51 protein-coding genes and 1 pseudogene (1 of these 52 only partly in view) are annotated in these 56808 nt (G+C 65.5%); 24 read left to right on the top strand and 28 right to left on the bottom strand.

Annotation, left to right across the window (positions count from 1 at the left end; translation table 11 throughout):
* Positions 1 to 945, top strand: partial view of a S1C family serine protease gene (locus AC1DHL_RS04900; protein WP_478161031.1) — the 3' portion only. Its footprint begins 54 nt before the window's first position; only the last 945 of its 999 coding nucleotides appear in the window; its start codon lies off the left edge, out of view; the stop codon is at positions 943 to 945.
* A 9-nt stretch (positions 946 to 954) separates the two neighbouring features.
* Here AC1DHL_RS04900 and AC1DHL_RS04895 read toward each other — a convergent pair whose 3' ends face one another.
* From AC1DHL_RS04895 to imuA, 8 genes are all read right to left on the bottom strand, one after another.
* Positions 955 to 1155: a hypothetical protein gene (locus AC1DHL_RS04895; protein ID WP_478101444.1), complete on the bottom strand. Its 201-nt coding sequence runs from the start codon at positions 1153 to 1155 to the stop codon at positions 955 to 957.
* 52 nt (positions 1156 to 1207) lie between these two features.
* Positions 1208 to 1702 carry a hypothetical protein gene (locus AC1DHL_RS04890; protein ID WP_478101443.1) on the bottom strand — a complete coding sequence of 165 codons (495 nt, stop codon included), beginning with the start codon at positions 1700 to 1702 and terminating at the stop codon, positions 1208 to 1210.
* Between the two features lie 11 nt (positions 1703 to 1713).
* Positions 1714 to 2205, bottom strand: a complete 492-nt coding sequence (locus AC1DHL_RS04885) for a hypothetical protein (protein WP_478161029.1) — start codon at positions 2203 to 2205, stop codon at positions 1714 to 1716.
* Positions 2206 to 2216: 11 nt separating this feature from the next.
* Positions 2217 to 2843: a hypothetical protein gene (locus AC1DHL_RS04880; protein WP_478161027.1), complete on the bottom strand. Its 627-nt coding sequence runs from the start codon at positions 2841 to 2843 to the stop codon at positions 2217 to 2219.
* Between the two features lie 26 nt (positions 2844 to 2869).
* Complete coding sequence (locus tag AC1DHL_RS04875) at positions 2870 to 4582, bottom strand: hypothetical protein (protein WP_478101437.1); 1713 nt, start codon at positions 4580 to 4582, stop codon at positions 2870 to 2872.
* Positions 4583 to 4678: 96 nt separating this feature from the next.
* Positions 4679 to 8053, bottom strand: coding sequence for an error-prone DNA polymerase (locus tag AC1DHL_RS04870; protein ID WP_478161025.1), 3375 nt, complete (start codon positions 8051 to 8053; stop codon positions 4679 to 4681).
* Positions 8046 to 9497 carry a Y-family DNA polymerase gene (locus AC1DHL_RS04865; protein ID WP_478161023.1) on the bottom strand — a complete coding sequence of 484 codons (1452 nt, stop codon included), beginning with the start codon at positions 9495 to 9497 and terminating at the stop codon, positions 8046 to 8048. Before AC1DHL_RS04865 ends, AC1DHL_RS04870 begins: the two co-directional genes overlap by 8 nt.
* Positions 9469 to 10260: a translesion DNA synthesis-associated protein ImuA gene (imuA, locus tag AC1DHL_RS04860; protein WP_478161021.1), complete on the bottom strand. Its 792-nt coding sequence runs from the start codon at positions 10258 to 10260 to the stop codon at positions 9469 to 9471. The genes AC1DHL_RS04865 and imuA overlap by 29 nt, the downstream gene beginning before the upstream one ends.
* A 106-nt stretch (positions 10261 to 10366) precedes the next feature.
* Between imuA and AC1DHL_RS04855 the strand changes: the two genes are divergently transcribed.
* The 4 genes from AC1DHL_RS04855 (at position 10367) to AC1DHL_RS04840 (ending at position 13257) form a co-directional block, all read left to right on the top strand.
* Positions 10367 to 11218, top strand: a complete 852-nt coding sequence (locus tag AC1DHL_RS04855) for an isocitrate lyase/PEP mutase family protein (protein ID WP_478161019.1) — start codon at positions 10367 to 10369, stop codon at positions 11216 to 11218.
* 70 nt (positions 11219 to 11288) lie between these two features.
* Positions 11289 to 12167, top strand: a complete 879-nt coding sequence (locus AC1DHL_RS04850) for an aldo/keto reductase (RefSeq protein WP_478161418.1) — start codon at positions 11289 to 11291, stop codon at positions 12165 to 12167.
* 81 nt (positions 12168 to 12248) lie between these two features.
* Positions 12249 to 12482, top strand: coding sequence for a hypothetical protein (locus tag AC1DHL_RS04845; RefSeq protein ID WP_478105237.1), 234 nt, complete (start codon positions 12249 to 12251; stop codon positions 12480 to 12482).
* A 10-nt stretch (positions 12483 to 12492) separates the two neighbouring features.
* Positions 12493 to 13257: a hypothetical protein gene (locus tag AC1DHL_RS04840; RefSeq protein WP_478161017.1), complete on the top strand. Its 765-nt coding sequence runs from the start codon at positions 12493 to 12495 to the stop codon at positions 13255 to 13257.
* A 70-nt stretch (positions 13258 to 13327) separates the two neighbouring features.
* On the opposite strand, the gene AC1DHL_RS04835 is transcribed toward AC1DHL_RS04840, so the two are convergent.
* A complete protein-coding gene (locus AC1DHL_RS04835; RefSeq protein ID WP_478105240.1) occupies positions 13328 to 14206 on the bottom strand; it encodes an alpha/beta fold hydrolase in 879 nt (292 codons plus the stop codon).
* Positions 14207 to 14237: 31 nt separating this feature from the next.
* Positions 14238 to 15080: a DODA-type extradiol aromatic ring-opening family dioxygenase gene (locus AC1DHL_RS04830; RefSeq protein ID WP_478161015.1), complete on the bottom strand. Its 843-nt coding sequence runs from the start codon at positions 15078 to 15080 to the stop codon at positions 14238 to 14240.
* Between the two features lie 90 nt (positions 15081 to 15170).
* On the opposite strand from AC1DHL_RS04830, the gene AC1DHL_RS04825 reads away from it, so the two are divergent.
* The 8 genes from AC1DHL_RS04825 (at position 15171) to AC1DHL_RS04790 (ending at position 22852) form a co-directional block, all read left to right on the top strand.
* Positions 15171 to 16073, top strand: coding sequence for a LysR family transcriptional regulator (locus AC1DHL_RS04825; RefSeq protein ID WP_478105243.1), 903 nt, complete (start codon positions 15171 to 15173; stop codon positions 16071 to 16073).
* Between the two features lie 62 nt (positions 16074 to 16135).
* Positions 16136 to 18007 (top strand): ABC transporter ATP-binding protein, encoded by a 1872-nt coding sequence (locus AC1DHL_RS04820; protein WP_478161013.1) that lies wholly within the window; start codon positions 16136 to 16138, stop codon positions 18005 to 18007.
* Between the two features lie 22 nt (positions 18008 to 18029).
* The gene (locus AC1DHL_RS04815) at positions 18030 to 18176 is read left to right on the top strand and encodes a hypothetical protein (protein ID WP_478105247.1); all 147 of its coding nucleotides are present in this window, start codon (positions 18030 to 18032) and stop codon (positions 18174 to 18176) included.
* 163 nt (positions 18177 to 18339) lie between these two features.
* Positions 18340 to 19713: a DUF2868 domain-containing protein gene (locus tag AC1DHL_RS04810; protein WP_478161416.1), complete on the top strand. Its 1374-nt coding sequence runs from the start codon at positions 18340 to 18342 to the stop codon at positions 19711 to 19713.
* The gene (locus AC1DHL_RS04805) at positions 19710 to 21119 is read left to right on the top strand and encodes a GTPase/DUF3482 domain-containing protein (protein WP_478161011.1); all 1410 of its coding nucleotides are present in this window, start codon (positions 19710 to 19712) and stop codon (positions 21117 to 21119) included. Before AC1DHL_RS04810 ends, AC1DHL_RS04805 begins: the two co-directional genes overlap by 4 nt.
* A gap of 45 nt (positions 21120 to 21164) precedes the next feature.
* Entirely contained in the window at positions 21165 to 21503 is a 339-nt protein-coding gene (locus AC1DHL_RS04800) for an ArsR/SmtB family transcription factor (protein ID WP_478161009.1), read from the top strand.
* Between the two features lie 27 nt (positions 21504 to 21530).
* A complete protein-coding gene (locus AC1DHL_RS04795; protein WP_478161007.1) occupies positions 21531 to 22064 on the top strand; it encodes an SRPBCC family protein in 534 nt (177 codons plus the stop codon).
* A gap of 35 nt (positions 22065 to 22099) precedes the next feature.
* Complete coding sequence (locus tag AC1DHL_RS04790; protein WP_478161005.1) at positions 22100 to 22852, top strand: glutamine amidotransferase; 753 nt, start codon at positions 22100 to 22102, stop codon at positions 22850 to 22852.
* A 304-nt stretch (positions 22853 to 23156) separates the two neighbouring features.
* Here the strand turns inward: AC1DHL_RS04790 and AC1DHL_RS04785 are convergent, their stop codons facing one another.
* The 3 genes from AC1DHL_RS04785 to AC1DHL_RS04775 are packed head-to-tail and all read right to left on the bottom strand — an operon-like array spanning position 23157 to position 27055.
* Positions 23157 to 25241 (bottom strand): acetate--CoA ligase family protein, encoded by a 2085-nt coding sequence (locus AC1DHL_RS04785; protein ID WP_478161003.1) that lies wholly within the window; start codon positions 25239 to 25241, stop codon positions 23157 to 23159.
* A gap of 5 nt (positions 25242 to 25246) precedes the next feature.
* A complete protein-coding gene (locus AC1DHL_RS04780) occupies positions 25247 to 26056 on the bottom strand; it encodes an enoyl-CoA hydratase/isomerase family protein (RefSeq protein ID WP_478161001.1) in 810 nt (269 codons plus the stop codon).
* 21 nt (positions 26057 to 26077) lie between these two features.
* The gene (locus AC1DHL_RS04775; protein WP_478160999.1) at positions 26078 to 27055 is read right to left on the bottom strand and encodes a tripartite tricarboxylate transporter substrate binding protein; all 978 of its coding nucleotides are present in this window, start codon (positions 27053 to 27055) and stop codon (positions 26078 to 26080) included.
* 151 nt (positions 27056 to 27206) lie between these two features.
* On the opposite strand from AC1DHL_RS04775, the gene AC1DHL_RS04770 reads away from it, so the two are divergent.
* From AC1DHL_RS04770 to AC1DHL_RS04745, 6 genes are read left to right on the top strand one after another with little or no spacing between them, the layout of a single operon-like run.
* Positions 27207 to 28040, top strand: coding sequence for an IclR family transcriptional regulator (locus tag AC1DHL_RS04770; protein ID WP_478160997.1), 834 nt, complete (start codon positions 27207 to 27209; stop codon positions 28038 to 28040).
* Between the two features lie 33 nt (positions 28041 to 28073).
* Positions 28074 to 28718 carry a CDP-alcohol phosphatidyltransferase family protein gene (locus AC1DHL_RS04765; RefSeq protein WP_478105259.1) on the top strand — a complete coding sequence of 215 codons (645 nt, stop codon included), beginning with the start codon at positions 28074 to 28076 and terminating at the stop codon, positions 28716 to 28718.
* Between the two features lie 56 nt (positions 28719 to 28774).
* Positions 28775 to 30358 carry a phospholipase D family protein gene (locus tag AC1DHL_RS04760; protein WP_478160995.1) on the top strand — a complete coding sequence of 528 codons (1584 nt, stop codon included), beginning with the start codon at positions 28775 to 28777 and terminating at the stop codon, positions 30356 to 30358.
* Position 30359: 1 nt separating this feature from the next.
* Positions 30360 to 30974 (top strand): histidine phosphatase family protein, encoded by a 615-nt coding sequence (locus AC1DHL_RS04755; RefSeq protein WP_478105263.1) that lies wholly within the window; start codon positions 30360 to 30362, stop codon positions 30972 to 30974.
* A 41-nt stretch (positions 30975 to 31015) separates the two neighbouring features.
* Positions 31016 to 31975 carry a DnaJ C-terminal domain-containing protein gene (locus AC1DHL_RS04750; protein ID WP_478160993.1) on the top strand — a complete coding sequence of 320 codons (960 nt, stop codon included), beginning with the start codon at positions 31016 to 31018 and terminating at the stop codon, positions 31973 to 31975.
* Between the two features lie 5 nt (positions 31976 to 31980).
* A complete protein-coding gene (locus AC1DHL_RS04745) occupies positions 31981 to 32304 on the top strand; it encodes a chaperone modulator CbpM (RefSeq protein ID WP_478105266.1) in 324 nt (107 codons plus the stop codon).
* A 597-nt stretch (positions 32305 to 32901) separates the two neighbouring features.
* Here the strand turns inward: AC1DHL_RS04745 and AC1DHL_RS04740 are convergent.
* Both AC1DHL_RS04740 and AC1DHL_RS04735 read right to left on the bottom strand, forming a co-directional pair.
* Entirely contained in the window at positions 32902 to 34155 is a 1254-nt protein-coding gene (locus tag AC1DHL_RS04740; protein WP_478160991.1) for a Bug family tripartite tricarboxylate transporter substrate binding protein, read from the bottom strand.
* Positions 34156 to 34304: 149 nt separating this feature from the next.
* The gene (locus tag AC1DHL_RS04735; protein WP_478105270.1) at positions 34305 to 35342 is read right to left on the bottom strand and encodes a LysR family transcriptional regulator; all 1038 of its coding nucleotides are present in this window, start codon (positions 35340 to 35342) and stop codon (positions 34305 to 34307) included.
* Positions 35343 to 35376: 34 nt separating this feature from the next.
* On the opposite strand from AC1DHL_RS04735, the gene AC1DHL_RS04730 reads away from it, so the two are divergent.
* From AC1DHL_RS04730 to AC1DHL_RS04720, 3 genes are read left to right on the top strand one after another with little or no spacing between them, the layout of a single operon-like run.
* On the top strand, positions 35377 to 36258 hold the full coding sequence (locus AC1DHL_RS04730) for a TauD/TfdA dioxygenase family protein (RefSeq protein ID WP_478105272.1): 882 nt from the start codon (positions 35377 to 35379) through the stop codon (positions 36256 to 36258).
* A 28-nt stretch (positions 36259 to 36286) separates the two neighbouring features.
* Positions 36287 to 37261, top strand: a complete 975-nt coding sequence (locus tag AC1DHL_RS04725) for a Bug family tripartite tricarboxylate transporter substrate binding protein (RefSeq protein WP_478160989.1) — start codon at positions 36287 to 36289, stop codon at positions 37259 to 37261.
* A gap of 3 nt (positions 37262 to 37264) precedes the next feature.
* Complete coding sequence (locus AC1DHL_RS04720; protein ID WP_478160987.1) at positions 37265 to 38179, top strand: alpha/beta hydrolase; 915 nt, start codon at positions 37265 to 37267, stop codon at positions 38177 to 38179.
* A gap of 60 nt (positions 38180 to 38239) precedes the next feature.
* On the opposite strand, the pseudogene AC1DHL_RS04715 reads toward AC1DHL_RS04720, so the two are convergent.
* Both AC1DHL_RS04715 and AC1DHL_RS04710 read right to left on the bottom strand, forming a co-directional pair.
* Positions 38240 to 38473, bottom strand: a pseudogene (locus AC1DHL_RS04715) (SDR family oxidoreductase); the annotation flags it as partial.
* Between the two features lies 1 nt (position 38474).
* A complete protein-coding gene (locus AC1DHL_RS04710) occupies positions 38475 to 39047 on the bottom strand; it encodes a hypothetical protein (protein ID WP_478160985.1) in 573 nt (190 codons plus the stop codon).
* On the opposite strand from AC1DHL_RS04710, the gene AC1DHL_RS04705 reads away from it, so the two are divergent.
* Entirely contained in the window at positions 39018 to 39746 is a 729-nt protein-coding gene (locus AC1DHL_RS04705; RefSeq protein WP_478105280.1) for an SDR family oxidoreductase, read from the top strand. The two genes, AC1DHL_RS04710 and AC1DHL_RS04705, sit on opposite strands and share 30 nt — an antisense overlap.
* A gap of 117 nt (positions 39747 to 39863) precedes the next feature.
* Here AC1DHL_RS04705 and AC1DHL_RS04700 read toward each other — a convergent pair whose 3' ends face one another.
* The 10 genes from AC1DHL_RS04700 to AC1DHL_RS04655 form a co-directional block, all read right to left on the bottom strand.
* Positions 39864 to 41417, bottom strand: coding sequence for a class I adenylate-forming enzyme family protein (locus AC1DHL_RS04700; RefSeq protein WP_478160983.1), 1554 nt, complete (start codon positions 41415 to 41417; stop codon positions 39864 to 39866).
* 57 nt (positions 41418 to 41474) lie between these two features.
* Complete coding sequence (locus AC1DHL_RS04695; protein WP_478160981.1) at positions 41475 to 42251, bottom strand: SDR family NAD(P)-dependent oxidoreductase; 777 nt, start codon at positions 42249 to 42251, stop codon at positions 41475 to 41477.
* A 20-nt stretch (positions 42252 to 42271) separates the two neighbouring features.
* Entirely contained in the window at positions 42272 to 43429 is a 1158-nt protein-coding gene (locus AC1DHL_RS04690; protein ID WP_478160979.1) for an acyl-CoA dehydrogenase family protein, read from the bottom strand.
* A gap of 26 nt (positions 43430 to 43455) precedes the next feature.
* Positions 43456 to 44697 carry a thiolase family protein gene (locus AC1DHL_RS04685; protein ID WP_478160977.1) on the bottom strand — a complete coding sequence of 414 codons (1242 nt, stop codon included), beginning with the start codon at positions 44695 to 44697 and terminating at the stop codon, positions 43456 to 43458.
* 28 nt (positions 44698 to 44725) lie between these two features.
* Positions 44726 to 45511 carry an enoyl-CoA hydratase/isomerase family protein gene (locus AC1DHL_RS04680; RefSeq protein WP_478160975.1) on the bottom strand — a complete coding sequence of 262 codons (786 nt, stop codon included), beginning with the start codon at positions 45509 to 45511 and terminating at the stop codon, positions 44726 to 44728.
* A 157-nt stretch (positions 45512 to 45668) separates the two neighbouring features.
* On the bottom strand, positions 45669 to 46802 hold the full coding sequence (locus AC1DHL_RS04675) for a CaiB/BaiF CoA transferase family protein (RefSeq protein ID WP_478160973.1): 1134 nt from the start codon (positions 46800 to 46802) through the stop codon (positions 45669 to 45671).
* 40 nt (positions 46803 to 46842) lie between these two features.
* Positions 46843 to 48183: an MFS transporter gene (locus AC1DHL_RS04670; RefSeq protein ID WP_478160971.1), complete on the bottom strand. Its 1341-nt coding sequence runs from the start codon at positions 48181 to 48183 to the stop codon at positions 46843 to 46845.
* Complete coding sequence (locus tag AC1DHL_RS04665) at positions 48180 to 49673, bottom strand: coniferyl aldehyde dehydrogenase (protein WP_478160969.1); 1494 nt, start codon at positions 49671 to 49673, stop codon at positions 48180 to 48182. The genes AC1DHL_RS04670 and AC1DHL_RS04665 overlap by 4 nt, the downstream gene beginning before the upstream one ends.
* A 14-nt stretch (positions 49674 to 49687) precedes the next feature.
* A complete protein-coding gene (locus AC1DHL_RS04660; protein ID WP_478160967.1) occupies positions 49688 to 51397 on the bottom strand; it encodes a GMC family oxidoreductase in 1710 nt (569 codons plus the stop codon).
* Between the two features lie 14 nt (positions 51398 to 51411).
* Positions 51412 to 53784, bottom strand: coding sequence for an arylsulfatase (locus AC1DHL_RS04655; RefSeq protein ID WP_478160965.1), 2373 nt, complete (start codon positions 53782 to 53784; stop codon positions 51412 to 51414).
* 179 nt (positions 53785 to 53963) lie between these two features.
* On the opposite strand from AC1DHL_RS04655, the gene AC1DHL_RS04650 reads away from it, so the two are divergent.
* Positions 53964 to 55010, top strand: coding sequence for an AraC family transcriptional regulator (locus tag AC1DHL_RS04650; RefSeq protein WP_478160963.1), 1047 nt, complete (start codon positions 53964 to 53966; stop codon positions 55008 to 55010).
* Here AC1DHL_RS04650 and AC1DHL_RS04645 read toward each other — a convergent pair.
* The coding region (locus AC1DHL_RS04645) for an efflux RND transporter permease subunit (protein ID WP_478160961.1) at positions 54966 to 56808 on the bottom strand (1843 nt) is incomplete at its 5' end. The two genes, AC1DHL_RS04650 and AC1DHL_RS04645, sit on opposite strands and share 45 nt — an antisense overlap.

Genomic DNA, 56808 nt, shown 5'->3' with positions numbered 1-56808 from the left:
AGCCAGGACGCGCTCATCGACGCGTACTCGAACGCGGTCGCGACGGTGGCCGACAACGTCGGCCCGGCTGTAGTGCGCGTGCAGAGCGGCTCCGGCCGGCGCAGCGGTCTCGGCTCGGGCGTGGTCATCGCCGGCGACGGACTGGTGCTGACCAACAGCCATGTCGTAGGCGGCGCGCGCCGGGTGCGCATCGGACTTGCCGACGCCGGCGACAAGGAAGCCGAGGTCCTCGGCGACGACCCCGCCACCGATCTCGCGCTGCTGCGTGTGGAGTTGCCGCGCGGCGTCGTCACCGCGACGCTCGGCGATTCGAAGATGCTCAAACGCGGGCATCTGGTCGTCGCCATTGGCAATCCGCTGGGCTTCGAATCGACCATCACGGCCGGCATCGTCTCGGCGCTGGGTCGCTCGCTGCGTTCGCAGAGCGGGCACCTGATCGACGACGTCATCCAGACCGACGTGGCGCTCAACCCGGGCAACTCCGGCGGTGCGCTCGTGGCTGCATCAGGGCTGGTCGTAGGCATCAACACGGCCATGATCGCTGGTGCACAGGGCCTCGCGTTCGCGGTGTCGAGCAACACGGCGCGATTCGTGATCGGCGAGTTCATCGCCCACGGCCGCGTCAGGCGCGCGCATCTCGGCATCGCGGCGCAGACGGTGCCCTTGTCGCGGCGTGTGGCGCTGGCGATTCATTCTGGCGCGCACGCCGTGCGCATCGGCGAAGTGCAGGCCGGCGGCGCGGCGGATCTGGCGGGCCTGCGTGTGGGCGATGTCCTTGTTGCGCTCGATGATGTCGTGGTGGCGGGCGCGGATGATCTGTTGCGTCTGCTGGGTGCGGATCGCATCGGACGGCCCGTCCAGATGTCGCTGCTTCGCGAAGGCAGGCTCATCAAGCGGACGGTGACGGCGCAGGAGCGGCCCGTGCCGGCGCCCGCGCGGAGCTAGAACGCGCGGCTACACAGCGATGGCGGCTTCGACGTCGCGGTGGAACTTCGCCGAGCGCCATTCGGTCGCGCCGAAGCGCAGCGCCTGGTTTGCACCACTGGCCAGCGTGGACTGAACCGACACACCGAGCGCGAAGTCTTCGTCGAGTGCGCTCCAGAACGATTCGACGTTCTTGCGCCAGTAGTTGATCGACTTCTCGGTCTCGGGCAATCAGCGACGCTGCGCTGGATGAGGACTTCGGCGCGCCGGAAGACGCCGCTGTTTACGGCTCGCAGGTGTCGCCGCTTGGGTAGGTAGTACTGCTGCCGAAACTCGCCTTGTTGTATTGCATGTACCGCTCCGCCCGCTGGCGGGTGTTTGCTGTCATAGCTTCGATTTTGTCGGTCACTGGATAAGAATCGCTGCGGACCGGTGCAAATCGATCGCCGGCACATTTTGTAGACGCCATCAGCCCTTCACCTGCGCGCTGTACGGCAGCCTTATCCGCCGGGTCAACAAGGAGGGTCTGCTGCAATGCTCTTGCCTTTTGCATGAGCGCCTTGCGCTGTGCCTCGGTCACGTTGAGCGTATTGATCCAAGCCTCGATGTCGTCGCGCACGCCGTTCTTGTTAGCGTCCTGCCCGGCGATATCGGACGAGCGGTCCAGCGTCGGATAACCTCCCTTACGCTCCAGTTGTTCGCCGGACCCGCCACCACTACCGCCATCGCATGCCGTGAGCATCGCCGCCAGGAAAAAGCCACCGATGAGCGGCTTCAAGGGCGCAGACATCAAGGCTCGCAGGTGTCGTGATTGGGCAGCGTTGTGACGCTTCCCGAACTCGCCTTGTTGTATTGCATGTACCGCTCCGCGCGCTGGCGAGTGTTCGCGGTCATGGCCTCAATTTTTCCGTTGAGCCGAGAAAATTCCACATAGGGAGTGAATCTATCGCCGCCACAGTTGGTTGATGCCATGAGTTCTTCGCCAACACTCTGTACAGCAGCCTTGTCCTTGACATCGACAAGAAGAGTCTTTTGCAATGACCTTGCCTTTTGCATGAGCGCTTTGCGTTGTGATTCGGTCACGTCGAGCGTATTGATCCAAGCCTCGATGTCGTCGCGCACGCCATTTTTGTTGACGTCCGGCCCGGCGATATCGGATGAGCGATCCAGTGTGGGATAGCCTCCCTTGCGCTCCAGTTTTTCGCCGGACCCGCCACCACTACCGCCACCGCATGCCGTGAGCATCGCCGCCATGAAAAAGCCACCGATGAGCGGCTTCAAGGGTGCAGCCATCAAGGCTCGCAGGTGTCGTGATTGGGCAGCGTTGTGCTGCTGCCAGAGCGCGCCTTGTTGTATTTCATGTACCTCTCTGCGCGCTGGCGGGTGTTCGCGGTCATGGCTTCGATCTTGGATGACAGTGCGTAAGAGTCTCCCGGGGTGGGCTCAAACCTATCGGCGCTGCAGTTAGTTGAAGCCATCAGTCCCTCGCCGGCTCGCTGCACCGCCGCCTTGTCGCCGACGTCAACTATCAGCGTCTGCTGCAATGCCTTCGCCTTCTGTATAAGCGCCTTACGCTGCGCCTCGGTGACGCTGAGCGTATTGATCCAAGCCTCGATGTCGTCTCGCACGCCGTTCCTGTTGGTGTCCGGCCCTGCAATGTCGGACGAGCGATCCAGTGTGGGATAGCCTCCCTTGCGCTCCAGTTGTTCGATCTGCTGCGTGAGTGTGAGACCGCCCGGAGCGGTGGGCGAGGTGACGGATGACGAGCCAGATGACGATTCGGACGAACTGCCCGTCAAGGACGCGGAAGAACCGGAGCCCGTCGCGGAGAAGCCAGAGTTGCTATTTCCACCCCCACAAGCCGCGAGCATCGCGGCCAACAGAAAACCGCCGACAAACGACTTCAAAGACACTTTCATTTTCATTTCTCCCTTACTTCAAAAACTCAGAGTGAGCCGAACACAGTCTGAACCATGCCGTTGATCTTTTCGCGCGCTGCGCGGGTCGCGTCGAGATAGGTGCCGACCAGGGTGTGACCGCTCAAATCGCTCTTGCTGATCGGCAGGTTGATGTTGTTCGACGCCACGGAGTTGATGCCTTGAACGCGCAATCCATTGATGACCAGATCAATGTCGGCCAGCAGGTGTTCGCCTCGCAAGGTGGGTGAAGCTGGAGCGACATGAACCACACCGGCCCCGGTGTCTGGATGGCTACTGCGAAGTCCATCGTAGGCACTGTTCACGAAGAGATTGCCTTGTGAGTGCGCGATAAGCGCGAAGGAATGATCTTCGTCGGCCAAGCTCCTGAGCTTTTGGAGTTGACCAGCCACGTCAGCCGCGGTGGGCGGATTACTGAGCATCTGCGAGTAGCCGCTGAACATTTGTCCGAGCATGGCATTGAAAGTTGCGTCCAACAGTTTGGCCAATGCCGTGCCGCCGGTGGCTAAACCATTCAGCAGGCGATCGGTGAGGGAATCGCCCGAGGCGTGTTTGCCCGCAAGCAATTCCCAATAGTGTTCCCATCGGTTGTCGAGCACGCCGTCCAGTTCCTTGCCACGCTGGATGAATACTTCGGCAATGTCTTGCAAGGTACTATTTCCGTTTCCTGTGCCCGTCTGGTTGTAGAAGTTCTCGTAGCGCAATTCAGACCCTTGATAGGTCGGACCGATAAGCCCTTTAAGAGCCCTCAATCCTTGAGACGCCTGCTCATCCGTATTCCACACCCCATTGAAAAACCCAACCACAATCGGCGCCATCCTCAGCTCCACCATCGCCGGCTCCGCGCAGCCCCGGCATGTGGCGCGGATGGTATCGACGCGTGCCTTCTGGAAGCTCCCCGGAAAGTAGTAAGTCGCGCCGAAACCGCCGCCATTGTTCGCAAGGCCGGTCGTCGGTGTCAGCGTGCCGGGCACACCTTCACTGGGAATCACCGAGAGTTCGACGGGCTCGCCGGACGCTCCTCGGCCGGACCCGTCGTTGAGGTAGACAGCGACCTTCAACTCGACCGGTTTACTTGCGCCGCCGGGCTTGAAGGTCGTTCTCGAAGCGGTCAACTCGATCCTGCGGGGCAAGATGCAGTGGCCGCCGCTCGCCATGTGCGGCGTACTTCCTTCGGGGCAGGTGCATGTGGTGTGGTCCAGTGACTTGACGTATTGCACTCGCACTGAGCCGAACGGCGGCGGCTCTGTATTTGGGACGTCGCCGCATATCGGGGCGATGTAGTAGCCAATATCGCCTGGGTACTCGACCTCCGACCCGTCGGGGTCCGCATAGGTGCAGGCTCCCGCGGGTAAGTCTGAGCAGTAGGAAGTAGCAAGGCTGGTGCAGTACTTGAAGGCACCGCGGAACCCGCGAATGAGTTTCTGGTTTTCCGCCTGACAGGCTTCTGCCTCCGTGGCGACGTTGAACAGGGGCGGTCTTTTTTCCCTATCGGCGTCGTAGAGGTCCCATTGTTCGGCATATCTGGCCGGCCATGTCACTGGAGCCGCATGGCCGGCAATTCCATGCAATGCCAGGAATGCCAGAACCACCCAGGATGCTGGCGCGATGACTGCTGCGAGCCATCTGCGCAATAGGCCGGCATTGCTTAAGGCAAAGCCCGGAGCGGGGAACGCACGGAAATGCGATCGGCCCTGCGCCGACCGCGAACGGTTCGTCATATTGAATCTCCCTGAATCTCTTTTTTACCGACGCAGATGCGCGTCGGCGCAGTCACTATAAGCCGAGGACGGTCACGCGAAGCGAGCCTGCCTGAGTCAATGGAAATCCCGGCTCCTGTTGCTTTGCGCGAGCCGCCCCAGCAGCGGCGTCAGATCCCTGAACCCCGTCGCCACCACGTGCCGCACCTCGCCGCCGCTGTCCTCGTCTCGCTGCCAGGTGCCCTGCACTGCCAGCAGCTTCGACTTGAGCAGCGGCTCGCGCCAGGCCTCGATCACATGGCTCCAGACGATCACGTTGACGTTGCCGGTCTCGTCCTCGAGCGTGACGAAGATGGTGCCGTTGGCGGTCTGCGGGCGCTGGCGGCCCTGGACGATGCCGCAGGCGCGCACGGTCTGGCCGCTGGGCAGCGAGCGCAGTTGCTCCGCGCTCATCAGGTTCATGCGGGCCAGCCGCGAGCGCAGCAGCGCCAGCGGATGGCGGCGCAGCGTGAGTCCTAGCGCGGCATAGTCGCCAACGATCTCCTCGCCCTCGGGCGCGACAGGCAGCTGCAACGCGGGCTCGTTGATCGGCACGCCCTTGAGCAAGGCCGGCGCGCGGCGCTGCGCGGTCGCATCCCACACCTGCTGGCGGCGATGGCCCGAGAGCGACATCAGCGCATCGGCCGCGGCCAGCGCCGCCATGTCCTTGCCGTCAAGTTCGGCGCGCAACGCAAGGTCTTCGGTGCTGGTGAAAGGCGCCTGCGCACGTGCGGCCAGAAGACGTTGGGCGCCGGCATCGCTGAGGCTTGAAACACGGCGCAGACCCAGGCGCACGGCGGGCTGCTCCGGATGGCCCAGGCGATCGGCATGGCGCGCCTCCGTGCCCGGGGGCATGCGCGGCGCACCGGGTGCATCAGGCGAACGGGCTTCGAGGCTGCTGTCGAATTCGCTCCTCGTCACATCGACCGGCCGCACCTCGACACCATGGCGCCGCGCATCCTGAACGAGCTGCGAAGGGCTGTAGAAGCCCATCGGCTGGGCATCGAGCAGCGCGGCCAGGAAGCAGGCGGGTTCGTGGTGCTTGAGCCAGGCGCTCACGCACACCAGCAACGCAAAGCTCGCGGCATGGCTTTCGGGAAAGCCGTAATCGCCGAAGCCCAGCACCTGCTTGAAGATCGCTTCGGCAAAGGGGCGCTCGTAACCCCGCTTGACCATGCCGTCCACGAGCTTGTCGTGGAACTTGCCGAGGCCGCCCTTGCGCTTCCAGGCGGCCATGGCGCGGCGCAGTTGATCAGCCTCGTCGGCCGTGAATTCGGCCGCGATCATGGCGATCTGCATCACCTGCTCCTGGAAGATCGGCACCCCCAGCGTGCGCTCCAGCGCGGGCCGCAACTCTTCCTTCTCGTACTGGATCGGAAGCCCCTTGCGCAATCGTTCGCGCTGCTTGAGGTAGGGATGCACCATGCCGCCCTGGATGGGCCCGGGCCGCACGATCGCGACTTCGATCACCAGGTCCTCGTAGGTGCGTGGCTTGAGTCGCGGCAGCATCGACATCTGCGCCCTGCTTTCGATCTGGAACACGCCGACGGTGTCGGCGTCGCAGATCATGTCGAACACCTGCTCATCATCGTTGGGGACCTGGTGCATCTGCCGAGCCGTGCCGCGCCAGTGGTTCATGAGTTCGAGCCCACGCCGGATGGCGCTGAGCATGCCCAGCGCGAGCACATCGACCTTGAGCATGCCCATGGCTTCGAGGTCGTCCTTCTCCCACTGGATGACGGAGCGGTCTTTCATCGACGCCTTTTCCACCGGCACCAGGCGCGTGAGCCGGGTGTGGGTGAGCACGAAGCCGCCGACATGCTGGCTCAGGTGGCGCGGAAAGCCCTTGAGCTCCCCCGTGAGCTCGATCCATTGCCGCAGCTTGAGTTCATCTTCCTGCACGCCCACGCGCTCGGAGGCGGTGCGCAGTTGCTCGCCGAGCACGGCCTCGTCGAACCAGTAGTGGTCCTTGGCGAATTCATCGACCAGCCGCGCGTCGATGCCGAGCGCCTTGCCCACGTCGCGCAGTGCGCTGCGTGTGCGGTAGCAGATCACGACGGCGGCGATGGCGGCGCGTTCGCGGCCGTATTTCTTGTAGATGTACTGGATGACCTCTTCACGTCGCTGGTGCTCGAAGTCGACGTCGATGTCGGGCGGCTCGTGGCGATGGCGGCTCAGGAAGCGCTCGAACAGCAGGTGGCCCTTGTCGGGCGGGATCGCGGTGATGCCGAGGCAGTAGCAGACCGCCGAATTGGCCGATGAACCACGGCCCTGGCAAAGGATGTTCTGCGAACGGGCGAAGCGCACGATGTCTTCGACGGTGAGGAAGAACATCTCGTATTCGAGTTCGAGGATCAGTTGCAGCTCGCGCTGTACCTGACGGCATACGTTCTCGGGGATGCCCGACGCATATCGCTCGAGCGGATAGCGCTTGAGCGCGCCCTCCCAGGTCTTGCGCACCAGCGTCTGCGCCGGCGTCTCCCCGTTGCCCACGCTTTCGAGCGGGTACTTGTAGTTCTCCCGGATCACCTCGGGATCGAAGCGGCAACGCCGCGCCACCTCGAGCGTGTTCACCAGCATCTCGTCGGTATAGAGACCGGCCAGCCGCACGCGCTGCCGCAGATGGCGCTCGGCATTGGACTGCAATGCGAAGCCGCATTCGGCCACGGTCTTGCCTTCGCGCACGGCGGTCAGTACGTCCTGCAGCGGCTTGCGCGCGCGTGCGTGCATGTGCACGTCGCCGGCCGCCACGAGCGGCACGCCGGCCCGCTCGCCCGCCTCGACCAGCGTGACGAACCAGAGGTCGTCGTCGAGTTCGTTGAGCATCTCCACGGCCAGCCAGAGATTGCCGTCGAACAGCGTCCTGGCGGCCGACAGGTCTTCGTGCAGCTGCTCGACATCGACCGCGCCGCCGGGCTTTCGATCGGGCACGAAAAGAATCTGGCAGCGCTGCAGCGAGGCCACGTCGCTGTCGTCCCAACTCACGCGGTATTCGCCCTTGGGCAGTTCGGTATTGCGCGCGGCGGTGATGAACTCGCAGAGGTTGCCCCAGCCTTCGGTGTCGTTGGCGATCACCACGAGCTTGAAGCGCTCGAAGCGGAACTCGCTGCCGAACAGCAGGCGGAAATCCGGGTTGCGCGGAATCGGCGGCTCTTCAGGGTGCTCGCGCTCGTAGACGTCGAGCTCGGCGGGCAGTTCGCGCAGGCCGACGTGCGCACGCACCACGCCGGCCACCGAGCATTCGTCGGTGATCGCAAGTGCTGAGTAACCGAGCTGGTAGGCGCGCTCCACCAGTTCCTCGGGTGTGGAGGCGCCGCGTTGAAAGCTGAAGTTCGTGAGGCAATGCAGTTCGGCGTACCCCGGCAGGCCGGGCACGGGCGGCTGCCGCTGCGGCAAGGCATGCACCTCGGCGAGCGTGAGCGCGCGGGTCTTCTTGTCGCTGAGTTCAGGCATAGAGGCCTTGCAGATACCAGCGCACCTCGCCTTCAGCGAAGCAGGCGGTCGAGCGCTCGCGGAAGATCCACACCAGGCCGGCCTCGGGGCTCTCGGCGACGTAGTAGTCGCGAACTGCCGGGCGGCCGCCCTCTTCCACGCCGCCCCACCAGCCGGCTTCGACCCGCTGCGGACCGATCAGCCTGCGCAGCGGTCCGCAGTAGTACGGGCGCTCGCCGTCCATGTCGAGGCGCAAGGGTTCGGGAAGAAGCCAGGTCGGATAAATTGGCACACCCCCAGGTTGGCTCACTTCGTGTAGCCGCCCACCCCCTTGCAGGGGGCAACACCTGTGGCCCGGCAAAGCCGGTTCCACGGTGTTTCCGGAACGGGCCTCGCTGCGCTGGCCGGGGGCGCGACCCCTGTGCAAGGCGGGCTGCCAGGCCTGCATGCGCTCCGGCCGGTGATCGGCCTGCGCCGTGGGAACGAGCACTTGCTGCGGACCGAGCCGTGCGCTGAGCCGCTCGACCATTTCATGGAGCTTGTCGCCCTTGCGGTTGTCCTCCGGCAGGAAGCTCGTGCTGGCGCCGGCCCACGGATCGGTTTCGAGCGAGCGCAGCCGCAGCCAGCTCGCGGGCGCTGCCAAGGTGGTGAGCGCGAGTTTCTCGGCCAGCAGCCGGCGCAGGTGCGCCATGTCCTGCGTGGGCTCGGCAGTGCGCACGGTGATGTGCTGGTGCGGCGGCAGGTTCACGCCGTTGAAGCGCTTGAGGTCGAGCGTCCATTGCAGTTCGAGCGCACGTGCGCCGCGCTGGCGTGCGCGCAGCCAGATCTGCAGCGCCGCGAGCAGGCGGTTGGCCGACCACATGAGTTCGTTGGCGCCCTCGGCCAGCGCGGGCAGTTCGAGCTTCTGCTCGAACACATCGGGCAGGCTGAGCCACGCATGGGTTTCGGGGCGCAAGCCCCAGGCCATGTCGAGCGCCTCGCGCAGCCCGGCGCCAAAGCGCCGCGACAGGCCGCCGCGCGGCAAGGCGGCCACATCGCCCCAGGTGCGGCAACCGAGCCGCGCGAGCAGTTCAAGGTGATCACGCGCGGCGCTCAGTGTGTCGAGCGGCAGGCCGGCGGGCATGTCGTCGGGGCGATGCTCACCGCGCACAAAGAGGCGCAGCCGCGCCAGCGCCTCCAGGCTGGTCGCGCCCTGCGCGCCTTTCAGGGCCGCATCGGGCGCGGGGTTGGCGTTGGATATCTGGCGCATCAAGCCCAGCCGACCGCCCCACAGTCTTTCGCAGGCGGAGACTTCGAGCATCAGCGCTTCGTCCTGCCAAGCCACGTGCGGCGTGAATTGCAGCGCCCACCAGCCCAGGGCTTCGGTGGGCGGCAGGGGGCCATTTGCGCGACCCGCACCCCCTGCAGCCGGCGCAGCCCAGCCCAGAGGTGGGCTTTCACACCACTGCAAGGCGATCCAGTGCATGGCGTCCTTCCTTCCACGCATCGATGCGCACCACGGTGGCCGCATCGCCCGCCGGCGCCGTGCCCTGCTGCTGCAGGCGAATCTTGCGGCGCAGCCGGGCGGCGGCGAGCAAGGCGCTCATGCGCTCGCTGCGCGCCGGCAGCACCACCGGCGTCGCGAGCGGCGGACCGCGGCGCTTGAGGATGTGGAGTTCGATCTGCGCCGCATCGGCCGCGCTGCGCACGATGTGCAGCCGCAGCCGTGCCGGAGAAGCCGCATGCGCCACCGCCTCGGGCCGGCAGACGAAAAGCAGCGCATCATGCTGCGCCGCCGCCAGTTGAAGCCGCCGCAATTCGCCGACCCGGGCCTGCGGCAGCCAGGCCAGCACGGCGCCGACATCGGCGCAGCGCAGCGCCTGCTCGCAGGCCCACAGTCGGGCGGCCGCGGCGTCGCTTCGGACCCACATCAGCGCTTCGGGCCGCAGGCCGTGCGCGGCGAGCGAGGCGCCGAAGGGCTCGCAGGGCGCGCCGATCAGCACCACCGGGCCGTCCCGCGCTTCCGCTGCCTGCACCAGGCCGGGCAGCACCAACTGCCAGACAGGGTCTTCGGGCGCGGCCTGCAGCAGTTCCGTCATGGCGCCGACCGGCCAGCCGCCCCCCGGCAGCTGCGCGTCAAGCGCAGCGTGGCCGGTGCCGATGACCTGTGCGTCGGCGCTGCCGAGCTCGTCGGCATGCCAGACGCCGCGACCGGCAGCAAAGGAAGAATCGAGGAAAGGGAGGCCCATGATGAAAATGTGAATGACTGTATTTTCATACAGTATTTTCTACCCTGCAACTGGACGGCCCAAAGAGAAAAGAAGGAAACTGGCAAGCCAACAAGGAGATTTCCTGATGACTTCATCCCCCACACAGATGACGCAGGTCTCGCAGGCCGACAAGGCCCGGACCTTCCGCGCCCTCCACGAATCCAGCGAGGGATTCATCATTCCGAACCCCTGGGACGTCGGCACGGCGCACCTGCTCGCCCGGATGGGATTCAAGGCACTGGCCACCACGAGCGCCGGCCTGGCCTTCTCGCTCGGCCGGCCTGACAACGCGATCTCGCGCGACGATGTGCTCGCGCATCTCCGAAGTCTCTCGACCATCGACCTGCCCGTGAGCGCCGACCTGGAAAACGGCTTCGGCGACGATCCCAAGGAAGTCGCGCAGACCATTCGGCTCGCGGCCGAGGCCGGCATCGTCGGTGGATCGATCGAGGACGCCACCAACCGCGCCGACGATCCCATCTACGGCCGCGAGCTTGCGGTGGAGCGCATCCGCGCCGCCGTGGAAGCGGCCCGCGCGCAGCCCTTTCCCTTCACGCTGACCGCGCGCGCCGAAAACCATCTCCACGGCCGCAACGACCTCGCCGACACCATCGCGCGCCTGCAGGCCTACCAGGAAGCCGGCGCCGATGTGCTCTATGCGCCCGGCCTCGTGACCCGCGAAGACATCTCGACGGTGCTGCGCGAAATCGACCGCCCCCTGAACGTGCTGATGGGCCTCGGTGCCGTCACCCTCGACGCGAAGACGCTGTTCGGGCTCGGCGTGCGCCGCATCAGCGTCGGCGGTTCGCTGGCCCGCGCCGCAATGGGCGCTTTCCTGCGCGCCGCCAACGAGATGCGCGAGCACGGCACCTTCACCTATGCCAGCACGGCCGTGAGCCATCGCGAGATCAACGCGATGTTCGCCCGCGAACCCTGAGCCAGGCATTGAACGTGCGATGACGGACGGCGGCTTCCTCCTCACGCGCACCCAGTTGCTGCGGCTGGGCATGGCGCTGTGCGCCGGCGTCGCGCTCCCTTCCCTCGCACAGCAAGGCAGACCGAAGATGAACACCCGTCCCATTCCCTCCACGCAGGAAGCCTTGCCGGTGGTCGGCTGCGGCACCTGGATCGGCTTCGACCAACGCCCCGGCACCGTCGAATACCAGCGGCTTCCGGGCGTGCTCGATGCCCTGTTCGCCGCCGGCGGCACGGTGATCGACAGTTCGCCGATGTATGGCCGCTCCGAAGAAACCACCGGTGAGTTGCTCGCCGCATCGAAGCAGCACGACAAGGCCTTTCTCGCCACCAAGGTCTGGACCTCGGGCCGCGAGGCCGGCATCACGCAGATGGAGCAATCGTTCACGCGACTGCGCACCGAGCGCATCGACCTGATGCAGGTCCACAACCTCGTCGACTGGAAAACGCACCTCGCAACCCTTCGCGGCTGGAAGGACAAGGGCCGCGTGCGCTACATCGGCATCACGCACTACACCGAATCGGCGTATGGCGAAGTCGAAGCCGTGCTTCGCGCGCAGAAGCTCGACTTTTTGCAGATCAACTATTCGCTCGATGCGCGCGCGGCCGAGCAGCGCTTGCTGCCGCTTGCGAGCGAACGCGGGGTAGCCGTGATCGTCAACCTGCCCTTCGGCGGCGGTGGGCTGCTGCGCAGGCTGCGTGACAAACCGCTGCCGGGCTGGGCGGCCGACATCGCCTGCACGAGTTGGGCGCAGGTGCTGATCAAGTTCGTGCTGAGCCATCCGGCCGTGACCTGCACCATTCCCGGCACGAGCCGGGCCGAGCACATGGCGGAAAACGCGGCGGCCGGCGCGGGGACGTTGCCGGATGCCGCGTTCTGGCGGAAGAACTCGGCGTCGCTGCCTGGCTAGGCCAGTCCGAGCCTTGATCCACGGCGGGCCACCACAAACTCGTGGAGAGATTAATAACGGTTCTGCCGAACCTATAATGAATTGAAGAAAGTCACCAACTACCCGGAGTGGATCATGTCGGTTGCTGCCCGCACCCTCGCAGCTGCCCCTTCTCCCCAGAAGCGTCAGGCTCCAACCCCTGTTGTTCAGTACAACATTTCTGACAAGGGCGTCGCGTCGATTGACGCGAACGTAGCGCTGCAGAACGCGATCGTTCAAAAGCAGTTGACCGCAGTTGCCCGTCTGCGGGAGGCCGCCGCCCGCGCCGCCAAATAATCGGCCCGGCTTGGACCCGACAATCGCCCTCCTGCTGCCGCTCATCGGCGGGCATCAGTTCATCGTCGGCTATACGGCGCTCAAGTACAAGGTTGCTCGTGAAGACGGGCACAGGCTGTACTTTCGTGTTGCATATCATGGTGTGTGCCTGTTCGTCATCTCGCTGTTGATCTTCGCAGGCATCTACTGGGCCCTGAATCAATATGCATGGTTTCCTGCGGTCGAAGCGACGCTTATCGGCATCGCCAAGCCATTGCTCAAGTCACCAGAAAACATACCCCCGCAACTTGGCTTCTTTATCGTATGCCTGATCTCTGTGGCCCTGGGTCGAATCGGCCCGATGGTGCTCAACAAGCTCAACAAGAGCCGCATCGATCAGGCCCTGTGGAAGGCAGCGGAGGAAAATGAGCTTGAAGAACTGCTGCTTGAGGCGTTGGGCCAACTGAGGACCGTATCCATCACGTTGTCTTCGAACAAGGTTTATGTCGGCCTGATTCTCACCACGCCCGAGCCGAAGACTGAGCGACGCGTCATTGCGCTGCTACCGTATATGAGCGGCTACCGCACCGAGACTGGCATGGTCATTTTCACGACCTACTATGACCAGTTCTATAAGGAAGATGACCCCGAAAGCGACGCAGAGAAGTTTCGGCTCGTACTACCTGTCGACAAGATGCTCTCGGTATCGTTCTTCGATGTCGATACGTACGCACATTTCAACACCGACCCGGCACCGCATATTGGGACTCGCAAAGTGACTCGCCGGCGCTCCTGACGCCTTGCAACTTTCATTTTTCGGCCTCGGGAAGCCTGATCGGTACGCCTCCGCGCTCAACCTGTCTCGTCTAGGCGAGGAACCGCAGCAGCAGCGCGTTGACCTCGTCCGCGCGCTCGAACTGCACCCAGTGCCCGGCGCCGTCGACCACCGCGCCTTCGCGCAGCGGATGCCCGGCGACGAGTTGCGCCACCAGCGGACGCGAGTCGGCCGTGACGTCATGCTCACCCCAGATCAGCAGTTGCGGGCCGCCGATGGTCTCCAGCGCCACCTGGAGGCCCCCGGCGAGCGAGATTTCCTTGCTGCGAAAGCGCGTGCCGTGGCACGAGATGTCGTGGATCGCAAAAGCCAGCGAGTCGATGGCCGACTTGTCGTGCAACATCAGTGCGGCGAGGTTGTGAAGCAGCGCGGCGCGCTCCTCGTCGCGATCCTCGGCGGCGCGCCAGTTGATCATCTCCACCGTCATCCGGCGCAGCGTGCCGTGTCCACCGCTGCCCATGAGGACCATTCGCCGGATGCCGCCACGCCGCGCGCCGAACTTCGAGGCGACCAGCCCGCCGAAGGAAAAACCGCCCAGATCGATCTCGGTGCCTGCGCCGATCAGGCTGTCGAGGGTCGCACCGAGTGCATCGAGCAGCCCGTCCAGCGCGGTCTTTCCGGGCGCCGGCTCGGGCGGCGTGCCGGAATCGTTGAACCCCGGCATGTCGGGCAGCCACAGCGTCCGCGTGGCCGATAGCGCCTCGACGTTGCGCAGCCAGTGCATCCAGCTGCCGTGCCCGCCGTGAAGCAGCACCAGCGGCGGATGCGAATCGTCAGTGCCGAAACGGCGCCATCGAATGCGAACGCCGCCGTGCTCGACGTCGTGATGGGTGGAGAGCGCATCGACGCGCTCGATCAGGCGGACGGCGTCGGCCTCAGCCTGCGGTTCAAAGGTCGAGTAATAGGGCACCGGGGGATTGTGCCGCGCCGGCCCTGCCGGATCACGCCGCTGCGTCGCCGAACCGGAAGCTCGACACCGCGATGCCGCCCATGAACGCGTCCTCGTGATAGACGCGCTCGCCCGCCTCGTTCTCCGCCGCGCCGACCGCGACCATCAGCGGTATCAGGTGCTCCTCGCGCGGATGCGCGATGCGGGCGGCCGGCGCCACCGACCACTGCAGCAGCTTTTCGTCGCGCTGGCCGGCGGTCGTGCGGACCACGGTGTCGTTGAGCCAGTCATCGAAGGCCTTCGACACATCGCGCGCCTGCGGGCCGAACGCGCGCAAATTGTGATAGCTCAGCCCGCTGCCGACGATCAGCACGTTCTCGTCGCGCAGCGGCGCGATCGCACGGCCGAGCGCCAGGTGTTCGGCCGGGTCGAGCCCGCGCCGCAGCGACAGTTGCACCACCGGCACGTCGGCCTTCGGATAGATGGCGACCATCGGCGAAAACGTACCGTGGTCGAAGCCCCGCTCGGTGTCCGTCTGCGCTGGCAGGCCCGCGGCCTCGATCAAGCCCTGCACCCGGCGAGCGAGCTCCGGGGAGCCGGGGGCGTCGTAATGCACGCGGTAGGTGTGTTCGGGAAAGCCGCCGTAGTCGTAGATCATGGGCGGACGCGGATTGCCCATCACGGTGAAGGCCGGCTCCTCCCAGTGTGCCGAAATCATCAGGATCGCGGCCGGCGTGCGGCCGATCTGGCGCGGCATGTCGGCCAATGCGGCTTCCAGCTTGTCGTAGGTGGGGCCCATTTCCTTCTTCATCCACGGCCAGGGGCCGCCGCCGTGCGAGATGAAATAGGTGGGAAGACGTTGCGTGGTGTGGGTGGCGTTCGTGGTGTTGCTCATGGATTGCTCCTTGGCAGCCAGTCTAGAGATTTCTGCGCGAGAAATCGATAGGCTACGATTCATCGATTCGTTTCCCACCAGGAAATCATGATGGATCGTCTGACCAGTCTGCGCGTGTTCCGGGAAGTGGTGGACGCCGGTAGCTTCGTCGCCGCGGCCGAGCGCCTGGGGATCTCCGCGCCGATGGCGAGCAAGCACGTGGCGCAACTCGAAAAATCGCTGGGTGCGCGCCTGCTGCACCGTTCGAGCCGGCACCTGAGCCTGACCGAAGCCGGCCAGGCCTGGTACGAGCAGAGCCGACGCGCGCTCGACCTGCTCGATGCCGCCGAAGCCGCCATCGGCCAGAAGAACGAAACCCCGCGCGGCCAGCTCAAGGTCAGCGCGCCCGTATGGTGCGCCACGCCGCGTTTCGCGCGCGTGCTGGCCGGCTACCGCGAGCGCTACCCTGAAGTGCTCGTCGACATGCACCTGGAGAACCGCAAGGTCGATCTCGCGGCCGACGGCTACGACCTCGCCCTGCGCGCCACGCAGGAGCCCTCGCCCGCCCTCTTCGCGCGGCCGCTGTGCCGCCTGCAGTTTCATCTGGTCGCCACGCCCGACTGCATTGCGCGGGCCGGCCTTCCGGCGACACCCGCGGATCTCGCGAAGATGGCGGCCATCGTGCCCAGCTACGTCAACCTCGAGAACTTCGCGCTGAAGGGCCCCGGCGGGCGGCAGGCGCCGTTGCGGCTGCAGCCGGTGATGAAGTCCGACGACACCACGCTCACGCTGCACGCGGTGCATGCCGGCGTCGGCATCTCGTTCCTGCCCGAATGGCTGGTGGACGACGATCTGGCCGAGGGCCGGCTGGTGCGGCTGGTCCCGGACTACGCGACCCCGCCGGTGACGCTGTTCGCGGTCTACGCGAGCCGGCAATACATGGCGCCGAAGCTGCGCAGCTTCATCGATTTCGTGGGCTCGCAATTGGGTGGCCCTGCGTTCTTCGTTCCATAACCCTTTCCGCGCGGAATGACCCTTGCGCCGCTACAGTGGCGCCTCATTGGAGACCGCTCGCCTTGTTCCGCTTCTTCGAAAAACTCCTTCACCCGTACCCGCCTCCCGAACCCCGGCTGCCGCCGCACGGCCTGTTCGCATTCCTGTGGGCCTGCAGCCACGGCCTGCGCGGAATGATCGCGACCATGGCACTGCTCGTGGCCACGGTGTCGGCCTTCGAGGCCTTGCTGTTCGCGGTGCTGGGCCGCATCGTCGACTGGCTTGCCGGGCAGGCGCCGGAGCGGCTGTGGGAAGACCGCGGCACGACGCTGACCTGGCTGGGCATCGCGATGCTCGCGAGCGTCGGCGTGGTCGCGCTGCAGACCATCGTCAAGCACCAGACGCTGGCGGTCAACCTGCCGATGCGGTTGCGCTGGAACTTCCACCGTCTCATGCTCGGCCAGAGCATGGCCTTCTACCAGGACGAGTTCGCGGGCCGCATCACGGCGAAGGTCATGCAGACCGCGCTGGCCGTGCGCGACGCGATCTTCGTTCTGGCCGACATGCTGGTGGCGATGGGCGTCTACGTCGCGACCATGATCGTGCTGTCGGCCGTGCTCGACCGCAGGCTGATGCTGCCCTTCCTGGTGTGGGTGCTGCTGTATGCCGTCCAGCTGTTCTTCTTCGTGCCGCGCCTTGGCAAGATCGGCAAGGCACAGGCCGACGCGCGCGCGCTCATGACCGGCCGCGTGACCGACGCCTACACCAACATCGCCACCGTCAAGCTCTTCTCGCACACGCAGCGCGAGGCCGGCTTCGCGCGCGCCGCCATGAAGGAATTCATGCACACCGGCTACGGCCAGATGCGGCTCGTGAGCGCCTTCGAGATCACCAACCACGCGCTCAGCATGAGCCTGACCGCCGGCATGGCGGGCATGTCGCTGTGGCTGTGGTCGCAAGGGTCGGTCGGCATCGGCGCCGTGGCCGCCGCGACCGCGATGGCGCTGCGCCTGCAGGGGATGTCGCACTGGATGATGTGGGAGATGACGAGCCTGTTCGAGAACATCGGCACGGTGCAGGACGGGATGAGGACGCTGTCGCGCCCGCGCACCGTGGTCGATGCGCCCGAGGCCGCCGAGCTTCGGGTGCCGCACGGCCAGGTCCGGTTCGAGCACGTGAGCTTCCGCTACGCCGACGCGGGTCGGCGCGTGATCGACGACCTCTCGCTCACGGTCGCGCCCGGCGAGAAGATCGGCCTCGTGGGCCGTTCGGGCGCCGGCAAGTCGACATTGGTCAACCTGCTGCTGCGCTTTCACGACCTGAGCGGCGGCCGCATTCTCATCGACGGCCAAGACATCGCGCACGTCACGCAGGACAGCCTGCGAGCCCACATCGGCATGGTGACGCAGGACACCTCGCTGATGCACCGCTCCGTATCCGACAACATCGCCTACGGCCGGCCCGATGCCAGCGAGGCCGCGATCCACGCCGCCGCCGCACGCGCCGAGGCGCACGAGTTCATCCAGTCGCTCGGTGACCCGAACGGACGCCGGGGCTACGAGGCCCATGTGGGCGAACGCGGCGTGAAGCTCTCCGGCGGCCAGCGCCAGCGCATCGCCATCGCGCGCGTGATGCTCAAGGACGCGCCGATCCTGCTGCTCGACGAAGCCACCAGCGCGCTCGACTCCGAGGTCGAGGCTGCCATCCAGGCCAGTCTCTATCGACTGATGGAAGGCAAGACCGTGATCGCGATCGCGCACCGCCTGTCGACCATCGCCGCGATGGACCGGCTGATCGTGCTCGACGAAGGCCGCGTGGTCGAGGAAGGCGACCACCGCACGCTGCTGGCGAAAGGCGGGCTCTACGCGCGCCTGTGGGCGCACCAGAGCGGCGGCTTCCTCGGCGACGGCAGCGAGGACGAGGACTACGCCGAAGCCGAGCCATCGACAGTCTGACCCGCAAGTCCTACAGTGGGCGGTGCCGCCCGCCGACATCGCAAATCCCGGCGAATGGCATGCTGGACTCGTCTTCAACAGAGGAGTTTCCACCGTGAATTCCATCATTTACATCGTCGGTCTGGTCGTGGTCGTGGTTGCCGTGCTCTCGTTCTTCGGCCTGCGCTGAAGCCGCGCCCTCCTCATTCACCTCCACCCCCCGCGCGGGGATGACGGGGCCGCGCTGCGGCCCTTTTTCGTGTGCCATCAGCTAACTTGCCACGGGCATAATTTCCCGCACCCCTCCGGTGCGCCGGCCTTGCTTGTGTAGATAAGGAAAGTTGTTGAATCCCGTGGCGCATCACTCTTCGTTCCAGGACGCGGCAATCACCGAGGCGGTCCAGTTGATCGAAGAGACCGGGCCGCTCGACGACGCGCAGGCCATGCGCGAAGCCACCCACCTTCGGCCGGATGGCGCCGGGCGGATCGAGGAACGCGCGCGCATCCTGGGACAGCGCGTCGGTCTCCAGCCCGAGATTTCTCGCGCACGCGCGTGGGCGCCCTGGGTGCTGCTGGGGTTGGTCGCGCTCATCGTCATGGCCGGCCTTTCGCTCGCCAGCAACGTGCTGGGTGGCGGCGAGCGCCGCATCAATGTCGTGGTCGCGCTGGCCAGCCTGCTGGGGCTGCATCTGCTGACCCTTGTGCTTTGGCTTTTCGGGCTGGTCCTGCCGCTGGGCTCCTTCAATGCTTCCTTCGGCTGGCTGTGGCTGGCGCTCACGGCGCGCGTCGCCGGTGGCCGTCGCGGGCAGTCGCCGGTGCTGCTGCGCGCTGTCACGCGGCTTCTGGCCCGCGCCCGGCTGCTGCCCTGGGCGCTCGGGTTCGTGAGCCATGCCATCTGGTCGCTCTCGTTCGCCGTGGTCCTTGTGGCGATGCTCTTCGCGCTCTCGTTTCGCAACTACACGCTGAACTGGGAAACCACGATCCTCGATCCGGACTTTTTCGTGCGCGGCGTTCAATGGCTGGGCCACCTGCCCGCGCAGCTCGGTTTTCCGGTTCCCGACGAGGAGGCGGTGCGTTCGCCGATGGCGGCCGCCTCGGGCCAGCGCGACCTGGCGCTGTGGCTCACAGGGTGCCTCATCGTCTATGGCCTGTTGCCGCGCATGGCGTTCGCCGCACTCAGCGCCGCGGTCTGCCGGATGCGCAGCAAGGCGGTGCAGCCCGATCTGTCGCAGCCCTACTACCGCAAACTGCTCGCACGCTTCGACGCGCTCGCGCCGCCACGCATCGTCGATGCCGATCCCGGCCCCCTGCCTCACTTGATGCCGCACAACCTGGCGATAGGCGACACCACCAACGCGTTGATGGCCATCGGCTTCGAATTGCCGGACGAACTTCCGTGGCCGCCGGCCGCGCTCGAGATGCGCGGCGCGACGTCGATGCGCATCGACGGCAGCGCCGGGGCGCGGCACCAGTTGCTCGTTGCGCTCGCCCGCCTGCGTCCGCGGCGCGTGCTCGTCGGCTGCCACGCAGGATCCAGCCCGGACCGCGGCACCGAACGTTTCTTGCGCGAGGTCATGGCCTTGTGCGGCGATTGCCGGCTGTGGCTCTTCGGCGCGGTGGTGGACGACGACGCGCGCCAACGCTGGCACGCCTGGCTGACCGACGCCAACCTCGACGGCATCCCCGCCGGCGATGCGCTGGAGCCCTTGCTCCACGACTGGAAATGACGAAGGACAACCCCATCCGCATCGCGGTGGTCGGCCACACCAATGCCGGCAAGACGTCGCTGCTGCGCACCCTCACGCGGCGTGTGAACTTCGGCGATGTTTCGGAACGCCCCGGCACGACGCGGCACGTCGAGACGATCGATCTCGTCGTCGACGGTGCGCCCGCGGTGCGCTTCTTCGACACGCCGGGCCTCGAAGACGCCGTCGCGCTGCGCGAGCATCTCGAGGTCTTCGACAAGAGCCTGACGCCGCCGGACCGCATCCGCCGCTTTCTGCAAGGCCCCGAAGCGCACGGCGTGTTCGAGCAGGAGGCCAAGGTGCTACGCGCCCTGCTCGACGTCGACGCCGCCTTCCTGGTGATCGATGCGCGCGAACCCGTGCTACCCAAGTTCCGGGCGGAAATCGAACTGTTGAATGCATGCGCACGGCCCGTGTTGCCGGTTCTGAACTTCGTGCGCCACCCTGCCAATCGCGAGACGGCCTGGCGCGACCTGCTCTCGGCCTACGGCTTGCACGTGGTCGTGCGCTTCGACGCGGCGGCGCCATTCGTCGGCGCGGAGCGCGAGTTGTATCGCGATCTGTCGACACTGCTGCGCGACCGGCGCGCCCTGCTGGACAGCGTCGCCGCATCGCTCGAAGCGGAATTCGCCCAACGCCGCCAGGCCGCAAGCAGGCGCATTGCCGAACTGCTGGTCGACGCAACGGCAATGCGCCGTACCGCCACCGGCGCCGAGTTCGCGGACGAGCGGGGCCGCAAGCGCCTCATCGCCGATTTGCAGAAATCCCTTTTCGACAAGGCGCAGCGCTGCACCGACGACCTGCTCGCGCTCTACGGTTTCCGCGAAGGCGACGCGGACGAGGCGTCCATGCCGCTGCTGGAAGGGCGATGGACCATGGACTTCTTCCATCCGGAGGCGCTGAAGGACGCCGGCATCCTGCTTGGCAAGGGTGTCGCCGTGGGTGCGGCGGTCGGCGTGGTGGCCGATATCGCGCTGGCCGGCCTGTCGCTGGGCACAGGCGCGGCGCTCGGCGGCGCGATCGGCGGCGCGATGTCGCAAGGCCTGGGGCCGCTGGGCCGCAAGCTCGCCAACAAGCTGCGCGACGTTCATGAACTTACGGTGGAAGACCGCGTGCTCTTCGTGCTCATGGGTTGGCAACTCAGGTTGATGCGAGCACTCGAACACCGCGGCCACGCGGCGGTCGACAGGATCGCGACCAGTACCGCGAATGCGACGGACCAGCGCGCGCTCGTCGATCTGGTCCATGCCGCCCAGCCGGCACGCAGCCACCCCGACTGGGAAACCGGCCTGCGCCTTCGCTGGCGCGAATCGCCCCAGCGACAGGACCTCGTGCTGGAGGTCGCGCACCGCGTCGAGAGCACGATCGAGGCCGGCGAACAAAATTAAACCAAGTGGTTGAACAATGTCGGGCATCGGTCTATATTCAACTACATGGTTGAACTAGACGACGAAAGGCTCGACGCCGTTTTCCACGCCCTTTCGGACAGCACCCGCCGCACGATGCTGCAGTTGCTGGCGCAAGGCGAATGGAGCGTGGGCGAACTCGGCGCGCCCTTCCACATGTCCTTCGCAGGCGCATCCAAGCACGTCAAGACGCTGGAACGCGCGGGCCTGGTCTCACGCACGGTGCAGGGCCGCGCGCACGTCTGCCGGCTCGAACCGGCAGCGCTCGCAGAGGCTGACGAATGGCTGCGCTACTACGAGCGGTTCTGGAACAGCCACCTCGACCTGCTGGAGCGCGAGCTTCGGCGCGATCCAAACCCCGACTGATCTTCTCAACCTCAAGGAGCATCCACGATGAACAACTACGGCATCGTCGACGAATCCGGCGTTCTCCGCATGGAGCGCGTCCTGCCAGCGCCTATCGAGCGCGTCTGGTCCTATTTCGTCGAACCCGACAAGCGGGCCAAATGGCTCGCAGGCGGCACCATGGCACACGAACCCGGCGGAAAGATCGAATTGCAGTTCGATCACATCTACCTGTCCGGCGAAAGAGCACCGGAGCGTTTCAGCGCATGCAACGAAAGGCAGTCCGCGACTTCGCACGTTGTGCGCATGGACGCGCCACGGCTGCTGGTGATGACTTGGGACGACGGCGGACCGGCCGAATCCGAAGTGAGCTTCGAACTCGCGCCGGAGGGCGCGCACGCAACGCGGCTGGTGCTGATTCATCGCCGCCTGCCCGACCGCAAGCAACTGCTCAGTCACGCCAGCGGATGGCATGCGCATCTCGACGTGCTCGATGACGTGCTGCACGAACGCAAGGCGCGGCCGTTCTGGACCCATTTCCTCGAAGTCGAAGCGGCTTACGAAAAGCGGCTGCCGGCCTGAGCCGCCGCTGCCTCCGGGTGCGGCATGATTGCGGGATGGAAGATATCTCCCCCCGCCCCCTTGCAATCATCAAGGCCGGCGAAACCTTCGATGCGCTGCGCGAACAACATGGCGACTTCGAGCACTGGATCGCCGCCGGCCTCGGCGACACGCGGCTGCCGGTCATGGTGCTCGATCCGCGCCGCGGCGACACGCTGCCGGCGCCCGCTGAAATCTCCGGCGCCATCGTGACCGGCTCGCACGCGATGGTCTCGCACCGCGAGCCGTGGAGCGAAAGCACCGGTGCATGGCTCGCGCAACTGGTGGCGCACGGCACGCCGGTGCTGGGCATCTGCTTCGGCCATCAGTTGCTGGCCGACGCGCTCGGCGGCGAGGCCGGCGATCATCCGGTCGGCATGGAAATCGGCACGGTCCAGGTCGAACTGCGGCCCGAGGCCGCGGACGATCCGCTGGCGCGCGATCTGCCGAAGCGCTTCGATGCGCATGTGGTCCACCGCCAGAGCGCACTGCGGCTTCCCGACGGCGCGGTGCGCCTCGCCGGCAACGATTTCGAGCCGATCCAAGCCTTTCGCATCGGCGAGAACGCATGGGGCGTGCAGTTCCATCCGGAGTTCGACGACGAGATCATGCGCGGCTACGTCGAGCATCTTGCGGAGTCGCTGCGCTCCGAAGGCGCGGACCCGGCGGCCTTGCGCGACGGCGTGAAGCCCACCGCGTCGGCGTCCGGCCTGCTCGGCCGCTTCGCGCGCATCGCCGAGGCGTACGACGCGGACGCGGGCCGCAGCTAGACATCGCATCGCTGGCACCTTGGCGACTGTGTCCGTTTGGGGTCCGCCCGGTATGCGGTGCGGCTGGGGCGACCCCGCTGCGCCGGCCCTTCGGGCTTCCCTGCAGTGCTCGCTTCAGGCGGGGTCCGCGCGAAACTCGCCTCCGGCTCAAACACGCGCGGCCCTGATCCGCCTGAAGCTGCGCGCTTCGGCGGCGCAGAAGGGTCGCCCCAGCCGCACCGCATACCGGGCTCCTTGGTTGATTGACGAGGGCGCTCGCCTTTGGCGTCGTCCATCGACCTCCGCTCGCCCTTTGCTCTTCGCCTCAGCGGAGCACTACGACGCCATCGGCGGCACGCACGCCCGCGCCGTCGGGGAGCACGAAGATCGGATTGATTTCGGCCTCTGCCAGTCGATCGCCCAGTTGCGCGGCCATGCGCGAGAAGGCGATGATGGCATCGACCAGCGCTTGCACGTCAGCCTTGGGACGTCCACGAAAGCCATCGAGCAGCGGCCAGGTCTTGAGCTCGCGCGCCATGGCCAAGGCCTCTTGCCTGGTGAGTCCGCCTTCCGCCGGCAGCAGGCGGATCGCCGTGTCATTGAACAGTTCCGCGGTGACCCCTCCCATGCCGAGCAGGATGGCCGTGCCGAGCGGATCGCGGTGCATGCCGAGGATCAGTTCGATGCCGCCGCTCACCATCTCCTGCACCAGAAAGCGCTTGGGATGAACGCCTGTATTTCGCTCCACCTCGGCCGCCATCGCGTCGAGCCGCGCTGCAATCTCTTCGGGCAAGACGTTCACCGCCACGCCGCCTACATCGCTCTTGTGTGTGATGTCGCTGGAGAGAATCTTCAGGACCACCCGCCCCCCAAGTTCGCGCGCGGCGCGCTCGGCCGCCTCTCCGTCCTCGACGACCAGCTCACTTGCGCAGGGCACGCCGAAAGATGCGAACAGCTCCTTGGCCTGCGCCTCATCCAGCGAGCCTGGGGGCAGGTCATGCGTTTGCGCGCGAGCTTCGGAGGCGGATTGCACGGCCGGCGCTTTCCATTCGCTCGCCTGAAACATCCCCGCCAGCGCTGCCGCACAGCTTTCCGCAGAAACGAACGCGGGTACGCCGCGTTGCGTGAGCAGCGTCGCGGCTTCGGGCGCATGCGGGCTGACGTAGGCGAGCACAGGCTTGTCTGAATGCGTCAGGCAGTCCTCGATCGCGCCGGCCATCAACTCGGGCCTGCCGACGCCCGAGGAACCAACGATGATGACCAGGGCGTCATAGGTCGGACTCGCCAGCAGTGTCTTGATGGCACCGCGCAACAGATCCGGTTGCAGGCCCGCCAGGGTGACGTCGATCGGATTGCGATCCAGCGCGGCGTGGTCGCCGGTCTGCAAGGCTCGCAAGGCCGCCGCCGTTTGTTCATCCGGCGCGGGAGTCTCGAATCCGGAAACACCCAGGCTGTCGGACACGAGTGTGCCGGCACCGCCGGTGGAGGTCAGGATGGCGACCCGCTTGCCGCGCAGGACGCGCCCTGTCGCGAGGGCGGCCGGGATGTCGAGCAGATCGCCGAAGCTCTGCGCGCGAATCACGCCGGTCTGGCGAAACAAGGCGTCGTACATGCGATCGGCGCCGGCCAGCGCGCCCGTGTGCGACACCGCAGCCTTGGCGCCCGCCTCGGAGCGCCCGATCTTGAAAGCGACGATGGGCTTGCCGGCACGCGCGGCCCTGAGCGCGGCAGCGCGAAATTTCTCTGGATACCGGATCGCTTCGATGTACAGCGCGATGACTCGCGTTGCCGGATCGTCGACCAGCGCGTCGACGAAATCGGCCAACTCAAGATCCACCTCGTTGCTGGTCGAGACCAGCTTCGACAGCCCGATGCCCCGGGCCGTAGCACGCGACAACAGCGCACCGAGGATGCCGCCGCTCTGCGACACCACGCCAATGGCACCTGCATGGAAATGATCCATCTCGAGCGCACCACTGGCCGAGAGCACGATGTCGTCGGTCAAATTCACCAGGCCGATGGTGTTGGGGCCCAGGATGCGCATGTTCCCTGCAGCTTCCAATAGTTGCTGCTGGCGCCGAGCGCCCTCCTCGCCGGTCTCGGTGTAGCCACTCGCCAGCACGATGGCCGCGGCGGCGCCGCGATCGGCAAGCTCGCGAACGGCGACGTGGGCCCGCTCCGCACCCAGCAGGACGATCCCCACGTCAGGAATCTCCGGCAGCGAGGCCACGTCGCGGTAGCAGGGCAACTCGCCAATGCGATCGAGCTTCGGGTTCACGGGGTAGACCGTGCCGGCGAAGCCATGCTTCAGGAGATACGAAACCGGCCGGCCCGCGGTCTTGGCCGGATCGCCAGAGGCGCCGATCACGGCGACGCTTCGGGGCCGGAGCAATCGGGAGAGGGCTTCCATGTCCATCATCCCTTGGCAGTGCCGTTGGAGTTGACATTGGCCTTTGCCAGGAAGGCATGGACCGATTCGCGATGTTCGGTGCTCGTGTAGCAGATGCCCTGCGCCTGGCTGCCCTGGGCGAAGACCTGCTGGGCCGGCAGCTCGAAGGTCTGGTTCAGGATCGTCTTGGAAAGCGCAAGCGCCGTTGCGGAGCCCTTGCTCAATTCGGCAGCCCACGCCTGTGCATCGGCCACGAGCCGGTCCGCGGTGGTCTTGCGGTCCACGATACCCAAGGCGAGTGCCTCGTCGACGTCCACCTTGCGCCCGGTGAAGATCAGGTCCTTGGCTTTTGGCAAGCCGACCCGGCGCGGCAGGAAGTACATGCCGCCGCCGTCAGGAATGATGCCGCGGTGGATATAGGACCAGGTGAAGCTGGCCCACTCGCTGGCGATGATGAAGTCGCATGCAAGCGCGGTGTCCGCGCCAAGGCCGGATGCGGCGCCGTTCACGGCCGCAATCACTGGCTTGGGCATCGTGTGCAGCAACGCCTGCGTGTGGTGTACACGTTGCTGCCGGTGCCAGCCATTGAAGGCGATCTCGCCGGCCGGCGCATTCATGCGGCGCTCCATGCCCGCGATGTCACCGCCGGCGCAGAAGCCCTTGCCGGCACCTGTCAGCACCAAGGCTCGAATGCCCTTGTCGGCGGCGACGCACTCCAGGGCGTGGATGAACTCGGTGCGCAGCTCGTCGCTCATCGCGTTGCGCTTCTCGGGGCGGTTGAAGGTGAGCGTGGCGATGCTGCGCTCGACCTGCAGTTGGATCAGGGCGTAGTCCATGGGATGCATCCTCCTTCGATCTCAGTCGACCTTGACGTTGTTTTCCTTGACGATCCGCGACCAGCGAGTGGTCTCGGAGCCGACGAAGTCACCGAGTTCGGCCGGGGTACCGGCGCTCACGGTAAGACCTTCCGGTTCGAGCATCTTGCGAAACTCGGCACTCTCGGTTGCCTTCTTCGCCGCCGCGTTCAGCTTGCCGATCACATCGGTCGGCGTAGCCGCCGGAACGAACAGGCCGTACCAGCTCTCGACCGCATAGCCGGGAACGGTTTCCGCGATGGCGGGCACATCCTTCAGGGCCGGCGCGCGGCGTGGCGAGGTGACCCCGATTGCGCGCAGCTTGCCGCCAGCGACTTGGGATGAGGCCGCTGCGGCCGTGGCGAACATCATGTCGACCTGGCCCCCGAGCAGATCGGTCAGGGCCGGGCCGGCGCCCTTGTAGGGAACGTGCGTCATCTGTACCTTGGCCAGGTTCGTGAACATCTCGCCCGCAAGATGTGCCGAAGTGCCGTTGCCCTGCGAGGCATAGGTGAGCTTCCCGGGGTTGGCACGCGCGGCTGCAACCACGTCTGCCACCGACTTGTAAGGACTGTCCTCACGCACCACGAGGACGTTCGGACCTCGCGCCAGCAAGACGACCGGTGCGAACGCTTTCTGCGTGTCGTAGGGGAGCTTGGCCATCAGGCTTGGGTTGACGGCATGCGCAAAGGTCGACACCAGCACCGTATAGCCGTCAGGAGCACTCTTGGCCACGGCATCGCTGCCGATGATGGTGCCCGCGCCGGGCTTGTTGTCGACGATGACCGACTGGCCCAGCGCCTTGGACATGCCGACGCCCAGTGCACGTGCAATGGCATCGGTTCCGCCGCCAGGGGCGAAAGGTACGACCAGCTTGATGGGCTTGTCGGGGAAGGCAGCGAAGGCTGCCGAGGCTCCCAGCGCGGTCACGGCCAGGCAACTGGCCAAACGGCGCAGAAAGGAACGGAAGAGCAAGGTCATGGGTTGTCTCCTGCCACGCGGGCATAGGTCTTTGTCAGAGCAATAGCTTAGGAAGCCTTCTTCCGTTTGACATCCCCTCGATTCCAAGCAGTGGAATTCACTAAACTTGGCTGGTCCGTCGTCCGGCCTTGCAGGGGTGCACCTGAATCTCATGAATTCGCCAACACATGCGCGCTCGCTCGGAGCTCGGAAGCCCGGTCTATCCCCCGCGAACAGGTCTCTGGAGCGGGGCATCGAGATCCTGCGAGCGTTCCGTCCCGGCTCGGAGCTGCTGGGCAACGCTGACATTGCGGAGCGAACCGGGCTTTCCCGCGCCACGGTGAGCCGCCTGACACAAACGCTCGTGGGATCGGGATACCTGCAGGTGGAACCAAGGACCAGGGCGTATCGGCTGGCTCCTCCGGTACTCAGCCTGGCGCACGCCATGCGCAGCGGTTCCACCGCGCTCGCCATTGCAGCGCCGCACATGCGCGTCGCCGCCCAGGCACATCGAGTCAACGTCGGGCTGGCCGCTCCCGACCGAGACGAAATGGTCTACCTCGAATCGATCCGCTACAACCGGCGGCCGTCTCTGCGAACCGTCGTTTCAGGCCAGCGTGTTCCGATGGAGCTGACCTCCCTTGGCCGCGCCTATCTCGCGAGCGCGACGGAGGACCAGCGCAAGGTCTTGCTCGCATACTTCCGTCGGGTCCGCCGTGCGCAATGGGCAGCACTCGGGCCGGCGCTCGCAGCGGCAATCCGTAGCGTGGACGAACACGGCTACTGCGCCGCTGCGTGGCAACCCGAAGTCGTCGCGGTTGCGACGCCGCTGATGTTCAGGGGCTCGCACTATGCCTTGAATGTGAGCGTGTCGACGGCGGAGCCATTTGTCGCGGTCGTGCGCGAACTCGCGCCGACGCTGCTGGCGCTGGGAGCGCGCATTCAGCACGAGTTGGACGCAGCGACGGAGCCGCAACCTACACCCACCCACGGCCGCATGCGCTAAGGTGTGCCGAAAGCTCGCCCAAGGATTCAAAGAATGGCCACCTCCACCCCCACCCAGCGCCCGCCCCGCAAGCATTTCTCGATGATCCGGGGATTCCATCTGGCCGACTTCTTCACGCTCGGCAATGCGGCCTGCGGCGTCGGCGCCATCTTCCTCGCGATGGCCTACATCGGGAGCCAGTCCGTCACCCATTTCTTCTGGGCCGCCGCGCTTGCACCGGCTGCCTTCATCTTCGACGTGTTCGACGGCCGCATCGCGCGCTGGCGGCAGACGCATTCGGCGCTCGGGCGTGAACTCGACTCGCTGGCGGACATCATCTCCTTCGGTGTGCTGCCCGCCGCGCTTGCCTTCGCGGCGGGACTCAATGGCGGCTGGGACTGCGTGATCCTCATCTACTTCGTCTGCTGCGGCGTCAGCCGTCTTGCGCGCTACAACGTCACCGCCGAAGCACTTTCGGAAGGCGCCGACAAGGTCAAGTATTTCGAGGGCACGCCCATCCCCACCAGCGTCGTCCTCGTCGGCGTGCTCGCGCTCGCAGCCTGGCAGGGCCGTATCGGCGACGCCATCTGGGGCGGCGCCTGGCCCCTCGGCCTTTGGGTGCTGCACCCGCTGTGCCTGCTGTTCGCCCTCTCCGGCACGCTGATGATCAGCAAGACCTTGCGCATCCCCAAGCTCTGAACACTGCGCGACGTGCCTAGAATGCCCCATCGTCTTCGATGGACCGCTCCGAGCCCATGATCGCCTCACGCGTACTCGTCGCCTTCGTCCTCGGCCTTGTCATTTCCGGCTGCGCCAGCTTGCCGGGACACGTCGAGCGGACTCCATCCACCACCATCACGAACACCGCCGGCACCCGCCTCGGCAAGGATGTGCGTCCACTGGTCGCCGCCAATCCGGGCAAGTCCGGCATCCATCCGCTCTCCAACGCCGAGGATGCCTTCGCGGCGCGCATCGTCCTCGCCAGGCTCGCTGAACGCAGCCTCGACCTGCAGTACTACATCTGGCACGCCGACACCACCGGGAAACTGCTCTGGGAAGCCGTCTGGCAAGCCGCCGAGCGCGGCGTGCGCGTGCGGTTGCTGCTCGACGATGCCAACACCGGCGGTCTCGATCCGACGCTGGCCGCCCTCGACGCCCATCCCAATATCGAGATCAGGCTGTTCAATCCCTTCGCGAACCGCGGCTTCAGGGCCGGCGACTTCATGTTCGATTTCTCGCGCGTCAACCGGCGCATGCACAACAAGTCCTTCACCGCCGACAACCTGGTCTCCATCGTGGGCGGGCGCAATATCGGCGACGAATATTTCGGCGCCAACATGGAAGTCGGATTCCAGGATCTCGACGTGTTGGCCATCGGGCCCGTGGTGAGCGAAGTCTCCAACGAATTCGACCTGTTCTGGAACAGCGCATCCGCCTATCCGGCCGCCAGCGTGATCGCTCCCGCGCAGCCGGGCAGCGCCACGACCTTGCGCGAAGGCTGGGACAAGGTCCACCAGAGCCCCGAGGCACTTCGCTACATGGAAGCCGTACGCAAGACGCCTTTCCTGCGTCAGCTGGACGATCATCATTTGAGCTTCGGATGGACGACGGCACATGTGCTCCACGACGATCCCGCGAAGGTGCTCGAGTCCAGCAGTCGCAAGGATCTCCAGATGGCGCCACTGCTCATCCAGGCACTCGGCAATCCGAAGCGTGAGATCGACTTGGTGTCGCCCTACTTCGTGCCCGGCAAGGAAGGCACGAAAGCCTTGACCACCATGGCTCGGAACGGCGTGAAAGTACGCATCCTGACCAACTCCTTGTCCGCCACCGATGTCAGTCCCGTGCATGCCGGCTATTCCAAGTACCGCAAGGATCTGCTGCAAAGCGGCGCAGTGATCTACGAGCTCAAGCCCGGTTCGGCCGTGCCTCCGCCTGAAAAGAGCGACGATCAGCGCCGAGGCTTTCCGGGAAGCGGCGGCAGCGGCAGCGGCGGCAGTTCAGCGTCGAGCCTGCACGCCAAGACCTTCGCCGTGGATCGCGAACGCATCTTCGTCGGCTCCTTCAACCTCGACCCGCGCTCCGCCCGGCTCAACACCGAGATGGGCGTGATCATCGAGAGCCCCGAGTTCGCCGAGATGCTGACGAAGCAGTTCGAGTCGGTCATTCCGGCCAAGTCCTACCTGGTGCGCCTTCAGCCGGACGGCCACGGCATCGAATGGACCGACAAGGACGCTGAAGGCAAGACCACCACCTACACCACCGAACCAGGCGCGGATGCCCTCAAGCGCGGTTGGATCAACTTCCTCGAAATCCTCCCCATCGAATGGCTCCTTTGAGATGACAGCAGGCCTCCGACAACTCGCCGCACTCGCGGCCGCCCGACCGCTCGCACCGGCGTGCGACCACTTCTACTTCCTGCGCCATGGCCAGACCGAATGCAATGCGCGGCGCATCTTCCAGTCGGTCGACGAGCCCTTGAGCACGCTGGGACTGCAGCAGGCAGCGCGCGCCGCCGAATTGCTCGCTGGCGAATCGATCCGGAGCATCCTGAGCAGCAACGTGAATCGCGCGCTGACCACTGCGCACACGGTATCGGCCCCGCACGGCATCGCGCCCGTGGTGCTCGAAGGCCTGCGCGAGCGCAATTTCGGCGCGCTGATCGGCACCTCGTCCCTCCACATTGATTGGGCCTGCGAACCCGAGGGCGGAGAAACGCTGTCCGAATTCGTCGATCGATCGCGCGCCGCCATCGAACACGCGCTGACGCATCCCGGCCCGGTGCTGCTGGTCGCGCACGGCGGCACGCTCTATGCGCTCGCTGCACTGCTCGGCGTGCCCGTCGACCTGAGCGTGCTCGGCAACGCGCAGCCCTTGCGTTTCGAGCGCAGCGGCACCACCTGGCGCATGACACCGCTCATGCAGCAGGTGGAAGGCGGAGCGGCCGTGGCCTGATCGTCCCCCGCTCGCCCGGATCTTCAGGAAATCTACCGACCATGGACTTCAAGGACTACTACAAGATCCTCGGCCTCGAACGCGGCGCCTCCGAAGACGAGGTCCGCAAGGCCTACCGCAAGCTCGCGCGCAAGTACCACCCCGACGTGAGCAAGGAGCCTGACGCCGAGACACGGATGCGCGACGTCAACGAGGCCAATGACGTGCTGCGCGACAAGGAAAAACGCGCCGCCTACGACCAGCTCGCCGACCATGTCGCGCGCGGCGGCAGTCCCGACGGCAGCTTCCAGCCGCCACCGAACTGGGACGAAGGCTTCGAATTTCATCGCGGTCCGCACGCGGGCCCGGCCGATCATGCGGACTTCAGCGAGTTCTTCTCGTCGCTGTTCGGCGCGGCCGAGCGGCGCGGCGCCGAGCGCCGGAACTACCGTGCGCGCGGCGAAGACCACCACGCCGCGATCGAGATCGCGCTCGAAGATGCCCTCAAGGGCGCCGAACGTGAGATCACCCTGCGCTCGCAGGAAATCAATGCGCAGGGCGTGCCCGAATGGAAGACGCGCACGCTGAGCGTGAAGATTCCGGCCGGCGTCCATCCGGGACAGTACATCCGCCTCGCCGGCCAGGGCATGCCCGGCCATGGCGGCGAGCCTGCGGGCGACCTCTACCTCGAAGTGCGCATCGCGCCGCACCCGCTCTACCGCATCGAGGGCCGCGACCTCTACATGACGCTGCCCATCACGCCGACCGAAGGCGCGCTCGGCGCCCAGGTGCAGGTGCCGACACCGGGCGGCGGTGTGGTCGAGGTCACCGTGCCGCGCAACGCGCGCAACGGCCTCAAGCTGCGGCTCAAGGAACGCGGGCTGCCGGGCAAGCCGCCCGGAAATCTCTACCTGCTGCTGGAGATTGCGCTGCCGCCCGCAGACACCGACGCGGCCCGCAAGGCTTACGAACAACTTGCACAGGCGGCCCCCTTCGATCCGCGCCGCCATCTCGGAGTGTGACGACCATGGCCACAGTTTCTGTCACGACCACGGCGCTCAGCGCCTCGCATCCCCTCGCCGCCACCGAACTCGCCCACGCCTGCGGCGCGGAGATCGAGTGGGTGGTGCAACTGGTCGAGATCGGCATCATCGAATCGCAAGCGCCCGCCGAAAAGCCGGAGCAATGGCGCTTTCAAAGCACCGATCTGCAATGCGCGCTTGACGCGAGAAGACTGGAGCGCGATTTCGGCGTGAGTCTCGATGCCGCTGCGCTGATCCTGGACCTCGAGCATGAAGTGCGGCGGCTGAAGGCGGTGCTGCGTGCGCAGGGGTTGGACAGGGATATCTGAGGAGGCCAGAGCCGCCTTTCAAGGCGATTGCATCGAAGCGATGGTTGCTTTGACGAGTTGGAGGCGGCGCTCGAATTCTGCGTTGACCAGGGCGAACGTTGGCGGCAGCTCGAACGGGTTGACAGACCGGACACCCCTTGCGAGAACCGGCAGGGCGGAAGCCCTCCCGTCCGAGCCGCCTAAAAAGGAGGCGCGAACGAAAAAGCCGCAGGTCCTGCGGAGTCACTGCGGCTTTCGTCGCAGAGGTGTTATCTGGGCTGTCAAACCCGATCACGCCGAGTTTGGCGTGACGGGCGGAGTATAGCCAGGGGGGGGGTGAGTGACCATGATGCGCACCGGGCCGAGGGCGTTGCGCTCGGGGGCCATCGACAGCCGGTCCTAAGGTACTGCAGACATAGCTCATCGCTTGCCCTCGGGCGAAAGTGCCATCGCAGCATCGAATGGCTGCTCTCCGCGCTACCGAAGTGGGAGTCTGAGCCCGATGCAGAAGCTCAGATCGCAAGATTCAGCGCCCGAAAGCGGTCGCCCGATGTTTGTTGATCGACCGGGAGACGACTACTGAGCGCTCAGGCACACGCTCGGGCACATTCGTCATCATCACTCGGCGACGACCTTCGCATCCGCGGCGACCTTTTTCCACATCGCGAGTTCCTTGCGAAGCGTGGACTGGAATTCTTCCGGGCTGCCTCCGTCAAGCGTCAGTCCGCCCGCTTCCGACAGCCGCTTCGCCACGTCCTTTGATTTCAGCGTTGCGGCAATCTCCTTGTTGATCCGCTCGACCACGGTCCTTGGCATGTTGGCCGGGCTCATCACACCGAAAAAGACTCTGGCATCGAACTGGGGCAATCCCATCTCTCGGAAGGTGGGCACGTCCGGTGCGAGTGGCGACCGTGCATCACCTGTGATCGCCACCGGCCGAATCTTCGGTGATTTGAGTTGAGGCATTGCGTTGATGAGGGTGTCCATCATCAGGTCGACATCGCCTCCTAGAAGCGCAGTGATGGCCTGACTGTTGCCGCGATACGGAATATGCGTCAGCTTCACTCCTGCGGTCATGCCGAAAAGCTCGGCGGCCATGTGAGCGGCACCACCCTGGCCGGACGAACCAAAGTTCAGTGCGCCAGGTTTGGCCTTTGCGTCGGCAATAAGCTCGCTCACGCTCTTCGCGCGGACCGATTGGTTTACAAGCAGGACGACGGGCGCGCGCCCCACGAGCGAAATGGGCGTTAGATCCGTGTTGACGTCAAATGAGAGCTTCGGATACACGGCCGGATTGACGGCGATCGCACTCGACACGAACAGCAGCGTATAGCCATCGGGTTTGGATTTCGCAACGACATCCGCTGCAAGACTCCCTCCGGCCCCGGACTTGTTGTCGACGACGACCGGTTGACCCAATCGCTCCGACAGGCCCTGCGCCACGACGCGAGCCAGCACATCGGTCGCACTCCCAGGGGCAAAGCCGACCACCATTTTGATGGGCTGCGCGGGGTAGGTGCTCTGCGCCCCGGCGTTCGAGCCGGCCAACGCGAGGGGGAATGCTGCGAGGAGCCCTACGTAGAGCTTCACCTTGTTAAGACTACGCATGATGATCCTTGATTCACTGCGCAGCAGCAGTTCATCGTCGCCAATGTTCTTGTAGCGCTGGCGCAACCCGGGCAATACCGGTTCGATGACGGGAGGCGTCAGGGCCACATCTTTGGAGCCGTTGGCGATGATTCGGTCCTTGACGTTCTCATCGACCGGCAGCGGCAGCTCGCCGAAATAGCCGCAGACATACTTGGCGAAAGCTGCGGCCAGAGCAGCTCCGAGGGCGCGGCGGTTAGAGGGGGACGTCATGTGTCGCTTCATTGGTGTCTCCAATGGGTGTCGTTGGTTGCGTTGCCCGAAGTCTGAACAACGCCGCTCGAAAACACCAATGAAAACCACGGCCAAGCGCATTACTGTTTAGTCATGGCGGTGCTCCGGCGGGCCTCCCCGGTCCAGCACCGTGACCCGATTTATTGCGCCGAAGCTTCCACCAGACACTGGATGAATTCGACCGCGTAGGCACCGGGTTCCGGCTCCACCAGGGTCATCGCCGAAATCGGCAAGGCCAGGCCGGCCATGTCGACGTCGAGCACGTGCACGAGCCCGCGAGATTCGGCACTGCGGGCAAGCCGTCTCGATGACAGCGCGACCGCTCCGTGATCGCAGACCATGCCTAGCAGCGAGTCGAACGACACCGTCTCCACCAGCCTGGACGGCACGAGCACCTTGTGCTTGCGGAACACCGCGTCGATCACCGCACGCACCCGCGCCACGCGCGGCGGCAGCACCCACATCGTGTCGGCAAGATCGTGCAGTGTGAGTCGGGCCTTGCGAGCCAGTGGATGGCTGGGCGCCACCATCCACACCATGGGGTCGACGTACAGCGGCACGACCTGCAGATCGGCTGCGGCACTTCGCTCCGGTGCCACGCCCATCACGACGTCCAGCTTTCCCGCGCGCAGCAGGGGCAGCAACAGGTCGGGAGAGCCCTCCTGCACCGTGAGGTCGAAAGCTGCCGCTGGCGTTCGCCGTCGTTGCAGGCGCTCGAACGCCACGAGGATCATCGGCGTGGTGCCATGCATAGCGCCCAATGCCACCCGCCAGACCTCGGGCTGACCCATCGAGTCCAGCGCCAGGGCCGCTCGGTTGAGGTCTTCATGGACGGATTGCGCATGGCGGATCAGGCAGACGCCTTCAGGCGTCGGCAGCAGCCCTTGGGGCGTCCGCGTGAAAAGTGCCATCCCGAGCCCGCGCTCGAGTTCCGCCAAGGCCTTCGACACGGCAGGCTGCGTGAGGTGCATGGCCTCGGCGACCCTGCCGACGTGCCGGTGCTGGTCGAGTGAGACCAGTAGGCGAAGTTGGCGCAGCTTGAGATGCCGCTGCAAAAAAGCCTGCGCGCTGACCGGTGCGGGCGCTCGTGGGCGGCGGGTCGTCATAACTAAAGAGTAATGCGTGCGGCCGAGGCTTTCATTGGTGTTTTCGAGCGGCGTTGACCAGACTTCGGTCATCGCATCACCCAACGACACCCATCGGAGACAAGCAATGAATGCCATCCACGAAAGCAACCTGACCGTCCGCAAACTCACCCCGACCATCGGAGCCGAAGTGTTCGGCGTCGACCTGAGCAAGCCTGTGGCGCCCCGCGATTTGGCCCGTATCAAGCAAGCCCTGTGGGACAACCAGGTGATTTTCTTCCGCGACCAGCAGCTGTCGCCGCAGCAGCACATGAGCCTGGGCAAGCAGTTCGGCTCCCTCCACGTGCACCCGGTCAAGCGCAGTCGCCATCCGGAGCACCCGGAGTTGCTGGTGGTTCATGCGGACGCCAACTCCACCCGCGCGACCGGCGAGAGATGGCATACCGACGTGAGTTGCGACCAGGCACCGCCCATGGCCAGCATGCTCCACCTGACGGAAGTCCCGCCGGTCGGCGGCGACACGCTGTGGGCAAGCATGTACGCCGCCTATGACGCCTTGTCGGCCGGCATGAAAGCGCTCCTTGAAGGCCTAACTGCGATTCACGATGGCGCCAAGCCGTGGCTGAACGGGCTTGGCGTCAAGCCGGTGGATATTGCCTATTCACGCACTGAGCATCCGGTGGTGACCGTGCATCCCGAAACCGGGAGGAAGATCTTGTTCGTCAACGAGGGCTTCACCACCCACATTCCCCAACTCAACCGGGGAGAGAGCGACGCACTGCTTCGATTTCTCTACGACCATCTCGCGCATCCTCTGTTCCAGTGCCGTTTTCGGTGGGAGAAGAACTCGATCGCGTTCTGGGACAACCGCTGCACGCAGCACCACGCGTTGTGGGACTACTTCCCGGAGCGCCGCCATGGAAATCGGGTGACCATCAATGGCCATGCACCTGCTGCGGCCGATCCGGCGCGCATCGCCGCCCTGAGCCCGCTGGCCCAAGCGGCCTGAGCGCGAATCACACAAGTACGGAGACATCATGCAACTCGCAAGACTTCTTGTGCTGGCGGCCCTTGCAAGCGCGGCGATGACCTCACCGTTACGCGCGGAGGAAGCATGGCCCGCCCGCCCCATCCGCATGGTGATCGGCACAGCCGCCGGGACCGGTGGCGACATAGTGCTGCGCCTGATCGCCAACAGCATGTCGCAGTCGCTGATGCAGCCGATCATCGTGGAGAACAAGGTCGGCGCCAACGGCCTCGTGGCCACCGCCGAAGTGGCGAAGTCCAAGGCGGACGGCTATTCGGTGCTGTTCGGCGGCGCCAGCGCGACGGTGATCAACCAGGCGCTGCAACCTTCGCTGGCCGTCCATGTGCTCGACAAGCTCAGCCCGGTCGCGCAGGTCGGCGCAGGCGGGGTCAATCTTGTGGTGGCGGCTGACTTTCCTGCCACCAACCTGCCTGAATTCATCGCCTACGCGAAGGCCCATCCCGGCCAGATCAACTACGCGACGTGGGGCGTCGGATCGAGTGGCCACCTGATCATGGAGTGGCTGAAGAATCGATATGGGCTCGATCTTGCGCATGTGCCGTACAAGTCGATGCCCCAGATCTACCAGGACATGGCGGGCGGGCTCGTCAAGGTGGCGTTCGTCGATGCCGCGAGTTCGGTCCCACTGGTCAAGGCCGGGAAGATCAAGGCATTGGGCAACTCCGGCACCGCGCGCGCGCCGGGCCTTGCAGACGTACCCACGTTCAAGGAGCAAGGCGTCGATTTCGCGGTAGACGGCTGGTATGGCGTTTTCGTGCCCAAGGGCACGCCGGACGCTGTGGTCAGCCGACTCCACCGCGAGATCATCAAGGTCTTGGCCGATCCGGAGATTCGGTCACGAATGCAGCAACTCAACTTGTCGAGCCCGCCACCCAAGAGTTCGGCCGAGTTCGAGCAAATCGTGACGGCCGATCTCAGGCTCTGGCAATCGATTGTCCGAACGAACGACATCAAAGTGGACTGACCCATGTCGCCGAATGAACTCGCCTACCCCAAGCTGGTGATGCCGGATACGGTCGAGCGCACCACCGTGAAGATCTGGAGCAACGGCGTCGGGCTGGATGCCGACATCTATCGGCCAAAAGGGCTCGGCGGCGATCAGCGTGTCCCGGCTGTGGTCCTGTCACACGGCTGGGGCGGTAACAAATCGACCTGCGAACGCTATGCCGCGAAGTTCGCAGCCGCTGGCATAGTGAGCTTGTGCTTTACCTACAACGGGTGGGCGTCGTCCGGAAGCAGTGTCCTCCTCGCCGGCGACTCTCCGGAGTTGGACGAGAAGAACGAGGGCGTTGCCAAGGTCCGTGTCATCCGCGAGGTCGTTGATCCTGTCGAATGGCTGCAGAACTATCGATCGGCAGTCGACTACGTCGAGGGAGAACCCAATGTGGATCCGGATCGCATCGGCGCCTGGGGCACGAGCTTCGGCGGCGGCGTCGCAGTGCATCACGCCGCAAACGACGACCGCATCAAGGTGATCGCGGTTCAGGTCGCTTCGCTCGCATCGGTTCTCAAGGGGCCGCTGCTCGTGCATGCCAGGCAGCGCGCGGTTGATATTGCAAGGGGGACGATCGCGCCGGTTCCGCAAGGGATCGATGCCTATCCGCCACTCGCAGGCACACCACACCTGGCACGGTTTCTTCAGTACAACGCGATCGAAGAGGCGAGAAAACTCGAGATTCCCACGCTGATGCTGGACGCGGGCGACGAGGAATTGTTCGACATCAAGGAGAACAGCGGCAAGGCGCATGACGTCCTGAAGGCGCGAGGGTCTGCCCCGGTCCACTACAAGGTCATCGACGGCATCGATCACTACGGCATCTACTTCGGTGGCTTCGACGAAGGCAGCGAAGCGGCGCTCGATTGGTTTACCAAGCACTTGTGACGGAAAGATCGGAACCTACGCGCCGAAAAGGCGCTTTCTCGAACCGCAGGTCGGGGACCAGCCTGCTCCGGAGCGGTCACTGGTGATCCCGCGCGATACAGCGAGTTGAGCAGTCTTCGTCGTGCCGTAGTGGATCATTTCGGTCGGTATCTGCACCGCGCTTTCGCTGGAGATGAAGATGATCCGCCCCCAGTTGGCGCGCCTCATCTCGGGCAGCACCAAGCGCGCGAGTCGGACGCCGCTCAGGACGTTGACGTCGAAGAAGCGCTGCCAGTCTTCGTCGGGAATGTCTTCGCTATTTGACGTAGTCGGTGTCCGAGGGCCCGTAGCCTGTGATGACGACAACCGCACCCTCCGCGCCGGTTCGGGCGAAATGCGCGACCCCCTCGGGCTCGGTATAGAAGCTCCCTGCCGGCAACGGCTTGACGACGGCCGGGTCGTTCGCGGGGCCATACCCGAAGTACCAGAGCCCGGCAACGACCGTGGCGGTCCGGTCATCCCGGTGACGGTGGGCCTCGATCACCGTGTTCGGCGGGACCGACAATTCGATGCTGTAGAGCCCATGGGCCGCGGGATCGCCATAGAGAACCCGCGTCGAGACGCCGGGCAGGCCCGAGGTCCCCGCTCCCGCGACGCGCGTAGGCAACGCATCGATCTCGCTCGATGTGAGTCGCTTCTGCGCAGCCGGCGTCGGCGCGGAGACGATGAACGGGACGAGCAGTGCCAGCGCCTGATCGGGCTGCTCTTCCATGATCCAGTGTCCCGAGTTCGTGATGACGGCGCTGCGCACGTTGCTGGCCACCGTTTGAAGCTCTGCGGCCAGCGATGCACCGTACGAGTGATCGCCACCGATCGCGAGAATGGGCATCGGCAACTTGCCGCGCGAGAAGGCGCCAAGCTTGTTCTCGGCGCTCGGCGCGAGTGCGAACTCAGCGCGCTCGCGGCGGAGATCGCACAGGCCGGCGGGTCCGCTGTCGCGTTGCCGGGTGACGTGCGGGAGGAAGGCTACGCGAAAGGTCTCGTGGACCTGGCCGTATCGCGGCACGGCCGACTCGACGTTGCCTTCAACAATGCGGGGACCTTGGGCGAATCCGGTCCCAGCACCGAGGTGTCGGAAGCGGGCTGGGCCGACACGCTCGCGGTCAACCTCACAGGCTCATTCCTGGGCGCGAAGCATCAGATCGGTCAGATGCTGCTCAACGGTGGCGGCTCTGTGATATTCACCTCGACGTTCGTTGGCTACACCTTCGCGTTTCCGGGTGTCGCCGCCTACGCCGCGAGCAAGTCAGGCCTGATCGGGCTGACGCAGACGCTGGCGGCGGAGTTCGGACCGAAGTCGGTGCGCGTCAACGCGATCCTGCCCGGCGCGGTCGACACCGACATGTACCGGACGATGAACGACACGCCCGAGAAAACTGCGTTTGTGACGAACCTGCATGCGCTCAAACGCGTCGCGACACCGCAGGAGATCGCGCGCACCTTGCTTTATCTCGCGTCGGACGACTCGGCTTTCGTCACGGGCGCGGCCCTGCTGGCAGACGGCGGCGCGTCGATCACGCGCACCTGATTCGTTGATCAGCTCGCTCGTCACCAGCAGTGCGCGCACCGAAGTTCGAATCGCCACAGGCTCGTGCCGCACCCAGGGTAGGTGTCGCATCGACCTCGCGTTCAGGGCACTCCGGCATCAGACCGCTCGCCACTGGTCGCCCCAGAACTTCTGCCGGACGTCCTTCTTGAGCAACTTGCCGACAGCACTTCGAGGCAGCGTCTCCCAGAACTCCACCGACTTCGGCGCTTTGGCGCTGCCCAACTGGTCCTTGCACAGTGCGATCAACTCGGCCCCATCGAGCGTTTGATCGGGCTTGAGTTGGACGACCGCCTTGACCGCCTCGCCCCACTTCTCATCCGGCACGCCGACGACGATGCAATCGAGCACCGCGGGGTGGCCCTGAATCAGCTTCTCGATCTCGACCGGATAGATGTTGAAGCCGCCTGAGACGATCATGTCCTTGATGCGATCGACGATGGTGACGAAGCCGCGCTCATCGATGATCCCCACGTCGCTCGTGTGGTGCCAGCCGAATGTGGACGCCTCGGCGGTGTCCTCGGGCCTCTTGTAGTAGCCCTGCATCGTCATCGACGAACGCACCACGATCTCGCCGCGTTCGCCGGCGGGCAGAAGATTGCCTTCCCGATCCATGATGCCGACGCGCACGACACGGACGGGCTTGCCGGCCGCGCGCACCGCTTCTTCGTCGAAGCTGCCATCGCTGCGGAGGTAGTCCGAAGGGCGCTTCACGAGGATCGGGATCAAGGTTTCGGTCTGACCGAATCCTTCGAACATGACCGGCCCGAACACGCGCACAGCCTCCTTGAACTTCTCGGGCGCGATCGGCGCCGCGCCCACGATGAAGCACTTCAAGGACGAGAAATCCGTCGTCTTCGTGCGGGGGTGGGCCAGGAGCGCATAGACCGCCGTGGGAGGCAGGAACAGATGCGTCACCCGCTCCTTCTCGATCAAGCCGAGAACGGCATCGGGATCGAATGCGGGCAAGATGATGGTCGCGCAACCCCTGATGGCAAATCCGAGCACGAACAACCCGGCCGCATGCGTCAAGGGTGCAATGACCAGGTGGCGCGATTCGGAAGTAACTTCGAATTCCGTCGAGACCGCGAGGCCCATCATCTCGAGCGTCCGATGCGAGTGCACCGCGCCCTTGGACGGGCCGGTGGTGCCGCCAGTCGGCTGAAGGAACGCAACTGTCGCGGGATCTTCCTGCTCATTGCGAAACGGAGACCAGCAGCCCTCGAGCCACTCCTCCAGGGACTGGCCATGCTCGGACGCACGGTCGATGCAGATGTACAGCTTGGCCTTCGAAAGCTTGGCCTTCAGGAGCGGCACGCTGCTTTCAAAGTAGCTGTGGAAAAAGACGATGTTTGCGTCGAAGTAGTCCAGGACTTCGGCGTTGGTCTCCACGGTATTGCGGATGTGCACCGACAGCCACGCCATGTCCGCCAGGTTGATGCCCAGGTGCAGCAACGTCACCCGGTAGTCGTTCGGGCTGTAGATCGCCACATGGCAGCCGGAACCGGCCTTGCGCTCGCGTGTCAAGGCATGGGCGATCGCATGCGCAGTCTTCTGGGCCTGCGCGAAATCGATACGCGCCTCGCCATCGACGAAGGCAAGGTTATCGGGGTACTGCGCAGCTACGCCGTCGAAATAGTCAGCGATTCTCATGATGTGTGTCTCTCTTTGTTGAATTGAAGGGCCAGGCGTCGCCGGTGCGAGCGCGCCCTATTTCGACCGCAGGCGGGCAGCGCCGTCGAGGCGGATCGTTTCTGCGTTGATGTAGGCGTTCTCGACGATGAACGCGCAGCAATGAGCGAACTCGCGCATGTCGCCGAGGCGCCGAGGGGCTTCCATCTGCTCCTTGAGCGAGGTGAGCACTTTCTCGTCGAGGCCGGCCACCATCGTGGTCAGGAAAAGTCCGGGCGCGATCGCGTTGACGCGCACGCCGATGGCACCGAGCTCGCGCGCCGCCGGCATGTTCATGCCGATGATCGCGGCCTTCGACGCGGAATAGGCGGTCTGGCCGATCTGCCCCTCGTAGGCAGCGCCGGACGACACGTTGATGACGACCCCGCGCTCTTCGCCGACTTCCGCTTCGTTCCTGGCCATCTGCTCGGCGCACTTCGACATCACGTTGAAGACGCCATTGACGTTGACGGCGGTGATCTGCGCGAAGCGGGCCAGCGGCGCCGCCTTGCCTTCCTTGCCCAGCACCTTGAAGCCGTTCGGGATGGCGGCGCCATTGATGCAGACATGGATGGCGCCGAAGCGTGCCATCACCGCATCGACCGCCGTTTGCACAGATTCCTCGCTGCTCACGTCGGTCTGCACGAACATCGCGCTGTCTGCGCCGAGGTCCGCGACGGCGGCATTGCCCGCCTCGACGTTCATGTCGAAGATGGCGACGCGCGCGCCTTTCTCCTTGACCATGTAGCCCGCAGTCGCCAGGCCGAGGCCGGATGCACCGCCGGTGATGACGATGACTTTGTCCTTGATTCGCATGATGTGTCCTGGTTGGAGGCTTAGAACGCGTTGACGCCGGTCAGCGATCGCGCGATGAGGAGTTGCTGGATCTGCGACGTGCCTTCGGGGATCGGCACCACGATGGCATCGCGCGCCAGCTTCTCGACGAGGAACTCGCGGGTGACGCCGTTGCCGCCGTGGATCTGCACTGCCTGGCGCGCCACAGTCACTGCCGCCTCGCAGGCAAAGTACTTGGCCATCGCGGCCTCCATCTCGGCCGGCACGCCGGCTTCGATCATCGAAGCGGCGCGGTAGACCAGCAGGCGCGAAGCATCGACCTGCGTGGCCATGTCGGCCAGCATCCCGGCAATCAACTGGTGACCGGCGATGACCTTGCCGTGCTGGCGGCGCTCCTTCGCGTAGCGCACCGCCTCCTCGAGTGCGCGCCGGCCCAGTCCCAGGCCCTGCGCAGCCACGAAGACGCGCGAACGCTCGAACATCGACAGCGTGTTCTTCAGCGCCTCGCCCTCGTTGCCGATCATGTGGGTGGCGGGCACGCGCACGTTGTCGAGGAAGATCTGCGCGGTCGACTGGCTGTTCCATCCGATCTTGTGGATGTCGCGCACCTCGTATGGATGCTCCTTCCGGTCGAGCAGGAAGTGCGTGAGGCCGCGGCGCGGGTCGTCGCCGGTGCGGCAGGTGCAGATCAGGAAGTCGGAGTACGAGCCGTTGCTGATCCAGGTCTTCTCGCCGCTGATGACGAAGTGGTCGCCGTCACGGCGCGCACGCGTCTTGATCTCGAGCACGTTGGAGCCGACGTCCGGCTCCGAGATGCCCATGCTGACGAACAGCTCGCCGCTGACCAGGCCCGGCAAGTAGCGCTCGCGCAGATGCGCCGGGGCCAGTTGCTGCAGCATGTAGGCGCCGAAGGAATTGATCAGCACCGGCACCGAGAGGTCGACCGACGTGGTGGCGACTTCCTCGAACAGCATGATCATCGTGAGCCAATCCAGGCCCATGCCACCGTGGGCCTCGTCGACGGCGCCCGAGACCAGGCCGAAGCGGGTGAGTTCGCGCAACACGGCACCCATCTGCTCCTTCGGCACGAACTTGTCGCGGAATTGCTTGTTGAAGATCGGTTCGATCTCCGTGTCGAGAAAGCGCCTCAGGCCGTCCACGGCTGCTTGCTGCTCTTCGGTTCTGATGACATGTCCCATGGATGCTCCGTATCTGTTCGGTTGGATTACTGTTTGGCAAGGATCGCGACGGCCACCACTGCCTCTTCGATGCCATAGAGGCCGCCGCCGTTTTCCTGGATGGCGATGCGGGCACCGTCGACCTGCCGCTTGCCGGCTTCGCCGCGCAGCTGCGTGACCAGTTCATGCAACTGACCGAGGCCGGTCGCGCCGATGGGATGGCCTTTCGATTCGAGGCCGCCCGAGGGATTGATCGGGATGCGTCCGCCGACCGTGAAGTCGCCGCGCTCGGCAGCCGGGCCGCCTTCGCCGAAGCCCACCAGCATGAGGGACTCGGCGTTGAGGATTTCGCCCATCGCGGTGGCGTCGTGCACCTCGGCCACATCGACGTCGGCGGGCGACACGCCCGCTTGCTCGTAGGCTTTCCTGGCACCGAGATGCGCCACGATCTTGTGCGGCTCGTCGAGGCCGCGCGTGCTCCCGGTCTGGATCACGCTGGCCAATACACGGACCGCGCGAGCGTTCGCACCCTTGATGCGCTTGAGGCCTTCGGCGTTGCACAGCACGACCGCGGCAGCGCCGTCGCTGATCGGCGAGCACATCGGCATCGTCAGCGGATAGGCGATGGGGGGTGCGGCCAGCACTTGCTCGATGCTGCAGGGCTCGCGGTACTGGGACAGCGGGTTGTGCACCGAATGCTGGTGGTTCTTGGACGCGACGGCGGCGATCTGCCGTTGCGTGGTGCCGTAGGTCTGCATGTGCTGGCGGCAGAGCGCGGCATAGATGTCCATGAAGACGCTGTAGGGCTTCTCGGACATCGTGCCGGGAGGCGGAACCACGCCGTGTCCCATTGCCATCAGCGTCTGCTTGTTGGCGTCGACCGTGGAAACGTCCCAGCCGCCATCGAACACGCTGAACATCTTGGCCTTGTCGGGGACATTCATCTTCTCGGCGCCCACGGCCAATGCAATGTCGCAAGTGCCGGCGCGCAGCGCCATCGTTGCCAGGTTGAAGGCCGAAGAGCCGGAGGCACAGGCGTTCTCGACGGTGAACACCGGCACGCCCTCCAGGCCGAGGCGACGCATCGCGATGGGCCCCGGGATGCCGGTCTGGCCCTGGAGCAGGCCATTGGTCATCGTGGAATAGAAGGCCGAGCCGATGTCATCGACACCGCAACCGGCATCGGCCAACGCCAACTGCACGGCCTCCTCCACCATGTTGTAGACCGTGCGGTCCAGAAGGCGGCCGAAGGGCGTCATGCCGACGCCAGCCACGTAGATTTCGTTCATTGCTTCAGTCCTTGTGTGATCGGGCGACTCAGCGGCCCGGGAATTTCGGTGCGCGCTTTTCGCCAAAGGCCGTGAGGCCTTCGTGAAAGTCGGCGGTTCGCATGTGCTGCCGCAGCGCCACCTGCTCATGCAGCAGCGCGTCGGCGCTCGTCTTGTCGGCGGATGCGCGTGCCACCTGCTTCATGCGGCGCAGGGCGATCGGGCTCTTCATGGCAATGTGGCGCGCCAAAGCGAGCGTGGCTTCCTGAAGGCTTTCGTCGGGATGGACCTCGCACACCAGGCCGCAGGCCTTCATCTCGGCGGCCGAGAGCGATTTGCCGGTCATGAGCAGGTACATCGCCATGTTCAGCGGGATCAGCCGCGGCAGGATCGCCGCGCCGCCGGCACCCGGGAAGACGCCGAAGTTGGCGTGCGCGTCGGCGATGGTGGCGCTCTCGGCAGCCACCACAATGTCGGCGCACATCGCGAGTTCGAGCCCGCCCGCCATCGTCACGCCGTTGAGCGCAGCGATGACTGGCTTGGGAAAGGCGCGCAGCGCGCCGAACACGACGTGGGCCCGGTCCAGGAAGTCGGCTTCGCCCGGAGCGAGGTCCGCACCGGCCAGGACCTGCTTCAGGTCGGCGCCGGCGCAGAACGCGGGGCCGTTGCCGGTGAGGATCACGACGCGGATCTCGTCGTTGCGGGCGATTTCGGCGAGGCCGCGCTCCAGTTCGGCCAGGATCGCCAGGTTGAGGGCATTCATGGCCTTGGGGCGATTCAGCGTGATGCGCGCTACTGGGCCAAGTGCTTCGAATAGCAATGTGTCGTCGTTCATGGTGTCTCTCGTTGTGTGCCTTCAGCGGTGCCCGGAACGCATGACAACGTGGTTCCGAGTCGATGTATGGATGCTAGAAGTGACGCCCTCCTGGCACAGGTCATTGCAGCGGATTCGCCGGTCCGCGCGATGCTTCTCGGCGCGGGCGGTCAGCCTCTCAGGCGGCGGCCAGCAATTGCGCGATCTCGTCCGGGCTGAATCCCGCGTCTCGCAGGATCTCCGTGCCATGCGCTCCGCGCTGCGAAACCGCGCCGGGCTCACCCGACGGTGTCGCGGAAAATCGAGGCGCCGGGGCTGCCTGCATCACGCCATCGCGTTCGACATATACGCCGCGCGCAGCCATGTGCGGGTGCGCCATGGCCTCGCCGGGCGTCAGCACCGGGGCGAAGCAGGCATCGGTGCCTTCGAGCAGATCCATCCAATGCTGTCGCGGCCGCTCTGCGAACAGGGCGGCCAGCCGTTCGCGCAGCCGTGCCCAGCGCCGAGGGTCATAGGCCTGCTTGAAGTCGGGATCGTCGCCGAGGCCGAGCTTCGCGAACAGCAACGCATTGAACTGCGGCTCCAGCGCGCCGATGCTGATGAACTTGCCATCGCTGCAGGCGTAGCTGCCGTACCAGTGCGGCCCGTCGAGCAGGCCGCGCCCGCGCTCGAAAGGCTGCTGGCCGGCCGCATGGGCCGACAGGACCAGGTTCATCAGATTCGCGCTTCCGTCGACGATGGCCGCATCGACGACCTGCCCTCGTCCGCCGTGGCGCGCATGGAGGATGCCCGCCAGGATGCCCATCGCGAGGTACAGCGCCCCGCCTCCGAGATCGCCGACCAGGGTCGGCGGGGCCATTGGCGGCGTGCCCGGCGCGCCGGAGAACCAAAGGGCGCCGGATAGCGCGATGTAGTTGATGTCATGGCCTGCGGCCTGCGCGAGCGGACCCTGCTGGCCCCAGCCGGTCATGCGTCCGTACACCAGCGCGGGGTTGCGCGCCAGGCAGACTTCGGGACCCAGCCCCAGGCGCTCCATGACGCCGGGACGCATGCCTTCGATCAAGGCGTCGGCACCGTCCGTCAATCGCAGCACGGCTTCGATCGCCAGGGGGTCCTTGAGGTCGAGCGCGAGGGAGCGCTTGCCGCGATGAATGATGGCGCTCTTGCCGAGCGCGACCGGATCGTTCGCGTTCGCCCTGACGCGCTCGACGAGGGTGACCTCTGCCCCCATGTCGGCCAGCAGCATGCCGCAGAACGGCCCTGGCCCGAGGCCGGCGATTTCGACGATCCGAATACCGTCCAGAACACCCATCTTGTTTTCTCCGTGAAAGTTGTTGGCAAGTGAGGCGCGCCTACGTCGCTGCCGTCTTCAGGGGCGCGCGAGGCGTCGATGGGGGCGGTCCGGATTCCGCGATGCTGCGAAATCGTGCGGCGTCGCACTCGTACGAGCGCGATGCGAGAAGAAACAGGCCTGTGGCAACCAGCGAGATCACCGGCACGACCGTGAGCGCCGTCTTCAGGTCGCTCAGGTCGGAGATCAGTCCCACCACGAACGGCCCGGGCGCCAGGCCGAGAAGGCTTGCGCCCAGGACGGCCGTGGCCGTCACGGTGGCACGAACCGCCGGGTGCGTGACGTCCATGACGATCGCGACCGCGCAACCACCGTGAGCGACAGCGAACACCGCGCCCACGAAGATCAGCGCCAAGGCCAACGCGCTGGGGGGCATGGCAAAGCCCGCTGTCAGCAGCAGGCCACAGATCAGGGTGTAGGCGGCCGGGACGGTCGCCCTGTAGCGAGGGCGGCCCTTGCTCAACCGGTCGGAAAGGCCGCCACCGAACAGTACGCCAACACCCGCAGCGAGCACGGCCAGTGCCGCCATCAGGGCCGCCTTGCGCGGTTCGAATGCATAGAAGCGATTCAGGAAGGTCGGCATCCACGCGATCAATACGGAAGGGATCGCCATCTGCAAGCCGAAGGCCAGGAACACGAGATTGCCGGATCGGGAGACGAACACCTGCCGGACCAACTCAGCCAGCGGCAGACCGGCGCCGTCGCGCCCATCTTGCTCAAGCTTCGGCGTCTTGTAGTCGCGTACTACAAGCGGGTACACGACGGCGAGCAGCAAGCCCGGGGCGCCAACCACGAAGAACGCGGTGCGCCAGCCGAACTGACTCGCGACAGCGCCGCCGATGACCACACCCAGGACCGATCCGAACAGCCCCGCCGACTGGAATGCGCCCTGGATCGCAGCGCGCTTGGCGATCGGAAAGGTGTGCGCCAGCAGCGCCGCGCCCGCCGCGGCATAGGCGGCCTCGCCGACACCGACCATTGCGCGAGCGATCAGCAACTGCGTGTAATTGGTCGCCAACCCGCAGGCGATCGTCGCCAGGCACCACACGAAGGCCATCAGGGTGATGCTCTTCACCCGACCCCAACGGTCGGCGATCAGCGACATCGGAAGGGTCAGCACGCCGACCATGACCGAGACGACGCTGACCAGGGCCCCGAGCTGCGAGTCCGACACGCCCCAATCCGACTTCAGGAACGGAAAGACGGCACCGATGACCTGCCGCGAAAGATAGTCCGACAGCATCAGGCCGAAGGTCAGCGCGAACACGGTCCACGCGTAGCTTCCGGACGCCGGGATCGTCTCCTCGATCGGCGTCGTTGATCGATCGCGTGACTGGCTCATGGGGTGGCCTGCTCAACGCGCGCTGGGGCCTGGACGGAAGGGTCAGCGCGAACCGCATCCTGGCCCATCAGGGAAGGATCGCCTGCGCCCAGGAAGATCTTGGAGATGAGCCGCTGAATGCGTGTGCCGTACGGTGGTCGGAACAGGTGAATGGGAAAGAACCGATGCACGGAGAAGACCGACTTGGCATGCGACAGCGAGCGGAAGCCTTCGGGTCCGCGCCAGCTCCCGATGCCCGAATTGCCGGTGCCGCCGAACGGCAGATCGCATTGAAAGACATGCCAGGCCCAGTCGTTGACGGTCATGCCGCCTGCATGCACGTCACGCGTGAGTCGGCGCAGCTCGGCTGGATCGGTCCCGAAGTAGTAGAGCGCCAGCGGCCGCGGCCGCGAGGCGACGAACGAGACCGCCTCGTCCAGCGAATCGCAGGCCAGCACGGGAAGGATGGGATTGAAGAGCTCCTCCTGCATGATTCGCATCTCCGGCGTCACGCCGGTCACGATCTGCAATGGAATGATGCGCGCACCATCGCCGGGGCCACAGGAGGTCAGCTTCGCGCCCTTCACCACGGCATCGGCCAGCAGCTCACGGGTGCGGTTCGCATGGCGTTCCGAGGCCATGCTGGTGTAGTTGCGATCGGCGACCGGGTCGGGGTACATGCGCTTGAACGCGAGCGCAGCGGCTGCGACGAACTCGTCGATGCGGTCGCTTGGCACCAGCGCATAGTCGGGCGCCACGCATGCCTGCCCGCTGTTGAAGGCCTTGCCGTGCGCGATCGACGCTGCTGATGCCGCTATCGACGCCGTGCGGCCCACGATGGCGGGTGACTTGCCGCCGAGCTCGAGCGTGACCGGCGTCAGATGGGCTGAAGCCGCGCGCATGATTTCCCTGCCGATCGCCGGCGAGCCGGTGAAGACGATGTGGTCCAACGGCAGGCTCGCAAAGGCCTGGCCGATCTCGACACCGCCGCCGAAGACGGCCACCTGGTCCTCGTCGAAGATCTCACCCAGCATGCGGCGCACCACCGCGGTGCTGCGCGGCGAGAACTCCGACATCTTGATCATCACCCGGTTGCCCGCGGCAAGTGCCGTCACGAGCGGCCCGATGGCTTCGATCACCGGAAAGTTCCATGCGGCGATGACCCCGACGACACCCTTGGGCTGGTACACGACCTTGGCCCGGTTGGTGAGAAACATCCAGTCGGCACTGCGCCGTTGCGGCTTCATCCAGCGCTTCATGCGGGACAGCGCATGATCGATCTGGACCGCAGGTCCGAGCACGTCCAGCATCTTGCATTCGAACTCGGAGCGGCGGCCGAAGTCGTCGCTCATCGCATGGGAGAGCGGGTCCTGGTAGCGCTGCAAGGCCAGGCGCAGGGCCTGGAGATCGTTCTTGCGCTGGCCGAATGCGGGATACGGCGCTGCAAGGAAAGACTGGCGCTGCAGAGCCAACGTGGCGTTCAGCCCTTCGATGGTGTCGTTCGCTGTCATGGCGTCTCGATGTGTCATGCGGCGATCGCCTCTGCACTGTTCGTGCTGACCAGCGAAACAGTCAGTGGATTGATCACGCCTGCGCGCGCCGAGCGTCCCGCCGCGGCCTTGATCATGTCGGCCGCTTTCTCGGCAATCATGATGGTCGGCGCGTTCGTATTTCCGGAGACCAAGTCCGGCATGATCGACGCATCGACCACGCGCAAGCCCTCGATGCCTTTCACGCGCAATTGGGCGTCGACTACATCGTCCGGCCCGTCGCCCATGCGGCAGGTTCCGACAGGGTGATAGGCGCAGTCGGCGTGGTCGCGAACGAACTTCTCGATCTGCGCATCGGTCTGCGCCCAGGCCGAGTTCTTCGACTCCCTGCCGCCGAAACGAGCCAGCGCGGGCTGGCGCGTGATCTCGCGCAGGCGCTTGAACGCACGCACAAGACAGTCGACATCGCTTTGTTCGGACAGGAAGTTGGTGTCGATCAACGGCGCCGCCATCGGATCGGCGCTTGCCAGCGACACGCTGCCGCGGGACTTCGGACGCAGCACGCAGGCATGCAGCGAGTAGCCTTTGCCGAACAGGATCTTGCGGCCATGGTCCATGAGCTTTGCAATGACGAAGACCATCTGCACGTCAGGCACGACCTCTTCCGGCCGCGTCCTCATGAAGCCGTTGCCTTCAGCGAAGTTGGATGTCAGCACGCCGCGCCGGTATCGGCCCCAGTCGAACAGACCCTTGAGGACGCTCCATATACCGCTGATCGACAACCCGACCAGCCCGCGCGACGCGCCGGCTTCGTAGCTGTGGACCACGTCGATGTGGTCCTGCAGGTTTTGACCCACGCCCGGCGCATCGTGAACCACCAGGATGCCGTGACGCTGCAGCACGGCGGCAGGACCGACGCCCGACAGCATCAAGACCTGCGGCGACTGCAACGCGCCCGCGGACAACAACACCTCGCGTCGCGCCGTCAGCAGCCGGATCGCCCCGTTCGCATCGCGGTATTCGACGCCCACCGCGCGCTTGTCTTCGATCACGATGCGGGTGGTTCGGGCCCTCGTGACGACCCGCAGATTGGGTCGCTCGAGGTTCGGCGTCAGGAAGCCCTTCGCGGCGCTGCAGCGCTCGCCGTTCTTCTGCGTGACCTGGGTCAGACCCACGCCCAGCAGATGATCACCGTTGAAATCCGGATTGGGCGCATGCCCCGCCTGGACCGCGGCCTCGACGAACGCCCTCGAATAGAAGCTGGGCTCCATCACGTCCGCCACGTTCAACGGACCTCCGGCGCCGTGGTATTCGGAAGCGCCCCAGAACTCGTTGTTCTCGGACTTCCTGAAGTATGGGAGCACGTCGGCATAGCTCCACCCCGTGTTGCCGGCCGCGGCCCAACGGTCGTAGTCGCTGCGGTCGCCGCGGATGTACATCATGCCGTTGATCGAGCTCGATCCGCCCAATGCCTTGCCGCGGGGCTGGTAGCCGACGCGTCCGTTCAATCCCTTGTTCGGAAGCGTCTTGAAGGCCCAATTGAAGATCGGGTACGGCATGACGATCGGCAGCCCCGACGGGCACTGGATCAGAGCACTGTTGTCCGCCGCGCCGGCTTCGAGCAGGCACACGCTCACACCCGGGTCTTCGCTGAGGCGGGCTGCCAGCACGCAGCCGGCCGAGCCACCTCCGATGACGATGTAGTCCGCCTCCAGCGGATCGATCTGTACAGGGCTGGAAGTCATTTCGGGTCTTTTCTTCATGGGGTGTAGACGATGTGCACGTCGTCGATGCGGCCGTTGAACCTGAATGGCGCGCGGTCGTAGTAGTCCAGCGACACCGGCGAACCGAGATTGACGCCAACGTCGAGCGCCTCGCTGGCCGTGAAGCACAGGGGCGCCGTGAAGGGCGCTGTGGCGTGGGCGACTTCGACCCCGTCGACCCGCATGACGAACGTGGCGGGCGAACCGGGCGCGGCGCCGGCCAGGACGGTCTGCAGCTCGAAGCGATGCGCGCCCGCCTCGATGCGGGCGGCGCTGCGAAGCTTGGTACGCATCACGCTGAGGCAGTTGTATTCATAGTGCAGGTGTCCGGCGTCCATGTAGAGCGCGAGCCCGCCGGCCACGCCGCCGAGCGAATACAGCACGCCCTCGGCCATCGCCGGCAACGCCACCTCGACGGTGACGGTGTTGCTGCGTCCGCGCAGGTTGGGTGCGCAGAATTCAGGCAGCCGCGTGACGGAAGGATTGAAGTGCCATTCGGTCTGCGTGGTGCCGATGCGCGCCGACGGGTTCAGCAGCGGGCCGAGACCTGCGCCGATCGGGTACACGTGGTTGGCGCGCGCCTCTTCGTCGAACTTGCGTTTCAACTCCGCCAGCTTGTCGGGATGCTGCGCCGCCAGGTCGCTCGCCTGCGAATAGTCGCTGCCGAGCCGGTAGAGCGCCCAGACATCCTCATCCGGGTTCCAGTTCGCATAGGCGGCTGACGTGGCCGAAAGCCACGGCAGGCGCGGGCCGAAGACCGATGCCATCCAGCCATCGGCATAGATGCCGCGGCTGCCGAAGATCTCGAAGTACTGCTGCGCCTTTTGCGTCGGCACCGAGGGCTGTGAAAAGGTGTAGGCCAGGCTGATGCCGTCCATCGGGTCCTGTGCGATACCGTTGACCACGGCTGGAGGCGCAATGCCGATCAGCTCGTAGATCGTCGGCGCAATGTCGTTCACGTGGTGGAACTGGCCACGCACCCTGGCGTCGGCCGCGATGCCCTTCGGCCACGACACGGCCATGGGCACGCGGGTCCCGCCGAAGTAGCCCGCCACCAGCTTCGTGCCCTGGAAGGGGCTCTCCCCTGCCCAGGCCCAGCCGGCGTGGTACATGTTCGAGATCTTCGGACCACCCAACGCCGGCAAGCCGCCGTACTCCTCTTCGAGGATCTTCATCTGCTGCGCGAACGGGATCGGCACGCCGCTGATCGACAGGATCTCGTTGATGGTGCCGCCCGCCCCTTCGGCCGAGGCGCCGTTGTCCGAGAGCACGTAGAAGATCAGCGTGTTGTCGCGCAGGCCCAGACGCTCGAGTTCGTCGATCACCTTGCCGGCCTGCACGTCGGCATGCTCGAGGAAGCCGGCGAAGACCTCCATCAGGCGCGCCTGGTATTTGCGTTCCTCGAGGGGCAGGCTTTCCCATGCGGCCAGCGTGTCCGGGCGGGGTGTCAACTGGCTGTCGGCCGGAATCCAGCCCATGGCCACCTGGCGCTTGAAGGCCTGCTCGCGATACGCGTCCCAACCTGCATCGAACTGGCCCTTGTACTTGTCCGACCAGTCGCTGAAGACCTGGTGCGGACCATGCACCGCCCCCGGTGCCCAGTACATGAAGAACGGCTTGTCGGGCGTCAGCGCATGCTGCTCGCGCAGCCAGTTCGTGGCCTGCGCGGCGAGGTCTTCGCTGAGGTGGTACGCCGGATCGTTCGGCGGCTCGATCGGCGTGGTGTTGCGGTACAGGCTCGGCTGGTACTGCGAGGTCTCGGCGGCGATGAATCCGTAGAAGTGGTCGAAGCCGCAGCCCGTGGGCCAACGGTCGAAGGGGCCTGCCGCGGACGTTTGAAGTGCCGGCGTGTTGTGCCACTTGCCAAATGCCGCCGTGCTGTAGCCGTAGTGCTTGAGCACCTCGGGAATGGTTGCCGAACTCTTCGGGATCTCGCCCGTATAGCCGTCGAAATCGCTGGCGAACTCGGTGATCGTGCCCGACTCGACACGATGGTGGTTGCGCCCGGTCATCAGCGATGCACGCGTGGCGGAGCAGATGGCCGTGGTGTGGAAGGCGTTGTAGCGCAGCCCGGTATCGGCGATGCGGCTGAGCGTGGGCGTGTGGATCGCGCCGCCGACCGTGTCGGCGTGCGCGAATCCGACGTCGTCGAGCATGATGATCACGACATTCGGCGCATCGGCGCGCAGCGGCGATGACCTGGTTCGCCACTGGTGGGTCGACTGCGCGAGCGTGCGGCCTGCCACGCTGGCCGTCGGGGTGCCTGCGAGCGGAAGGTGTTGAGGCAGGGCCTTGTCAGGCGACGTCGCCGCGGGAATTTCGTGCGCCTTGTCCGCTTTGTCCGCTTTGTCGCGGGAATCTTGAGTCATCCGAGGTCTCCGGTTCTTGTACTGCGATGCTGGAGGCCCAGTCTAGAAATGGCAGCCGCGCAGCGCCGGTCTTTGAAGTCAAATCGATGGTCCCGGCGGGCGTCGCGCCGATCCACACCAGCCGCGAGACCCGGGCAAACGCGATTGCCAAAAAATGCGCCGACGACGACCATCGAGGCATGAACGTTCCCGTGCGCGAGCCAGGCCAGCCACTGCAAGAGCCGACGACGATCGGTGGCTACGTGCTGGCGATTTCCAAGGCGCTTCAGTCCAGCGGTGTCGACAGCGCTCGCGTGCTGGAGGCGGTCGGCATTCCGCTGACGATGACCAACGATCCGATGAGGCGGCTGCCGGTCAGCACACTCACCCGACTCTTCCGCGCCTGCACCGATGTCACCGGCAATCCGTACTTCGGACTGACGGTTGCGCGCTTCTTGCACATCTCCAACCTGCATGCGCTGGGCTACGCGCTCGCGGCCAGTGCCAACCTGATGGAGTTCTGCCAGCGGCTCGAGCGCTACTTCAGGCTCGCCTCACAGACCGCCGAGATCAAGGTGGTCGAGTCGCGGGACGAGGTGGAGCTTCGGATCAGGTTGCTGGTCGACTTGTCCGCGGAAACCGAGGACGCTTTCCTTGGCTTCGTCGTGCTCGCGATGCGTCAGCTCTACAAGCCCGAGTTCAACCCGCTGCGCGTGGCCCTGTCGCATCCTCAGCCGCGAGACGGCGCCGCGCCGTACGAGGCGTTGTTCCGCGCACCAATCAGCTTCGGGCAGAAGTGGGGACCTTCGCTTGTGCTACCCCGGGCCGATCTGCACAACCCCCTCGTTGGCGCCTGCGCCGAGCTGGCGCAACTCAACGACAACCTGGCGAATACCTATCTCGCGCGGCTCGAGAAAGACGATGTCGTGACGCGCGTGCGGCAGAAGATCATCGAGTTCCTGCCCAACGGCAGCTGCACGCGCGACAAGGTGGCCAGCGCCCTGGCGCTGAGCCCAACGACCCTGCAGTTCAAGCTGTCGGAGCGCAACACCAGCTTCCACGACCTGCTGGACGCGACGCGCAAGGAGCTTGCCTCCGGCTACGTCCAGCAGTCGGCGCTATCGATCACCGAGATCACCTTCCTGCTGGGCTTCAGCGACACGAGCAACTTCACGCGCGCGTTCAAGCGCTGGCAGGGCGTCTCACCCAGTTCGTTCCGCGAGGGCGAGAAGTCGGTCAGCGCCTGAGGGTCCGGCAGCGGCTGCGCGCTCAAAGTGCCTGTCGTTCAACAGGAAGTGCGAGAGGGCCGGGATGAGCACGAGGGCGCCGACCATGTTCCAGACGAACATGAAGGTCAGCAGGATGCCCATGTCGGCCTGGAACTTGATGGGCGAGAAGGCCCAGGTGATGACCCCCGCGGCGAGCGTGACGCCAACGAGCGCGACGACGCGGCCGGTGAACATCACCGCATCTCCGTAAGCCTTGGCCAGCGTCAGGCCGCGACGCTGTCCCGCGAGCTGCACCGACAGCAGGTACAACGCGTAGTCCACGCCGATGCCCACCCCGAGCGCGATCACCGGCAGGGTCGCGACCTTCACACCGATGCCCAGCCACACCATCAGCGCCTCGCACAGGATGGAGGTGACCACCAGCGGGATCACAGCCACCAGCACCGCCCGCCAGGACCGGAAGGTCAGGAAGCACAGCGCGATCACGGCGGCGTAGACATAGAGCAGCATGGTCCTGTTGGCCTGATGCACCACGATGTTGGTCGCCGCCTCGATGCCCGCCGACCCCGCGGCCGGCAGGATCTGCACCAGCGCCGGATCGGTCGGATGGTCCTTCACGAAGTTCTCCACCACGGCAAGCACCTTCTGCAGCGTCTCGGCCTTGTGGTCCGAGAGGTAGGCCACCAGCGGCATCACCGAGCACTCGGTGTTGAAGAGCTCCGGGTTGTTCACCGTGGCCTGCTGCGCGCCATAGTTCAGCACGTCCTGGTTGCGGCTGATGGTCAGCCACTTGGGGTTGCCTTCGAAGGAGCCGGCGGTGATCTGGCGCACCACGTCCTGCAGGCCGAGCGTCGCGCGCACTTCCGGGAGCTGCTGCAGTTCCCACGCGAGGCGGTCGACGTGCGCCAGCGTGTCGTACTTCAGGCAGCCTTCCTTCGGCGTCTTCACGATCACGGCGAAGAGATCGCTGGACAGCGAATAGTTCTTCGTGACGAAGGCGTTGTCTCGGTTGTAGCGCGAGTCGGGCCGCAACTCCGGCGCGCCCGGATCGAGATCGCCGACCTGCARCTTCARGCTCACCGCAAAACCCCCGACGGCGAGCGCCAGCGAGCCCAGCACCGCTGCGAGCGCCCAACTGCGCTTCGCAGCGAAGTTGTCGAGCAAGCCCCAGAGGCGCCCTCCCCGCCCCGCGGCCTGATCCAGCTCCACCTTCAGACTGCGCTCGGCCGCGGCCGGGCTCACACCGACATAGGACAGCAGCACCGGCAGCAGCAGCAGGTTGGTGAAGATCAGCACCGCGACGCCGATGCTGGCGGTCAGTGCGAGTTCGCGGATCACCGGGATCGGGATCAGCATCAGCACCGCGAAACCGACCGCATCGGCCATGAGCGCCGTGACGCCCGCCAGGAAGAGGCGCCGGAAGGTGTAGCGCGCAGCCACCAGCCGGTGCGTGCCGCGGCCGATGTCCTGCATGATGCCGTTCATCTTCTGCGCGCCGTGGCTCACGCCGATCGCGAAGACCAGGAAAGGCACCAGCATCGAGTAAGGGTCCAGTTCCAGACCGACCAGCTTGACGAGCCCGACCTGCCACAGCACCGCGACCAGCGAGCACGCCAGCACCATCGCCGTGCTGCGCACGCAGCGCGTGTAGCCGTACAGCAGCAGGGCCGCTATCACCGTGGCGACGCCGAAGTACATCATCACCTGCAGCAGCCCGTCGAGCAGGTCGCCGATGATCTTGGCGAAGCCGATCACATGCACCTTCACGCCCCAGGGCTTGCCGTCGGGGGCGACGCCCTTCTCGTACTTGTCGCGG

It is taken from the genome of Variovorax sp. 10L426 (genome assembly GCF_056395305.1).
This window is presented reverse-complemented; position numbering and strand designations above follow the sequence as displayed.

What these genes read in the sequence shown, in the direction of transcription:
- AC1DHL_RS04710 (WP_478160985.1), bottom strand. Translation starts at nt 39,047, where the DNA reads ATGCCCATTCTCGCGATCGGTGGCGATCACTCGTACGGTGCATCGCTG.
- AC1DHL_RS04800 (WP_478161009.1), top strand. Translation starts at nt 21,165, where the DNA reads ATGGTTGAACTAGACGACGAAAGGCTCGACGCCGTTTTCCACGCCCTT.
- AC1DHL_RS04795 (WP_478161007.1), top strand. Translation starts at nt 21,531, where the DNA reads ATGAACAACTACGGCATCGTCGACGAATCCGGCGTTCTCCGCATGGAG.
- AC1DHL_RS04760 (WP_478160995.1), top strand. Translation starts at nt 28,775, where the DNA reads ATGATCGCCTCACGCGTACTCGTCGCCTTCGTCCTCGGCCTTGTCATT.
- AC1DHL_RS04695 (WP_478160981.1), bottom strand. Translation starts at nt 42,251, where the DNA reads ATGCGAATCAAGGACAAAGTCATCGTCATCACCGGCGGTGCATCCGGC.
- AC1DHL_RS04720 (WP_478160987.1), top strand. Translation starts at nt 37,265, where the DNA reads ATGTCGCCGAATGAACTCGCCTACCCCAAGCTGGTGATGCCGGATACG.
- AC1DHL_RS04765 (WP_478105259.1), top strand. Translation starts at nt 28,074, where the DNA reads ATGGCCACCTCCACCCCCACCCAGCGCCCGCCCCGCAAGCATTTCTCG.
- AC1DHL_RS04745 (WP_478105266.1), top strand. Translation starts at nt 31,981, where the DNA reads ATGGCCACAGTTTCTGTCACGACCACGGCGCTCAGCGCCTCGCATCCC.
- AC1DHL_RS04790 (WP_478161005.1), top strand. Translation starts at nt 22,100, where the DNA reads ATGGAAGATATCTCCCCCCGCCCCCTTGCAATCATCAAGGCCGGCGAA.
- AC1DHL_RS04700 (WP_478160983.1), bottom strand. Translation starts at nt 41,417, where the DNA reads ATGAGAATCGCTGACTATTTCGACGGCGTAGCTGCGCAGTACCCCGAT.
- AC1DHL_RS04735 (WP_478105270.1), bottom strand. Translation starts at nt 35,342, where the DNA reads ATGACCGAAGTCTGGTCAACGCCGCTCGAAAACACCAATGAAAGCCTC.
- AC1DHL_RS04850 (WP_478161418.1), top strand. Translation starts at nt 11,289, where the DNA reads ATGGCGCTGTGCGCCGGCGTCGCGCTCCCTTCCCTCGCACAGCAAGGC.
- AC1DHL_RS04655 (WP_478160965.1), bottom strand. Translation starts at nt 53,784, where the DNA reads ATGACTCAAGATTCCCGCGACAAAGCGGACAAAGCGGACAAGGCGCAC.
- AC1DHL_RS04855 (WP_478161019.1), top strand. Translation starts at nt 10,367, where the DNA reads ATGACTTCATCCCCCACACAGATGACGCAGGTCTCGCAGGCCGACAAG.
- AC1DHL_RS04880 (WP_478161027.1), bottom strand. Translation starts at nt 2,843, where the DNA reads ATGAAAGTGTCTTTGAAGTCGTTTGTCGGCGGTTTTCTGTTGGCCGCG.
- AC1DHL_RS04685 (WP_478160977.1), bottom strand. Translation starts at nt 44,697, where the DNA reads ATGAACGAAATCTACGTGGCTGGCGTCGGCATGACGCCCTTCGGCCGC.
- AC1DHL_RS04690 (WP_478160979.1), bottom strand. Translation starts at nt 43,429, where the DNA reads ATGGGACATGTCATCAGAACCGAAGAGCAGCAAGCAGCCGTGGACGGC.
- AC1DHL_RS04740 (WP_478160991.1), bottom strand. Translation starts at nt 34,155, where the DNA reads ATGAAGCGACACATGACGTCCCCCTCTAACCGCCGCGCCCTCGGAGCT.
- AC1DHL_RS04780 (WP_478161001.1), bottom strand. Translation starts at nt 26,056, where the DNA reads ATGGACTACGCCCTGATCCAACTGCAGGTCGAGCGCAGCATCGCCACG.
- AC1DHL_RS04675 (WP_478160973.1), bottom strand. Translation starts at nt 46,802, where the DNA reads ATGGGTGTTCTGGACGGTATTCGGATCGTCGAAATCGCCGGCCTCGGG.
- AC1DHL_RS04750 (WP_478160993.1), top strand. Translation starts at nt 31,016, where the DNA reads ATGGACTTCAAGGACTACTACAAGATCCTCGGCCTCGAACGCGGCGCC.
- AC1DHL_RS04670 (WP_478160971.1), bottom strand. Translation starts at nt 48,183, where the DNA reads ATGAGCCAGTCACGCGATCGATCAACGACGCCGATCGAGGAGACGATC.
- AC1DHL_RS04825 (WP_478105243.1), top strand. Translation starts at nt 15,171, where the DNA reads ATGGATCGTCTGACCAGTCTGCGCGTGTTCCGGGAAGTGGTGGACGCC.
- AC1DHL_RS04805 (WP_478161011.1), top strand. Translation starts at nt 19,710, where the DNA reads ATGACGAAGGACAACCCCATCCGCATCGCGGTGGTCGGCCACACCAAT.
- AC1DHL_RS04730 (WP_478105272.1), top strand. Translation starts at nt 35,377, where the DNA reads ATGAATGCCATCCACGAAAGCAACCTGACCGTCCGCAAACTCACCCCG.
- AC1DHL_RS04785 (WP_478161003.1), bottom strand. Translation starts at nt 25,241, where the DNA reads ATGGAAGCCCTCTCCCGATTGCTCCGGCCCCGAAGCGTCGCCGTGATC.
- AC1DHL_RS04660 (WP_478160967.1), bottom strand. Translation starts at nt 51,397, where the DNA reads ATGACTTCCAGCCCTGTACAGATCGATCCGCTGGAGGCGGACTACATC.
- AC1DHL_RS04775 (WP_478160999.1), bottom strand. Translation starts at nt 27,055, where the DNA reads ATGACCTTGCTCTTCCGTTCCTTTCTGCGCCGTTTGGCCAGTTGCCTG.
- AC1DHL_RS04665 (WP_478160969.1), bottom strand. Translation starts at nt 49,673, where the DNA reads ATGACAGCGAACGACACCATCGAAGGGCTGAACGCCACGTTGGCTCTG.
- AC1DHL_RS04755 (WP_478105263.1), top strand. Translation starts at nt 30,360, where the DNA reads ATGACAGCAGGCCTCCGACAACTCGCCGCACTCGCGGCCGCCCGACCG.
- AC1DHL_RS04830 (WP_478161015.1), bottom strand. Translation starts at nt 15,080, where the DNA reads ATGAGCAACACCACGAACGCCACCCACACCACGCAACGTCTTCCCACC.
- AC1DHL_RS04650 (WP_478160963.1), top strand. Translation starts at nt 53,964, where the DNA reads ATGAACGTTCCCGTGCGCGAGCCAGGCCAGCCACTGCAAGAGCCGACG.
- AC1DHL_RS04870 (WP_478161025.1), bottom strand. Translation starts at nt 8,053, where the DNA reads ATGCCTGAACTCAGCGACAAGAAGACCCGCGCGCTCACGCTCGCCGAG.
- imuA (WP_478161021.1), bottom strand. Translation starts at nt 10,260, where the DNA reads ATGGGCCTCCCTTTCCTCGATTCTTCCTTTGCTGCCGGTCGCGGCGTC.
- AC1DHL_RS04875 (WP_478101437.1), bottom strand. Translation starts at nt 4,582, where the DNA reads ATGACGAACCGTTCGCGGTCGGCGCAGGGCCGATCGCATTTCCGTGCG.
- AC1DHL_RS04770 (WP_478160997.1), top strand. Translation starts at nt 27,207, where the DNA reads ATGAATTCGCCAACACATGCGCGCTCGCTCGGAGCTCGGAAGCCCGGT.
- AC1DHL_RS04725 (WP_478160989.1), top strand. Translation starts at nt 36,287, where the DNA reads ATGCAACTCGCAAGACTTCTTGTGCTGGCGGCCCTTGCAAGCGCGGCG.
- AC1DHL_RS04680 (WP_478160975.1), bottom strand. Translation starts at nt 45,511, where the DNA reads ATGAACGACGACACATTGCTATTCGAAGCACTTGGCCCAGTAGCGCGC.
- AC1DHL_RS04865 (WP_478161023.1), bottom strand. Translation starts at nt 9,497, where the DNA reads ATGCACTGGATCGCCTTGCAGTGGTGTGAAAGCCCACCTCTGGGCTGG.